Origin of the sequence: Burkholderia sp. 28_3, assembly GCF_003253915.1 — a bacterium.
Lineage (GTDB): Bacteria > Pseudomonadota > Gammaproteobacteria > Burkholderiales > Burkholderiaceae > Burkholderia > Burkholderia cenocepacia.
The window spans coordinates 1-57,671 of record NZ_QKZF01000024.1 but is presented as its reverse complement, the minus strand read 5'-3'; the positions used below and the strand labels follow the sequence as shown (position 1 = coordinate 57,671).

50 protein-coding genes and 3 pseudogenes (1 of these 53 running past the window's edge) are annotated in these 57,671 nt (G+C 61.1%); 26 read left to right on the top strand and 27 right to left on the bottom strand.

Translation table 11 applies throughout. The features are described 5' to 3' along the window. From DFS13_RS33170 to DFS13_RS33140, 7 genes are all read left to right on the top strand, one after another. Positions 1–487: the 3' end of a pyridoxal-dependent decarboxylase, exosortase A system-associated gene (locus DFS13_RS33170; protein WP_111442658.1), read on the top strand. It extends 722 nt beyond the left edge of the window; 487 of the gene's 1,209 nt are visible here — the last part of the coding sequence; its start codon lies off the left edge, out of view; the stop codon is at positions 485–487. Positions 488–515: 28 nt separating this feature from the next. Continuing rightward, positions 516–1,625 carry an acyl-CoA dehydrogenase family protein gene (locus tag DFS13_RS33165; RefSeq protein WP_111442657.1) on the top strand — a complete coding sequence of 370 codons (1,110 nt, stop codon included), beginning with the start codon at positions 516–518 and terminating at the stop codon, positions 1,623–1,625. Continuing rightward, positions 1,622–2,215 (top strand): GNAT family N-acetyltransferase, encoded by a 594-nt coding sequence (locus DFS13_RS33160; RefSeq protein ID WP_111442656.1) that lies wholly within the window; start codon positions 1,622–1,624, stop codon positions 2,213–2,215. Before DFS13_RS33165 ends, DFS13_RS33160 begins: the two co-directional genes overlap by 4 nt. Then, positions 2,212–3,252, top strand: coding sequence for a 3-oxoacyl-ACP synthase (locus tag DFS13_RS33155; protein WP_111442655.1), 1,041 nt, complete (start codon positions 2,212–2,214; stop codon positions 3,250–3,252). Before DFS13_RS33160 ends, DFS13_RS33155 begins: the two co-directional genes overlap by 4 nt. Next, positions 3,249–4,175, top strand: a complete 927-nt coding sequence (locus tag DFS13_RS33150) for a 3-oxoacyl-ACP synthase (RefSeq protein WP_111442654.1) — start codon at positions 3,249–3,251, stop codon at positions 4,173–4,175. The genes DFS13_RS33155 and DFS13_RS33150 overlap by 4 nt, the downstream gene beginning before the upstream one ends. Before the next feature lie 419 nt (positions 4,176–4,594). Beyond that, the gene (locus tag DFS13_RS33145; protein WP_241308723.1) at positions 4,595–5,299 is read left to right on the top strand and encodes an autoinducer binding domain-containing protein; all 705 of its coding nucleotides are present in this window, start codon (positions 4,595–4,597) and stop codon (positions 5,297–5,299) included. Positions 5,300–5,536: 237 nt separating this feature from the next. Then, a complete protein-coding gene (locus tag DFS13_RS33140; protein ID WP_181461636.1) occupies positions 5,537–6,187 on the top strand; it encodes an acyl-homoserine-lactone synthase in 651 nt (216 codons plus the stop codon). A 65-nt stretch (positions 6,188–6,252) separates the two neighbouring features. On the opposite strand, the gene DFS13_RS33135 is transcribed toward DFS13_RS33140, so the two are convergent. Continuing rightward, positions 6,253–6,819 (bottom strand): hypothetical protein, encoded by a 567-nt coding sequence (locus DFS13_RS33135; RefSeq protein ID WP_166677944.1) that lies wholly within the window; start codon positions 6,817–6,819, stop codon positions 6,253–6,255. A 683-nt stretch (positions 6,820–7,502) separates the two neighbouring features. On the opposite strand from DFS13_RS33135, the gene DFS13_RS33130 reads away from it, so the two are divergent. The 8 genes and pseudogenes from DFS13_RS33130 (at position 7,503) to DFS13_RS33090 (ending at position 17,901) form a co-directional block, all read left to right on the top strand. Further along, on the top strand, positions 7,503–7,796 hold the full coding sequence (locus tag DFS13_RS33130; protein ID WP_059620058.1) for an H-NS family nucleoid-associated regulatory protein: 294 nt from the start codon (positions 7,503–7,505) through the stop codon (positions 7,794–7,796). Between the two features lie 337 nt (positions 7,797–8,133). Beyond that, positions 8,134–9,296, top strand: a protein-coding gene (locus tag DFS13_RS33120) for an IS3 family transposase (protein ID WP_111442651.1) whose coding sequence is annotated in 2 segments (ribosomal slippage) — positions 8,134–8,389 and positions 8,389–9,296 — 1,164 coding nt in all. Because the reading frame shifts where the segments join, the coding sequence is not laid out codon by codon here. Between the two features lie 565 nt (positions 9,297–9,861). Beyond that, a pseudogene (locus DFS13_RS33115) lies at positions 9,862–10,447 on the top strand (LacI family DNA-binding transcriptional regulator); the annotation flags it as partial. Positions 10,448–11,084: 637 nt separating this feature from the next. Next, positions 11,085–13,007 (top strand): glycoside hydrolase family 28 protein, encoded by a 1,923-nt coding sequence (locus DFS13_RS33110; protein ID WP_241308703.1) that lies wholly within the window; start codon positions 11,085–11,087, stop codon positions 13,005–13,007. 168 nt (positions 13,008–13,175) lie between these two features. Beyond that, the gene (locus tag DFS13_RS33105) at positions 13,176–14,552 is read left to right on the top strand and encodes a glycoside hydrolase family 28 protein (protein ID WP_111442649.1); all 1,377 of its coding nucleotides are present in this window, start codon (positions 13,176–13,178) and stop codon (positions 14,550–14,552) included. Between the two features lie 28 nt (positions 14,553–14,580). Next, positions 14,581–14,838: pseudogene (locus DFS13_RS41250) on the top strand (hypothetical protein); the annotation flags it as partial. A 248-nt stretch (positions 14,839–15,086) separates the two neighbouring features. Continuing rightward, on the top strand, positions 15,087–16,178 hold the full coding sequence (locus DFS13_RS33095; protein ID WP_111442647.1) for a beta-propeller fold lactonase family protein: 1,092 nt from the start codon (positions 15,087–15,089) through the stop codon (positions 16,176–16,178). 163 nt (positions 16,179–16,341) lie between these two features. Beyond that, entirely contained in the window at positions 16,342–17,901 is a 1,560-nt protein-coding gene (locus DFS13_RS33090; protein WP_111442646.1) for a methyl-accepting chemotaxis protein, read from the top strand. 250 nt (positions 17,902–18,151) lie between these two features. Here DFS13_RS33090 and DFS13_RS33085 read toward each other — a convergent pair whose 3' ends face one another. The 6 genes from DFS13_RS33085 to DFS13_RS33060 all read right to left on the bottom strand — a co-directional run bounded on the left by DFS13_RS33085 (position 18,152) and on the right by DFS13_RS33060 (position 25,020). Then, the gene (locus tag DFS13_RS33085; RefSeq protein ID WP_258400022.1) at positions 18,152–19,192 is read right to left on the bottom strand and encodes a branched-chain amino acid ABC transporter substrate-binding protein; all 1,041 of its coding nucleotides are present in this window, start codon (positions 19,190–19,192) and stop codon (positions 18,152–18,154) included. Positions 19,193–19,274: 82 nt separating this feature from the next. Continuing rightward, positions 19,275–19,952 carry a carboxymuconolactone decarboxylase family protein gene (locus DFS13_RS33080; protein WP_059620084.1) on the bottom strand — a complete coding sequence of 226 codons (678 nt, stop codon included), beginning with the start codon at positions 19,950–19,952 and terminating at the stop codon, positions 19,275–19,277. Positions 19,953–20,139: 187 nt separating this feature from the next. Next, positions 20,140–22,350, bottom strand: coding sequence for an aldehyde oxidoreductase molybdenum-binding subunit PaoC (gene paoC / locus DFS13_RS33075; protein ID WP_111442644.1), 2,211 nt, complete (start codon positions 22,348–22,350; stop codon positions 20,140–20,142). A 3-nt stretch (positions 22,351–22,353) separates the two neighbouring features. Beyond that, on the bottom strand, positions 22,354–23,304 hold the full coding sequence (locus DFS13_RS33070; protein ID WP_111442643.1) for a xanthine dehydrogenase family protein subunit M: 951 nt from the start codon (positions 23,302–23,304) through the stop codon (positions 22,354–22,356). Further along, the gene (gene paoA / locus DFS13_RS33065) at positions 23,301–23,960 is read right to left on the bottom strand and encodes an aldehyde dehydrogenase iron-sulfur subunit PaoA (protein WP_059620090.1); all 660 of its coding nucleotides are present in this window, start codon (positions 23,958–23,960) and stop codon (positions 23,301–23,303) included. The genes DFS13_RS33070 and paoA overlap by 4 nt, the downstream gene beginning before the upstream one ends. A gap of 73 nt (positions 23,961–24,033) precedes the next feature. Then, on the bottom strand, positions 24,034–25,020 hold the full coding sequence (locus DFS13_RS33060) for an aldo/keto reductase (RefSeq protein WP_059620092.1): 987 nt from the start codon (positions 25,018–25,020) through the stop codon (positions 24,034–24,036). Positions 25,021–25,390: 370 nt separating this feature from the next. On the opposite strand from DFS13_RS33060, the gene DFS13_RS33055 reads away from it, so the two are divergent. From DFS13_RS33055 to DFS13_RS33045, 3 genes are all read left to right on the top strand, one after another. Beyond that, positions 25,391–26,584 (top strand): arabinose transporter, encoded by a 1,194-nt coding sequence (locus tag DFS13_RS33055; protein WP_111442642.1) that lies wholly within the window; start codon positions 25,391–25,393, stop codon positions 26,582–26,584. A 139-nt stretch (positions 26,585–26,723) separates the two neighbouring features. After that, entirely contained in the window at positions 26,724–27,749 is a 1,026-nt protein-coding gene (locus tag DFS13_RS33050; protein ID WP_111442641.1) for an aldo/keto reductase, read from the top strand. Positions 27,750–27,796: 47 nt separating this feature from the next. Beyond that, a complete protein-coding gene (locus DFS13_RS33045) occupies positions 27,797–28,564 on the top strand; it encodes a glucose 1-dehydrogenase (RefSeq protein ID WP_111442640.1) in 768 nt (255 codons plus the stop codon). Positions 28,565–28,587: 23 nt separating this feature from the next. On the opposite strand, the pseudogene DFS13_RS33040 reads toward DFS13_RS33045, so the two are convergent. From DFS13_RS33040 to DFS13_RS33015, 6 genes and pseudogenes are all read right to left on the bottom strand, one after another. Next, positions 28,588–29,427 (bottom strand): annotated as a pseudogene (locus DFS13_RS33040) (amidohydrolase family protein). Positions 29,428–29,729: 302 nt separating this feature from the next. After that, entirely contained in the window at positions 29,730–30,713 is a 984-nt protein-coding gene (locus DFS13_RS33035) for an aldo/keto reductase (protein WP_059620102.1), read from the bottom strand. 218 nt (positions 30,714–30,931) lie between these two features. Continuing rightward, complete coding sequence (locus DFS13_RS33030; protein ID WP_111442639.1) at positions 30,932–31,630, bottom strand: type 1 glutamine amidotransferase domain-containing protein; 699 nt, start codon at positions 31,628–31,630, stop codon at positions 30,932–30,934. Continuing rightward, positions 31,627–32,691 carry an NAD(P)-dependent alcohol dehydrogenase gene (locus DFS13_RS33025; protein WP_059620105.1) on the bottom strand — a complete coding sequence of 355 codons (1,065 nt, stop codon included), beginning with the start codon at positions 32,689–32,691 and terminating at the stop codon, positions 31,627–31,629. Before DFS13_RS33025 ends, DFS13_RS33030 begins: the two co-directional genes overlap by 4 nt. Positions 32,692–32,795: 104 nt before the next feature. Next, a complete protein-coding gene (locus DFS13_RS33020) occupies positions 32,796–33,095 on the bottom strand; it encodes a hypothetical protein (protein WP_059620107.1) in 300 nt (99 codons plus the stop codon). A gap of 31 nt (positions 33,096–33,126) precedes the next feature. After that, a complete protein-coding gene (locus tag DFS13_RS33015) occupies positions 33,127–33,693 on the bottom strand; it encodes a flavodoxin family protein (protein WP_059620109.1) in 567 nt (188 codons plus the stop codon). Positions 33,694–33,875: 182 nt separating this feature from the next. On the opposite strand from DFS13_RS33015, the gene DFS13_RS33010 reads away from it, so the two are divergent. The 6 genes from DFS13_RS33010 to DFS13_RS32985 all read left to right on the top strand — a co-directional run bounded on the left by DFS13_RS33010 (position 33,876) and on the right by DFS13_RS32985 (position 37,904). Next, the gene (locus tag DFS13_RS33010) at positions 33,876–34,781 is read left to right on the top strand and encodes a LysR family transcriptional regulator (RefSeq protein ID WP_059620110.1); all 906 of its coding nucleotides are present in this window, start codon (positions 33,876–33,878) and stop codon (positions 34,779–34,781) included. Positions 34,782–34,851: 70 nt separating this feature from the next. Then, complete coding sequence (locus DFS13_RS33005; protein WP_111442638.1) at positions 34,852–35,274, top strand: putative quinol monooxygenase; 423 nt, start codon at positions 34,852–34,854, stop codon at positions 35,272–35,274. A 25-nt stretch (positions 35,275–35,299) separates the two neighbouring features. Further along, a complete protein-coding gene (locus DFS13_RS33000; RefSeq protein ID WP_059620112.1) occupies positions 35,300–35,710 on the top strand; it encodes a DUF1330 domain-containing protein in 411 nt (136 codons plus the stop codon). A gap of 166 nt (positions 35,711–35,876) precedes the next feature. After that, on the top strand, positions 35,877–36,245 hold the full coding sequence (locus tag DFS13_RS32995; protein WP_111442637.1) for an antibiotic biosynthesis monooxygenase: 369 nt from the start codon (positions 35,877–35,879) through the stop codon (positions 36,243–36,245). Positions 36,246–36,264: 19 nt separating this feature from the next. Further along, complete coding sequence (locus DFS13_RS32990) at positions 36,265–37,197, top strand: NAD(P)-dependent alcohol dehydrogenase (RefSeq protein ID WP_111442636.1); 933 nt, start codon at positions 36,265–36,267, stop codon at positions 37,195–37,197. 2 nt (positions 37,198–37,199) lie between these two features. After that, a complete protein-coding gene (locus DFS13_RS32985; RefSeq protein ID WP_111442635.1) occupies positions 37,200–37,904 on the top strand; it encodes a YafY family protein in 705 nt (234 codons plus the stop codon). Between the two features lie 58 nt (positions 37,905–37,962). Here the strand turns inward: DFS13_RS32985 and DFS13_RS32980 are convergent, their stop codons facing one another. The 8 genes from DFS13_RS32980 to DFS13_RS32945 all read right to left on the bottom strand — a co-directional run bounded on the left by DFS13_RS32980 (position 37,963) and on the right by DFS13_RS32945 (position 49,757). After that, on the bottom strand, positions 37,963–39,057 hold the full coding sequence (locus DFS13_RS32980; RefSeq protein WP_241308702.1) for an alpha/beta hydrolase: 1,095 nt from the start codon (positions 39,055–39,057) through the stop codon (positions 37,963–37,965). A 141-nt stretch (positions 39,058–39,198) separates the two neighbouring features. Beyond that, on the bottom strand, positions 39,199–40,617 hold the full coding sequence (locus tag DFS13_RS32975) for an aldehyde dehydrogenase family protein (protein ID WP_059620116.1): 1,419 nt from the start codon (positions 40,615–40,617) through the stop codon (positions 39,199–39,201). Positions 40,618–41,014: 397 nt separating this feature from the next. Further along, positions 41,015–42,733, bottom strand: coding sequence for a sigma-54-dependent Fis family transcriptional regulator (locus DFS13_RS32970; protein WP_059620118.1), 1,719 nt, complete (start codon positions 42,731–42,733; stop codon positions 41,015–41,017). A gap of 283 nt (positions 42,734–43,016) precedes the next feature. Beyond that, positions 43,017–44,411: an MmgE/PrpD family protein gene (locus DFS13_RS32965; protein ID WP_063808274.1), complete on the bottom strand. Its 1,395-nt coding sequence runs from the start codon at positions 44,409–44,411 to the stop codon at positions 43,017–43,019. A 31-nt stretch (positions 44,412–44,442) separates the two neighbouring features. Further along, positions 44,443–45,423 (bottom strand): tripartite tricarboxylate transporter substrate binding protein, encoded by a 981-nt coding sequence (locus tag DFS13_RS32960; protein ID WP_111442634.1) that lies wholly within the window; start codon positions 45,421–45,423, stop codon positions 44,443–44,445. Between the two features lie 99 nt (positions 45,424–45,522). Beyond that, positions 45,523–46,503, bottom strand: a complete 981-nt coding sequence (locus DFS13_RS32955) for a tripartite tricarboxylate transporter substrate binding protein (RefSeq protein WP_111442633.1) — start codon at positions 46,501–46,503, stop codon at positions 45,523–45,525. Between the two features lie 31 nt (positions 46,504–46,534). Then, positions 46,535–47,722 (bottom strand): iron-containing alcohol dehydrogenase family protein, encoded by a 1,188-nt coding sequence (locus DFS13_RS32950; RefSeq protein WP_166677943.1) that lies wholly within the window; start codon positions 47,720–47,722, stop codon positions 46,535–46,537. A gap of 205 nt (positions 47,723–47,927) precedes the next feature. Beyond that, positions 47,928–49,757, bottom strand: coding sequence for an NAD(P)-dependent oxidoreductase (locus DFS13_RS32945; protein WP_124455149.1), 1,830 nt, complete (start codon positions 49,755–49,757; stop codon positions 47,928–47,930). Positions 49,758–50,206: 449 nt separating this feature from the next. Here DFS13_RS32945 and DFS13_RS32940 point away from each other — a divergent pair, with 449 nt between their 5' ends. Together DFS13_RS32940 and DFS13_RS32935 are read left to right on the top strand one after the other, a co-directional pair. After that, positions 50,207–51,406 carry an ABC transporter substrate-binding protein gene (locus tag DFS13_RS32940; protein WP_059623748.1) on the top strand — a complete coding sequence of 400 codons (1,200 nt, stop codon included), beginning with the start codon at positions 50,207–50,209 and terminating at the stop codon, positions 51,404–51,406. A 183-nt stretch (positions 51,407–51,589) separates the two neighbouring features. Further along, a complete protein-coding gene (locus DFS13_RS32935) occupies positions 51,590–52,354 on the top strand; it encodes an SDR family NAD(P)-dependent oxidoreductase (protein WP_059623746.1) in 765 nt (254 codons plus the stop codon). Positions 52,355–52,472: 118 nt separating this feature from the next. Here the strand turns inward: DFS13_RS32935 and DFS13_RS32930 are convergent, their stop codons facing one another. The 6 genes from DFS13_RS32930 to DFS13_RS32905 form a co-directional block, all read right to left on the bottom strand. Next, a complete protein-coding gene (locus tag DFS13_RS32930; protein ID WP_241308701.1) occupies positions 52,473–53,495 on the bottom strand; it encodes an amidohydrolase in 1,023 nt (340 codons plus the stop codon). Positions 53,496–53,526: 31 nt separating this feature from the next. Beyond that, positions 53,527–54,219 (bottom strand): ABC transporter ATP-binding protein, encoded by a 693-nt coding sequence (locus DFS13_RS32925; RefSeq protein WP_059623744.1) that lies wholly within the window; start codon positions 54,217–54,219, stop codon positions 53,527–53,529. A 2-nt stretch (positions 54,220–54,221) separates the two neighbouring features. Continuing rightward, a complete protein-coding gene (locus DFS13_RS32920; protein WP_111442629.1) occupies positions 54,222–54,989 on the bottom strand; it encodes an ABC transporter ATP-binding protein in 768 nt (255 codons plus the stop codon). Further along, positions 54,986–55,978, bottom strand: a complete 993-nt coding sequence (locus tag DFS13_RS32915; RefSeq protein ID WP_166677942.1) for a branched-chain amino acid ABC transporter permease — start codon at positions 55,976–55,978, stop codon at positions 54,986–54,988. The genes DFS13_RS32920 and DFS13_RS32915 overlap by 4 nt, the downstream gene beginning before the upstream one ends. 9 nt (positions 55,979–55,987) lie before the next feature. Then, positions 55,988–56,854, bottom strand: coding sequence for a branched-chain amino acid ABC transporter permease (locus tag DFS13_RS32910; RefSeq protein ID WP_111442627.1), 867 nt, complete (start codon positions 56,852–56,854; stop codon positions 55,988–55,990). Between the two features lie 697 nt (positions 56,855–57,551). Further along, positions 57,552–57,671, bottom strand: a 120-nt coding sequence (locus tag DFS13_RS32905) for a 4Fe-4S dicluster domain-containing protein (protein ID WP_146610046.1), incomplete at its 5' end; no start/stop codon positions are given.

Sequence of the window (57,671 nt, the reverse complement as noted above, 5' to 3'; positions counted from 1 at the left end):
CCCCTATTTCGCGGGAGAAACGCCACTCGACCTCGCTGCGGTCACCGATGCCATGCACGATTGGCTCGGCCTGTTCCGCAGCCGTTTGCCGGACACGCGCGCGGTCCTGGAATTTGGACGCTATTTGGTCGGGGAAGCCGGCATCTATGTCTGCCGCGTCATCGATCGCAAGGTATCCCGCGATCGAACATTCCTGATCACCGATGGCGGACTGCATCACCATCTGGCTGCATCCGGTAATTTCGGGCAGGTCCTGCGTCGCAATTTTCCGGTGGCCATCGCGAATCGCCAGACACAAGCCCCAACGGAGCGCTGCGACATTGTCGGATGCCTGTGCACGCCACTTGATCGGATCGCCGACGACGTGCTGCTTCCCGAGGCTCGCATTGGAGACTTTGTGGTCGTCTTCCAATCGGGTGCGTATGGACGCTCGGCCAGCCCTAGGGACTTTCTCGGCCACCCTGATGCGATCGAGATGCTCGTCTGACCACCCTCGTTCTTTGTGGAGGATTGTGATGTTCTCCCCTGATTCCTTCCCGCCGGGGCCAGCTCCGGCGCCTTGGACACTGACCGATGATCAACGCAACCTCTATATCGCGAGCCAACGCTTCGCGCGCGACCGACTGGAGCCCTTGCTAGCCAGTTCACCCAGCGTAGCAGCGTGGCAAGAAACCGTCAGACTCGCAGCCGCAACACTTGATCTTGGAGCAATGGTTTTACCCGAGGAATCCGGCGGCCTGGGAATCGACCGTCACGGCCTGGCACTTGTTGTCGAAGCGCTCGCCGCCGGACCGCTTGAGCGTGCGTTGGAGTTGACGCTGACAGCACCCGCGCTCATGGTGCTCCGGACACACAATGCGCTCGGTTCGGTTCTGGCTCGGCCTGTTCAAGCGTATTTCGATGGCACAGCAGCGATCGCATTGTCCGTGCCCGGCATAGATAACGCAACGATATGGCAACTCGGTCCACTGGGCCGCACGGCGCCCCTCACCATGCGGTTAGATGACAAGCGTCGCCTCCTCCTCACCGAGCGCCCACGTGATCACCGATCCTCGAGATCGACAGGCATCGCCACGCTCGGCGCCCTCGTGTTGGAGCAATTGCATTCCGACGAAGCCGCGGCCGAAACGCTGCTCGCCGTGATTACGCGAGCCGACAGCGATGGCGCTCCTCCCGCGCAAACGTACCTGACGGAAATCGGCCTCTATCTCGCTGTGCTCCTGACGGGTGCCATGCAACATAGCATCCGGTTCGCGTTCGATTACGCGGCGACTCGGCAAGCGTTCCGAAAGCCGTTGTCAAACCATCAACTCGTCGCGGCGCGATTGTCCGACATGCTGATCGCCACCCATGGCAGCCACCTGTTTTTGCAGGCTGTCAGTGCGGCCCGCCCGTCGGCGCCGGTCTCGCTGGTCCGTCAGTTACTGCGACACGTCGCGGCGGAGTCTGTCAGCGTCACTCGCGAATTCGTGCAGCTTTGCGGCGGCCATGGTTATGTTGAAGGGCTCCCGCCGGCAGCCCGCTTCCAGACGGGCCACTGGCTTGCCTTCCTGGTGCAGCGCATCGACACAGCACTCGGCTGGCTCGCGGAGCCGCGGGTCGCGAATGAGGAGGTCGACGGATGAGCGGTTGCGCCCCTACGGATGGCACGCTTCAACCCTCGGTGGACAATGCTGCAACGCATGTAACGTGCGCCACGTGCTGGTTACGCGAACCAGGGCCGAATGACATCGACGACATCGTCGCGTGGCTCGCGCAGCCGACCATCAGTCGGTGGTTCGACTTCGGGCTCGGCCGCCAAGCCCTGCCCGCATTGGCGGTACAAGCGATGGTCTACAGCAGACAGCATCGAATACGCGTGTTCGGTTCGGCTGGCTATCCGGTGCCGAGCGGTGTGGTCGCCGTTAGTGATGTCACGCATCGCCTCGCGACGGGCTCATTCTGGATCCTTCGCGACCGGTTGCGGCCCGCCTGCGTCAATATGGCTTACAACGCCGCCACGTACCTCCTTCATGAAGCGTTCGTCCGTGACCGGCTGCGGTGCATCACTGCATGGGCTGTCGACTGCAATGTTCCGTCGCAACGTCTGCTCGCGCGGTTGGGTTTTCGTCTGATCGGACTGCAACGAGACTGTCATCTCGTCGATGGCACGCGCGTCGGGCGGCTCCTTTACGACCTGCTGCCCGAGGACCTCGCACTACCACGCGCACCATGAATACACCCGTGATCACGGCACTTGCCAGCTATGTGCCGCGCACAGTCGCGGTACATCGTGAGTGCGGAATCGAGCCGACGCTCGGTGCTCCAATTCAGTCCGGTTGGCACGCCTGGGTCGCGTCGTGGAAAGCAGATTACGCGCCCCACCCCACAGAGAAAGCGGCGGCAGCCAGAAGCGCTGCAGTCAACGCACCGCCGGACGAATTTCGTTGCGTGCCGGTTGAGCGCGATACCGATCTATCCGGGCTCGCCGCGAAAGTGGCGCAGACAATATGTGCGGGGCGGCCAGTCGACGCAGCGCCGATCGATATTGCAATGTTCTGTCACAGTAGCCTCAACGAGCATGTTTCCACAACGATCGCTGGACGCCTGCGTGCGGTAGTCGGCACACCCTGCTTTCCATTCTCGGTCTCGCAACAGCAGGGTGCTTCCACGTTCACGGCGCTCCAACTGGCCGGTGATCTACTGATTGCGGAACCCGAAATCCACACCATCTTGATCGTCGCTGCAGAAAAGTGGTGTCCGCCGTTCTCGCGATGGACGGATCAGGGAATCGTGCAGGGCGACGCAGCCGGTGCCATCCTGGTGGAACGCACCAGACCCACGTCTTGCGGACTGGTGGTGATCGACGCACGCGCCAGCCGCCTCCACCGGTTCGCGACACCCGCCCCACTCTCAAGCCTAGATATCCGCACAGATTGGGTCCCGGCGTTGCGATCGACGATCGACGCGATACTGCTCCGACACGCGCTTCAACCAAACGACCTTGGCACCGTCGTGGGAGCAGGAATAGATCGGCAACTTGATGAAGCTATTTGCCGACATCTCAGTCGCCGCGTCATTGAATTTTCCGACCGCCGCCGCGCCCATCTAGGCGCAGCCGAACCTATCGTGCAGCTCGCCAATGCACTCGAATCTCACGACCTGTCAGTGTGCGATCGAATCCTGACGTGGGGCATCGGCCTGGGCGGTTTTGCCGGTTGCGCACTGTTCGAATCGCACGGCAGCCCGCTCTTATATCTCAATCCGCCATGAGCGCTTCTATCGGGATCGTCCATGCCGCTTACTATCTACCTGAGCCAGCCGAGGACGTCAGCAGTTGGGCCCAACGAACGAAGCAGTCCGTTGAGACCGTCAAACGCCTCGAAAATGCGGGGGTGCGCTTGTTCTATGACGCGCGGGGACAGACCGCGCTTTCGCTCGCCGCGAATGCCATCAAATCGCTCACTCGTGCGACCCGCCTTGCTCCCGACACGATCGACTTTCTCGTCTACGTTCATACGCTTCAGGGGAGCGTCGCCCCACCACCGCTATCCTTGCCGCGCCTGCTATGCGAACACTTTGGTTTCGAGCAGGCGGAGGCATTCTCCTTTGCACAACAGCATTGCGCTTCATCACTGGGCGCGCTACGGATCATTCGCGCGATGTTTACCGCCCGTCCGGCCATCAACCGCGGTCTGCTGGTCGGCGCAGACGTCATGCCCCTCGCAAGCGACCGGTCGATAGCCGGGGCCGGATTGCTCAGCGACGGCGCGTCTGCCGTGCTCGTCGAACGCAATGCCTCGATCAATCGATTGGTCTCGTTGGCCTTTCACGCGAGTGGAGAAGGTTGGCGCGGCACACTGGGAGAAGATGAATCGCGTTTCGCAGCTCAGTACTTCTTGGCGGCCCGTCGACTCGCGACGCAAACGAGCGCTGTGGCGAATGTGCCCCTAGCCGAGATTCGGCGCATCTTGCCTTCCCACCTTGATCTGCCAACCTGGCGTCGAACTGTCGCATCGCTTGGTCTTCCACCACGATGCCTGTTTACTGACAACTTTGCTCGCGTCGCACATGTGACGGTCAGCGATCCATTCATCAATCTCGTCGACTGCGATGATCTGGTTCCCGGTAAGCCTTTCCTGCTATGCGCCCGCGGAGTGGGAGGATTTTCCGCGGCGGCACTCTTCGTTCGCTAATACGATCGTTGAATTCCGGAAATTTTGCCGATGGCGCGGCACACGATCGCCAAATACGTCGCAATATCGCTCCTGTTCCGGACAGCAGTCTTTAAAAATTAAACCCTGCATTAAATTATTACAATCTATTGGACGTTCCTATCCCAACCATTAGACTTTACATTAGCTACGCGCCCAACGTCCATCTCGACGTAACCTCCGACGCCCGCCCACCGCATAGCGGGTGCACGGGCAATCAGCGCCCCACTACCATACCAATTTCCGGAGTCGCTGACCCTGTGCTGGCGCCCTGATCCTGCACTCCTCTTGAATGCCACTAGGCAATAAGCGAGGTAGAAGTCATGAGAACGCGATTTCGGCATCGTACAAGCAAAAAAGCGTCCAAGCCACCACCATGGAATGTCACATTAGCCACCCGAATGGCGCCAATCCTGTCTCTCTTTACCGATGCAACGGATATTTCTTCGCTTTCCGACTTGCTTGGCAATGCGGTGCTTCCATTGGGGTTTCCATGTTATGCCGTCACGCGGATCGCCCTAACGTGCATCCGCTCTAGACCCAGCATCTCAATGGAGGCAATTTGCTCACATTATCCCAACAATTGGGTGCAGCACTATCTACAGCACAACTATGGCGTCGTCGATCCGGTACATCGAGCGGCTTTTACCTCCTCCGGACCTTATCGCTGGGGTGACATTACCGATCTGAACCACAATGAGCGGCATGTACTTGTGGAAGCATGCGACGCCGGACTCAAAAACGGGCTGAGCATTCCAATTCGTGAGGTCGGGGGCAGTGTTTTGCTCATCAATCTGTCAGGACCGTCATCCCGTATCAATGCAGGGACGAGCCGGCAGCTCGCGAGCGTAATCAGCAATCTATTTCGCCTGGAGCTGGATCGGTTCGCTCCTCCCCATCCAAAGGCATTGGTTGAGCTTTCTCCACGTCAGCGCCAATGTCTTTCATGGGTCGCGCAAGGTAAAACATCGTCGGATATCTGCATGATTCTCGAAATATCCCGCCATACCGTCGAATATCATATCGCTGAAGCAATGAAGGTCCTGAACGTGAATAGCAGGATAGCAGCCGCCGTCATTGCCTCCAATTACGGTCTACTTGATTAGCTCTCTTATTTTCAGTCAAAGCTTTCCGTGTGTAAGCGCGCCGCCGGCGTGTTTTAACCACACCCCACGCCTCTCGAATCCCATATATTGATAATTCCTGGCTAGCAAGAGATCTTCAATCTCGAACGGATAATGCGCTGCCAATATTCATTTTCGCCACCCTCCCTACCTAACTAGTTCCGGTTGTTGCTTCGACTTGATACGGTGGCGCCCATCGATAAACGATGGAGAACGCAAATGCCACTCATTATCGCGGGTAGGTTGTGCGACTTGCCACTTGAACTTCGTGATGGACTCGGTGCGTTCCGGTACGACGTGTTCGTGCGCCGCCTCGGCTGGCCGCTACCCGATGTTAAGGAAAATGAAACAATGGAATGGGATCACTTCGATGGCGAAAACACCATTCAGATTGTTGAACTCACTTCGGAAGGGCAGATATGTGGTTGCGCACGTCTGATGCCAACTACCGCCCCGTACCTGCTCCGAGAACTACTTCCTCGCTCGTCGAACCTCGATTTTCCCGCGTCACCCACCGTATGGGAGCTATCGCGGTTCGCCGGTTCGGGCATGCAACTGTTTCCCTATGTCATGGCCGTCGCGGCGTCCCTCGGCGCGACCCGCATCATTGGTGTCGTCACCCAGGCAATCGCACGACTGTATCGCCGCTTTGGCCTCGATCTTCAGTATGTGGGACCTCATCCGGAGACCGCTACCTCTCCGCTCGTGGTCTGTGCCATTGATCTCACGGCCGTCGCGTTCGCCAACCTTGGAACCGACCTCGAGAGCCTCCGATCATCAATCACGTGGCATCGATCGCTCACGTCGAACGTTCCTGGCTCGCTGAGGACCGTGCCACGCGTTGCTCATTGCACGGCAGACGTGCAATAGATCCCGTCCCGGCCGTGACCGTCGCGCTCCGCGGGAATTGGTGCGCTCGACATCCAAGACCACAATTAGGATGTGGATCGCCGGCGGTGATGCCGGTTATCCGCGTCCTTTACCCAATCCGGCCGGATGGCGGACGCATAGGCCTGACCTGTGCGCGAACCTTCGCCGCTTGCCTGTGCGCGCAGTCCGAGACGTTCGTCAATTGCATGGGCGATAGTCGAAGATTTTGGCAGGCGACCGTCATCGCAGTCGGCCCAAAACACATGCATTGCATCAAACAACACCGACAGGATCGCGGTCAGGTAAGGCAGCCGAACGATCACACCGCCTCCAATTGAACCGCCGTCAACTGGACCGTGGGGCTCGCTTGACACGTCGGCCGGCATATCGATCCGTAGCGCATCGAGTTCACGCTGCAATCGCTCTTCAACGCAATAGTGCGCGGTCGCCGAGTTCGCCAGAGCCTTGCCAAGCTCACTCAGCTTCTCGTCCTTCAGTTGAATACATCTTGTGAGACGACGAATCTGCGCTTCGGCGCGTTGCAAACGAATCTTCAAAGCCTCGCAATCGCAGGCCGGCGCCAAGCCTGCGTTTGAATCAATAGATCGCCAAACACTATCGCGTTGCTCCATAGCAGACCTCGCCTCGAACGTGGCGATATGTAATCCACACACCACGAGAAATCGGACCACCGATGCACCGATCTGACCGGACCGGCCGAAATCGGTGCGTCTTTTTTCGTTCCTTCAGGCAGCAGTGTCAACTGCGAAGATTGGGGGGACACCAATCAGCAATCAGCGCGTCTGCCTAGTTTGAGCTCTATCAAAAACACGAAACATCGAACCACAACATCGGCGCAGACTTGGTCTGTCAGTTGCACGAGATCACGCGCATCCTCAAAAAAATAACGCGGCTTGTCTGAAGTTTTGCGCTTTGGTTTACCTTCTCGATCACAAAATAGATATCCTCATTGTGCCGCCAACGCAATCCAATATCGAAGCCCCGTGCCCTGGCGGATCAGAGCGGTTGACTGTACGTGGTGCTCGACGTGCAACCACCCGCCAATTCGCTGATGATCGACGGCAATTTGCATACCCAAACGCCATAGTCCGATGTACGGCTTCGATTCACAACCAAATTCGCGGCCTCGGAGGTGATAAATGATCGACTCCTGGTCCAAACGATGAGAGAATTGTGCAATCGTTCTGATTGGACTGCCAACAATGGCATGCCGCAGACATGATGCGTCGCGCCGAATTGGACGCCTCGAAGCGACCATTTCAATACTGTTTCTTTTAACCACGTGGAGTGAAGAATGGCCACCTATCAAGAGTTGAAAGCCAAGGCTGATGCACTGCTCGTGCAGGCGGAAGAAGCTCGGCAGGCCGAACTAGAGACCGTGCTCGAAGAAGTTCGCGCCCGTATTCAAGAGTATGGTCTCACGCCGGAACAGGTCTTCGGCCGTAAGCGCACACGTAGCGCGAATGGTAGCCAGCCCGCGACGCCGAAGTATCAGGATCCGAAAACCGGCAAGACGTGGAGCGGGCGTGGCCGCGAACCGTCATGGATCAAGGGTAAGAAACGTGATCGCTTCTTGATCGCTGAATGATCACCGCAGCGTAGCGATCGGTAGCCCTACGGACACTCTCTGGGCTTGCAGTTTCACGCTGCAGGCCCATTGAATCTGTATCAAGCCACGCCGGCCCAAGCGATTCAGATCCGCCTTAGCTGCCCCGATCTTGGAGACACTCCGCGCTCCTTTGGAATCCGTGCCGTTCGTCTCCGCGGCGACTAAATTTCACACATAGCGGTGATACCGCCAGATGTCGATGAATTCGGCCTGCATTGCATCAGGATCAAACGACATACCGACGACACAGCCTGTAGTGGTCTAATGAATCCGGACACTGATTTAGGCGAGAATGGTCGCCATGAAGAGGTGTCTGATGAGCAAGCAACGACGTACGTTTTCCCCGGAGTTCAAACAGCAAGCCGCCTGTCTGGTGCTCGACCAGGGTTATAGCCATATGGAAGCAAGCCGCTCGGTCGGCGTCGGCGAGACGGTGCTGCGCCGCTGCGTGCAGCAACTTCAGATGGAACGCCAGGGCGTCACGCCGCAGGGCAAGGCAATCACGCCGGATCAACAGCGTATTCAGGGACTCGAGGCGCGTATCGAACGCCTCGAGCGTGAGAAGGCCATTTTAAAAAAGGCTACCGCGCTCTTGATGTCGGAAGGCATCGAACGTACGAAGTAATTGATCAGATTGGCGCAAGCGAATCGGTCGAGCTGATCTGCGCGGTATTCGACGTGTCGCGGTCCTGCCTGTATGCACACCGAGGGCGAGCCCGACGCGTTGATGCCGAGCGCATGGCACTGCGTAGCCGGGTACACGAGCTGTTCATCGAGAGTCGAAGCTCTGCTGGCAGTCGCAGCATCATGGGCATGATACGCGAGGAAGGTACGGCGATTGGCCGCTTCAAGGTCAGCCGCTTGATGGAAGAACTCGGGTTGATCTGCAAGCAGCCGGGCGGCCATGCCTACAAGCAGGCCACGGTCGAGCGGATCGATATCCCGAACCATCTCAATCGCGAATTCGAGGTTGGTACGCCGAATCAGGTGTGGTGTGGTGACATCACGTATGTCTGGGCGCAGGGCCGTTGGCATTATCTGGCCGTAGTACTCGACCTGTTCACGCGTCGGGTTGTTGGCTGGGCATTCTCGACACGCCCTGATGCCGATCTCGTCGTGCAGGCGTTGGAGATGGCCTATGAGCAACGTGGTCGACCACAAGGCTTGCTGTTTCACTCGGATCAAGGCGGCCAATATGCAAGCCGGAAATTCCGTCAGCGCCTCTGGCGTTATCGGATACGGCAGAGCATGAGCCGTCGAGGAAATTGTTGGGATAACTCCCCGATGGAGAGGCTGTTCCGCAGCTTCAAGATCGAATGGCTACCGTCAGTGGGCTACATGTCGGCGCAGGAGGCACACCGGGACATCAGCCACTACCTGATGCACCGGTACAACTGGATACGGCCGCATCAGTTCAATGACGGACTGGCGCCGGCAGTTGCGGAAGAAAAACTTAACGCAGTGTCCGGGATTAGTTGACCACTACAAGAAGACGCCAATCGCTCGAGCTGGGTGGCGGTGGGCTCCTGGTGACGTGCTATCGCATCAACCAGAAAGAAAAAGCGACGGGACAGATCGGATGTCGAGGGGCGGCGAAATCGCGCCGTCAGCGGATCGGGAATTGCACTAGGACCGGCCATCTTTTCTCCGTTTGCTTAAAAAGAGCCGGCACCCAAACGAAATACTAGATATAGTGTCGACCAGGCTGATTCACCCCAAGTGTAGTGCCATTTTTACGTAACACCAATCCAACTAGACACGAGCATCAGTCTTTTTTGTAACAAGTCCACACGCAATCGTTTGCGCGTGGTAGCAAGTGTTTTTTTGTGCGGAGCAGCACCGGAAGCTTCCATGTCCTGATTGATCTTTGCTTCACCGAGCGAACAAAAATCCAGTCCATTTGCGGAACAGGGGCTAAACGTCAGTGAGGCGAATAAGCTGGGATCGGAATAAAAATGAGGCCGCTGACGATGTCCGACAAGCTGAACAGGATGGCACCGAGCATAGCGGTAGATCCCAAGACATTCCCGGCGCGAAGATAGCGATCTCGCCATCCGAACTAGCCGACCTCTCGCGCCATGGCGCAGCTATCGTGCTGTGCATATTGGAGCACGTGCCGGCGTCGCATACGCTGCCCTGCGTAACGGTCGACTTCGCGGCGGCCGGTGCGGCTGCGCGGCTTCGTCGATGCGCTCGCGGCGCGCGGCCATGCCGAACGTGCGGTCACGACGGTGTCGACGCACGATTCGATCGAGGGCGGCTACGACGCCACTATGGCACTGCTGCACGCGCATCCGAATCTCACTGCACTGTTCGCGACCAACGACCTGATGGCGATCGGCGCGCTGCAGGCGGCGGCCGACCTGGGCCGGCGCGTGCCTGACGACCTCTCGGTCATCGGCATGACGGATATCCAGCTCGCGCACCAGTTCCGTCCCGCGCTGACGACGGTCCGGTTCCCGACGCCGCTGATCGCCGCGCATGCGATTGCCATGGCGCTCGAGATGATCGAGGGAGAACCGCCAAGCGAAAGCACGCGTGTGTGCGGCACACCGGAACTCGTGGTCAGGGAATCAACGGCCGTCGCACCGACGCGCCGCAAGGCGACATCGGCGCGACGCTCGAATTGAAGCTGTCGCGCCGGGCCCGTTCAGACTCTTCAGCCCATCGAGCGGTAGCCCGAGCAATCGGCGCTCACGTCGCGACCACCGCTGCTACAACCTGCCAGCGATCGATCCGGGCAGCTATGCCCGAAGCGCAATGAACCGAGGCACGGAAATCACGGTCGGGTGACGCCTTTCCCGGATCGCCCGATTCGACTCGTGATCATGCTCTTTTGACAGGCGGCTTACGGCGTTCGCGCACCAGTACCGTTCCCTGTCGCGCACCTCGAGTCGTCTCTTTAATATACGACATCATATTTCTAAGGCGTAATTTTCACCTCTGCCCCTCGTGTTCAGCGCCAGTCTCGTTCTCTACAAGACAAGCCCGGAAATTCTTCAAGTTTCAACTATACGTCAGTTATACAAGAAGATTACGGAATCCTTTTCATAGGGTAGTCACGTACGCGAAATTCGCATGTTCCGCGTATCATCATGACGACATATGACAATAGATGTCATACCACCATTGCCGTATCGACATCATCTAACAACCAGGATGGAGACAGCCGTGACCGCACCCGACTGCAACGGAAAACCCGACGACCTCAAGCAGAACACGGCGCACCGGGTTACCAGACGACATTTCCTCGGGTACTACGGTGTCATGATGGGCAGCGCCCTGCTCGGTGCGTGCGGTGGCGGCATCGACACGCCAGCCCCGACCGACACCCGCTCGCCGGGCGGCACCACCACGCCGACCGATCCGATCTGGGGGCCCAACGGCTCGGCAACCAACATCATCTCCTCGCTGAACGGAATCACGCAGTCGGCCTTCCGGGCCACGGATTTCCAGGTCGAGGCCTATGGCGCACAGCCCTGCTCCGTCATCGCCCAGACGAGCCCCTACACCGACGCGACCAAGTCGCCGCTGAGCCCCGGCGCGGGCGCGACCCAAGGTGCTGGCGCGTTCGATTCGCGTCCCGCCTTCCTGGCGGCGATCAGCGCATGCGCGGCGGCCGGCGGCGGCCGTGTCGTGGTACCAGCGGGAGCCTGGTATTGCGCCGGGCCGATCGTACTGCAGAGTAACGTCAACTTTCACCTTAGCGCGAACTGCACGATCTTCTTCAGCCCCAACCCGGCCGACTACGCCAAGGACGGCCCAATCAATTGCGGCGCGAACGGCAACCTCTTCTACAGTCGCTGGCAGGCCAACGACTGCCTGAATTTCGGTGCGCCCGTCTATGCGCGCAATGCCAGCAACATCGCGCTGACTGGCGAGGGCGCCACGTCGATCCTCAACGGCCAGGCAATGACACCGTTCGCCGGCTCCGGCAACACAGCCACCTGCTGGTGGACCTACAAGGGCACCACCGGCGCCTATGGCTGCGCGAGTTCCTCAACCCCTTCGCAGGCCTACGCCAACCCGAATAACGTAGACCTGAAGACGGCGGTGCCGGGCATCTCCGCATCGCTATATGCGCTGCTGACCAATCCTGCGACGCCCTGGCAGCAGGATCAGAACTATCTGCCTGCGCTGTCGGAAGCCGGCGTGCCGGTCGCACAGCGGATCTTCGGACTGGGCCATTACCTGCGCCCCTGTATGGTCGAATTCATCGGCTGCACCAATGTGCTGATGGAGAACTACCACACGCAAAACACGCCGTTCTGGCAGCACCATCCGACTGCTTGTACCAATGTGGTGATCCGCGGCGTGATGGCCGATAGTATCGGCCCGAACAACGATGGTTTCGATCCCGATGCCTGCAACAACGTGCTGTGCGACGGCATGGTCTTCAACACCGGAGACGATTGCATCGCCATCAAGTCGGGCAAGGATCTCGATACCGAATACGGCTCGGCGCGCAACCACGTGGTGCAGAACTGCACGATGAACAGCGGCCACGGCGGCATCACGCTCGGCAGCGAGATGGGTGGCGGCGTCGAGAACATCTACGCACGCAACCTGACGATGCTGAACCAGTTCTGGGCGACCAACTCGCTGAATATCGCGATCCGCATCAAGACCAACATGAACCGGGGCGGTTTCGTCCGCAACTTCTACGTCAACGGCGTCACCCTTCCAAACGGCGTGAGCCTGACGGGCGGCGGATACGGCAGCAAGCTGCTGGCCGGCAGCCCGATCAACGGCACGGTGCCGCTCGGTGTAGCGACTGCGGCGGCAGGCAATCCTTCCGCGTCGCAGGGCGGGCTGATCACCTTCGACTGCGACTACCAGCCGGCCGGCGACGCGATCCGGACGCGCCCAGCTCAGGTGCAGAACGTCAACATCGCCAATGTAACGGCCAGCAACGTCACGCTCGGCGGCAAGACCGGCTCGTGCTTCCAGGCGATCGTTGCGCAGGGCCCTGTCGTCTTCGACTACAACGGCCCCGCGCCCACCCCGACGATTCCCGCGATCACCGGCGTGACGATCTCGAACTGCAACTTCGGCTCGCCGACCGCCGCCGGGCCAGCCAGCGCCACCGTGCCCGGCCCGATCTACGCCTGGAACGTCAACGGCATCACTCTGCAGAACGTCACGATCGCGGGCCAGCTCTACAACACCACCATCACCGACCTGCGCTGATCCGCACGGATTCCCGCACGTCGGCAGTCCCGAGCAGCACCCGGGGTCCGTGCCGGACCCTGATCGATGTCGGCCGCCGACCGGCAGCAGTTCACTGTCCGCTTGCTGCCGCACACCGTCCGAACTAGGTTTCCCCCCCTCCTCCATTCGAAGACAAGGAAAAACCTGATGAAAGGGAAAATCAGCATCCGCGCGGCACTCATCCTGTCCACCTTATCAGCGCTCGCCGTGCCAGCAGCTGCCCAGGCCGAGACCTGCACGCCGCCATGGAGTAGCGTGCCGAGCACGAATACAACCAACCTGCAGAACGCCATCAAGCAGTGTTCCGGTAGCGGCACCAGCAGCAGCCCAGGCTTGGTCGACCTGACCAGCAACAACGGCATATCGACGGCAGTTATCACAAGCGTGAACCTTTCCAGCAACATCGTACTGAAGCTCGAGAAGGGCTTCACGCTGAAAGGTTCGCCGTCGCAACCCTCGAGCAGTGCGATGTTGGCAGGCAGCAATCTCAGCAACGTCACGATCACCGGCACCGGTGCGATCGATGGCGACGGACAGGACTATTGGCCGGCAGCAGTCGGTCAAAACAACACACCCCGGCCGAAGCTGATTGCCATCACCGGCTCGAATCTGCAGATCGGCTCGAACTTCACCGATGCCGGGAAATCGCAGTCGATCATCAGCCTTCCGAGTTCGACCAACGCCACCGACAACGCGCTGATCATTCGAAATTCGCCGAAAGAGCAACTGGTGATCGAATCGGGCTCGAAGAACGTCACGATCGACGGCGTGTGGATCTACGCGAACCCGAAACGCAATTCCAGCGGCAACGATCTCGCACCGAACACCGACGCGATCGACATCATCGGCACCCAGACCGCCACGATCAAGAACTGCTTGCTCGATACCGGCGATGACGATATCGCCATTAAATCCAACGCGGGCGGTGCGGCCACCTCGAACGTCAACATCAATCACTGCGTGGTCGGCGGCGGCCACGGCATCTCGATCGGCGGACAGGAAGCGGCAGGCACCACGCTCGCAAGCCCCGGTGTATCGCAGGTGACGGTCGACACCGTTCAATTCAGCGGCACCGACTATGGCTACCGGATCAAGACCGACCAGACTGCCAAGGATAGTGGCGCGACCACGGGCGTGACCTACCGGAACACTTGCATGCGCAACGTCCAGCAGCCGTTCCTGTTCACCTATACCTATGCGTCCGGTACCGGCGGCGCCCTGCCGATCATCGCGAATGTGAGCATCGACAACGTGATCGCTACCGCCACCAAGACCCAGGGCGCCATTGTCGGGCTCTCGAACAACCTGATGGGTGTGCCGAAATCGGGTGACACCGGGATCCGCATCACCAATAGCCAGATCAGTGGCGGCGGGGCCTTCTCGGTTACGGATGGCGAACTTCAGGTAGGCAACCATAGCAGCGTGACGACCTCGACCAGTTCGAACGGCACGGTGGTACCAATTACGGACAACGGTCCGACCTTGTCTTGCCCAAGCAGCATCACCATTCCGACGCAGATCTAAGAACCCTAACAAAATGAACTGCGAGGGGCTGCTACCCCGTCGCTTACTCCGTGAACCTCTTCGTTGTTTCTCCGATGAGGAGGCCACGGCCAAACCTATACTCAATGTCGAACTGTGGCTACTCATCCAACCACTATTGCCACTACCGAAGCCGCGCCGGACGCGATACCCCGTCAGCAAGCCGCTCGACGATCGCGCCTTGCTGACGGACCTCCTATTCGTGTTGCAGTCCGCTGCTCCCAGGGAAATGCTTCCTCAGGAAATGAGCCGTGGCTCGGGCATGAGTTGATAGCGCAGGCTGCGCGATCCGAAACGTGTCGATCGGCGAGACCACGAAGATGGCGTGACAGCACTACCTTGCGTCTTCAGTGCGATCAAAATCGTCACCTACATGCGTGGTTGCCGAGTCAGCTCAACGGACGTGCGGTATTCAGATTCTCCGATTGCGCGCCTCTCCCGACGCTGTGCCGGACGACCGAAGTTGTCCGGCTCCGTAGCCGCATCCACCGCTTCCTTTACTTCACCTAGAGCCCCATGAACACGAAAACACTCATGCGTGCCGTTGCGGCGGCTGCGTTCGCGCTGGCCTCCTCGCTCGCGCACGCCGCGACGTATGCGTACGTATCGAACAGCGACAGCCGCGACATCTCGGTGTTCGGCGTCGACACGTCGACCGGCGCGCTGCGCGCGATCGAAACCGTGCCGGTCGACGGCACCGTGATGCCGATGGCGTTGTCGCCCGATCATCACCGGCTGTACGCGGCGCTGCGCTCGACGCCCTATCGCGTCGTCAGCTTCGCGATCAATCCGCTCGACGGGCGGTTGATCGAACTCGGCCGCTCGCCGCTCGCGGACAGCATGGCGTATGTGTCGACCGATGCGTCGGGCCGCTACCTGTTCTCCGCGTCGTACGGCGGCAACCTGCTCGCGGTCAACCGGATCGGCGAGAACGGTGTCGCCGGCGACGTGCAGCAGACGATCAGGACCGGCCCGATGGCGCATGCGATCCGCCAGTCGCCGGACGGTCGCTACGCGTTCGCGTCCGTGCTCGGCGCCGATGCGTGGCTGCGCTTGCCGTTCGATGCGTCGAACGGCAAGCTGACCGATGCTGCCGAACCCGCGTACCGGCTGCCGGCGAAGTCGGGCCCGCGCCATTTCGTGTTTTCGTCGAACGGGCGCTTCGCATACCTGATCGACGAGCTCGATGGCAAGCTGCACGTGATTGCGCTGTCGCAAGGCGGCGCCGATGCGCGGCCGGTCCAGACCGTATCGATCCTGCCGCCGGATTTTCATGGCGACAAGCCGTGGGGCGCCGATCTGCATCTGACGCCGGACGGGACATTCCTCTACGCGTCGGAACGCACGTCGAGCACGCTCGCGGCGTACCGTGTCGATTCGGCGTCGGGCAAGCTCGCGCGGATCGGCACGTTCGCGACCGAGCAGCAGCCGCGCGGCTTCGCGATCGATCCATCGGGCGCGTATCTGCTCGCGGCCGGGCAACTGTCGCCGACGCTCGCGGTGTACCGGATCGACCGGCACACGGGCCACCTCGACGCGATCGGCAAGTATCCAGTCGGCAAGGGCGCGAACTGGGTCGAGATCGTCACGTACGACGGGACGAACTGATCCGCTTGCGACGGAGCGGGCGGCATGGCACGCGTGCCGCCCGTTTCGCGAGGTTTGCCTACATGCGATGCCGGGTCGCGCATCGAAACCGCACTCGATCGACTCAAGTTGAAAAATCCGCTGTCGTTAACCGACAAGGGATAACTTCGAGAGTCGATTCACCATGCGCGATCTGAAGGTAAAAAACAGTTTGCTCGCCGTGCTGGCCGCGTTCGCTGCGATGATCATCGTCGGCGGCATCGTCGGCGTCGTTGCGCTCGGCAGCGCGAACACGAACGCGAAACGTCTGCACGCCATCGCGACGCAGACCTCGCTCGTCAACGATGCGTACAAGGACAGCACCCGCACCCGCTCGGCGCTCGTGCGTGCGTATTCGGCACTGAAGGAACACAACGACCCGGCGCAGCGCGATTCGGCATTGCAAAGCGCGCAGCGCACGTTCGACCTGTCCGCCAAGGAAACGCAGGCGTTCAAGGACGCCGCGCCGATCGGCAGCCTCGGTGCCGACCTGAAGCAGGCGCTGGTCGAATCGTCGACGCATCTCGCGAACGTGCTCGCCCGCGCGACCGACGCGCTGCGCAACGGCGATACCACCGCGTATGCCGAGATCAACGACAAGGAAATCACGCTCGCCGGCCAGGTGTATTCGGCGAACGTCGAGAAATTCCAGCGCACGGCCAACCAGCTGGCGGAAGACACGATCGACGACGACAACGCCGCATACGCCCGCATCATCGCGATGGTCGGCCTCGGCGTCGCGCTGGCGCTTGCACTGATCGCCGCGACGCACTTCGCGCTGCGCGCGATCGTGTCCCGGCCGCTCGCGAACGCGGCCGCGCTGCTCGACCGGATTGCATCGAACGATTTGACCGTGACGGTGCCCGATGCCGGCCGCAACGAAATCGGCCAGCTGTTCGCGGCGATGAAGCGGATGCAGGCCGGGCTCGCCGCGACCGTCACCGGCATGCGCGACAGCAGCGACGCGATCCATACGGCCGCGCGCGAGATCGCCGCGGGCAATCTCGACCTGTCGAGCCGCACCGAGCAGCAGTCCGCGTCGCTCGAGGAAACGGCCGCGAGCATGGAGCAGCTGACGTCGACGGTGCGCCAGAACGCGGACAACGCGCAGCAGGCGAGCACGCTCGCGGCGAGCGCGGCGGACCTCGCGCAGCACGGCGGCGAACTGGTCGGCCGCGCCGTCGACATGATGGGCGTGATCAACACGAGTTCGCAGAAGATCGCGGAGATCACCGGGATGATCGACGGCATCGCGTTCCAGACCAATATCCTCGCGCTCAACGCGGCGGTCGAGTCGGCGCGTGCGGGCGAGCACGGGCGCGGCTTCGCGGTCGTCGCGGGCGAGGTGCGCACGCTGGCCCAGCGCAGCGCGAGCGCCGCGCGCGAGATTCGGCAACTGATCGGCGCGTCGATCGACGATGTACGCGACGGCAATGCGCTCGTGACGCAGGCCGGACAAGCAATGAACGAGATCGTGGCGTCGGTGCGGCGCGTGGCGACGATCATGAGCGAGATCACGACGGCCACCGTCGAGCAGAGTGCAGGCATTGACCAGGTCGGCCAGGCGGTCACGCAGATGGACCAGATGACGCAGCAGAACGCGGCGCTCGTCGAACAGGCGAGTGCCGCCGCGACCGCGCTCGAGCAGCAGGCCGGTTCCATGCAGGCCGCGATGGCGGTTTTCCGGATTGCGCGGGAGGGGTGAACGGGATGACACACCGTGCATATCAACGAAATCGGCAGGTATTCGTCCCGCGAAGCAAAGTCTAGCCTTCCTAGGCCAATGAAAACCCCTTGATGAGGCCTGATTCGAATTAACCGATATGAGCCTTTACTATCAAGCCGATGAGCTTTTGTCGCTGAGTAATGGCCCCCATAGTTGCCCCAACACTCGATCCTGCGGCTGTTGAAGCTCCGTTCGTGTTCTTGGGAGCGCCCGACATTCGGCCGTCAAACTATCCCTGGAGGCCTTCCGCCGAGCGAGCTGCCACCTTTTGAGCCTCGCTCATGTGGGGGACGACGTTACCATCAGGTCGTTCGAAATTGATACGGCTAACGTCGTTCTTCACGCCGAACGTCTTTTCGTATCGCGCCACGAATTCCAGGCCATCCTTCAGCGTCGCCAGCGGCGCGCCGCCCTCCGCACAGAAGCCGCGACTGTCCAGCGCGCCCGCGGCGAGCTTCGGCATGTCGACCGAGCAGATGCCGTCGCCGCCGAGGACGGGCACGCTCAGGCCCAGTTGCTTCGACTGCCGGCCGATCGACGCCGCCTGCGAATAGTAGCCACCGTAGAAGATCGCATCGGGACCCGTCGCCTTGATGTGCGTGAGGATCGCGTTGAAATCGGTCACCTTGTCGTTCGAATACTCACGCGCCACGACGTTCGTGCCGTTCTTCTTGGCCGTTTCCACGAATACGTCGGCCACTCCCGAACCGTACACGGTGCGATCGTCGATTACCGCTACCCTCTTCGCATGCAGCAGATTTGCGGCAAAGTCCGCGATGCGTGCGCCGATCACGTTGTCGTTAGCCGCAAGACGGACGATGTATGGGAAGTTCTGCTGCGTGATCGCCGGGTTGGACGCCGCTCCCGTGATCATCGGAACATTCGCGCTGTGATAGATGCGCGATGCCGGGATCGTCACGCCCGAGTTGTAGTGGCCGAGCACCGCCTTGACGCCGCTGTCGACAAGCTTCTGCGCGACCGACACACCCGTCTTCGGATCGGCCGCGTCATCTTCGGAGACCACCTGGAACGTCACCGGCTGACCGTTCACGACGATTGGGTTCTTGTTCAGGTGCTCGACCGCGAGCCGGACGCCGCGCTCGTCGTCCTTGCCGAAGCTGCGACTTTGGTGAGTGAGCCTGGATGTCATCACGTCGATGTGCTCCAGCGATTGACGACCAGCTTGCGCTGTGTTCGCCCATCGTCCGCCAATGCGATTGAATCTGCACTTCGCCTGAGCGTAAGACTGCGTGAGTAGCGCACATGTCACGGGCCGGTTGCCGATGCCAATTCACCCCGAACGTTGGCTCGGTCCGAATCGATCGAGCCGGCGTATGATTCACCGCCGCGACCTAGTGCCCCATCGCTACCGCAAGTTGCCGCTCCAATGCCCCGCTCGCGCGTCGGGCAGCCTGTCCGTCTACGCGGTCGGCCAATATCCCACAGAGCTGCTTTAACTGACCAGCAGCAAGCCCAACGTTCATGCTTATGCGCATATGCGCTTGCAGCTGCGAATCGACCCCTGTCATCGCGGCGAGCATGCTTACCGTCGCCAGTTCGCGGCTCTGCCAATCGAGATTGTCGCGCTCGAAAATATCGCCAAACAAGTGAGTCTTCAGAAATTGGTCAATCGCCGGCGCAAAATCGAACAATGCGCCTTTCACCGGACCGCCGGACAGCTTCGTCTGGTTTGCCGTACCGGCTACAAGCAATGCGTCACCGGTTGGCGCACGGCGGCTCGGCGCATGACCTTCCGTATCCTGGCGCCCCGCCTGCTTGCGGGTCTCCATCACCTTCATAAGCGATCCGAGCGCATTGAGGCTGCGCGGAAAACCTGCGTAAGCATAAAGCTGCACCAGGATCTCTCGAATCTCGCTGATTGTCAGACCGGTGTCCAGCCCCTCATTCAGCGCAGCGGTGAGATTGTCGATGTCCCCTGCGGCAGCAAAGGCCGCGATGGGCACGATCGCCTGCTGTCGCGCGGTCAGCGTTTCAGCAACGTTTGGAAGAGACGTTCCCGTGTTTGCCATGTCGTTCGATTCCTCATGTGAAGTTGCCTGCGTCGGTACCGCCGGAAAGCCGACGGCTAAAACGAGTACCGCTGCCCGCAGAAGTGTCCGAACGGCCCCGTCGCGCCAGACAGCACGTCTGCCCCGCGAGACCGACGGCGTAACCATGTCGAATGAAGTAAGCCGCATTTGCTCTGTGTCCGAGATATCAAACCGTTGCCGGCAAGCGATCGAGAAACTTCTCCAGCGTGATCGGATATTGGCGCACACGAACGCCGGTCGCGTTGTAGACGGCATTCGCCACCGCGGGCGCGACACCGGTGAGACCGAGTTCGCCGACGCCCTTCGCCTTGACCGGTGAAATTGTCGGATCGACCTCGTCGATGAACGCGACGTCGAGATGCGGTACGTCGGCATGAACCGGTACCTCGTAGCCGGCCAGGTCATGGTTGATGAAGAGCCCGAATCGCTTGTCGACCGCCATCTCCTCCATCAACGCCGCGCCGATTCCCATCGTCATTCCGCCGATCACCTGGCTGCGCGCCGTCTTGGGATTCAGTATGCGGCCGGCCGCACAAACGGCCAGCATTCGGCGCACGCGGATTTCGCCGGTGAAGGCGTTCACGCCGACTTCGGCAAAGTGGGCGCCGAACGTCTGGATCGCGAACCGCTTCGACAAGTCGCCGAACTCCATGCTTTCCTCCACGACGAGCGGTCCGTTGTCTGCCGCGCGCGCGAGCGGAACGCTTCTGCTGCCGGAGCGAATTTCGCCCGCGGCGAACTCGGCCCCGGCAATGTCGAAGCCGAGGCGCCGAGCGACCATCTCGCGCAGCTTCGTGCACGCGGCGTAGACGCCTGCGGTAACGGAGGCCGCGCCCTGCTGCCCCCCCGAACCCGGCGTCTCCGGAAAGCTCGAATCGCCCAATCGGACGACGACCCGATCGATCGGCACACCCATCATTTCGGCCGCCGTCTGTTGAACAACCGTATAGCTTCCGGTCCCGATGTCGGTCATGTCGGTTTCGATCGTGACGATCCCGCTGCTGTCGAGCCGTACGCGCGCACCGGCTTTGGCAATGGGCGCACCGCGGATCGCCGCGGCCATGCCAAGACCGACGAGCCAATGACCGTCGCGGACCTGTCCGGGCCGCGCTTGTCGTGCGTTCCAGCCGAAGCGTTCTGCGCCGGTGCGCAGGCACTCGACGAAAGGACGCGACGAGAAAGGCCGTTGCGGAAGCTCGGGATCAAACTGTGTGTCGTTCCGGACACGAAACTCGACAGGGTCCATACCGAGCTTCTCGGCCATCTCGTCCATCGCGATTTCGAGCGCCATCAGCCCCGGCGCTTCGCCAGGCGCCCTCATCGCGTTGCCTTCGGCCAGATCGAGTGTCGCAAGCCGGACGCACGTCATCCGGTTCGGGCCGCCATAGAGCATCCGCGTCGACAACGTCGTGGGTTCGGTACGCCCGCCAGCGAGATTGCCCGACCAGCTCTCGTGACCGATCGCGATCAGCCTTCCGTCGCGCGTGGCACCGAGCCGGATCCGCTGAATGGTCTTCGGTCGGTGAATCGTGTTGTTGAACATGATTGGACGCTGGAGCGCGATCTTGACCGGGCGTCGCACCATTCGCGCTGCCACTGCGGCGAGCGCGAGATCCGACTGCACGGTCCCCTTGCCGCCGAAGCCACCGCCGACGAACGACGAAATCAAGCGGACGTTTTCGCGCGGTATGCCAAGAATTGCGCCAAGATCGCGCGTACCCCAGTTCATCTGCTGGATGGACGTCCAGCACGTCACGCGGTCGCCGTCCCATTTCGCAATGGTCGCGTGCGGTTCCATCATCGCGTGCGCTTGATCGGGAACCGTGTATGTCTCGTCCACCTTGACGTGCGCCTGTGCGAAACCCTGCTCGAAGTCTCCAACGCGCGTGTCGGTCGGCCCGCCGAACGCCATCTGGCGCGCGACCGGCGCAGTCTGCATCTGCGTCTCGAGGTCGAACTGCCCGTTGCTGCGCACATATTGCACGCGAATCAGCGCGGCTGCCGCGCACGCCTGCTCGAACGTCTCCGCGACGACGACGGCCACCGGCTGATGGTAATGGTCGACGTCCGGCGCCGCGAGCATGCGCTGTACATAGAACTTGCCGACACCGAGCCGGCCGACATTTCGATACGTGACAACGGCAAGCACGCCCGGCGCTGCCTGCGCACGCCGCGTGTCGATGGACAAGATCCTCCCCTTGGCTACGCCCGCGCCCAGGATGTAGCCATAGGCAACGTCCGGGCCAACGTCGTGATATTCGTACGCATAGGTTGCAGTCCCGGTCGTCTTCAGCCCGGCCTCGTAGCGATCATATGGCTGACCGACGACCGTCATCCGGTCGATGGGATTCTGTCCTGCAGGCGTGTCGAACTTCATGGATCAACCTCTCGCTTGTTCCATTACATAGGCGAGCGTGCGCTCCACCAGTGGAATCTTGAACGCATTCTGCTGCGTGGGCTGCGCCTCTTTCATCAACGCATTCGCGACGGCTGCAGCCCCGTGCCGCATCGCTGCGTCTGCGGATGCGACCCGCCACGGCTTCGGTGCGACACCGCCCAGCGCGACGCGGCCGCTGCCGTCCTCATGAACGATCGCAGCGACCGACACGAGCGCAAACGCATAGGAGGCCCGATCACGGACTTTCTGGTAGAAGTGACGGCCGCCGATCGGGCGCGGAAGCGTCACTGCCGTGATCAGCTCGCCGGGCACGAGCGCAGTCTCGACATGCGGCGTCGTGTCCGGCAATCGATGGAAATCGGCGATGGGGATCGTCCTCGTCTGTCCGTCGCCGCGAACCGTTTCCACCGATGCATCGAGTGCACGCAATGCAACGGCCATATCGCCCGGATACGTCGCAATGCAACTGGCGCTCGCGCCGACGACAGCAAGCTGCCGCGTGAATCCGCCGATCGCGGCGCAGCCGGAGCCGGGCATACGCTTGTTGCACGGCAGATTCGGATCGTAGAAATACGGGCAACGCGTGCGCTGGAGCAGGTTTCCGCCGGTCGTGGCCTTGTTGCGTAGCTGACCGGATGCGCCCGCAACGATCGCACGTACCAGGACCCCGTAATCGCGTCGCACTCGAGGATGCGACGCAAGCGCCGTATTGGTCACGAGCGTGCCGATTCGCAGTCCGCCTTCCGGTGTGTCGTCGATATGATCGAGCCCGATGTCCTGAATATCAACGAGGTGAGTCGGCGTCTCGATCTCCAGTTTCATCAGGTCCAGCAGGTTCGTGCCGCCAGCGATGAATTTTGCTCCCTGGCGCTGTGCGACGATGCTTGCCGCGTCCGCAGCACTTTTCGCCCTCTCGTAGGTAAACGCCTTCATGCACGGCTCCCCGCGACTTCGGCCATCGCATCGGAGATGTTCGAATACGCACCGCAACGGCAGAGGTTGCCGCTCATCCGTTCGCGCATCTCGACGCGTGTCGCCTCGGCGGGCGCCATCAGGTCGTCCGTGACATGACTGGGCACCCCGGCCTTGATTTCGTCCAGCACGGCAACGGCCGAACATATCTGACCCGGCGTGCAGTAGCCGCACTGATATCCGTCGTGCCTGATGAACGCAGCCTGCATCCGATGAAGTTCGGACGGCGTGCCCAACCCCTCAATCGTGGTGATCGCGTCGCCGTCGTGCATCACCGCGAGGCTCAGGCACCCATTGATCCGGATACCGTTCACGTGAACCGTGCATGCGCCACACTGTCCGTGATCGCAGCCCTTTTTCGTACCGGTCAAAAGGAGGTGTTCCCGCAACGCATCGAGCAACGTGGTCCGAGGATCGACGTCGAGGTGTCGATCGTTTCCGTTGACATTGAAGACGACGCGCATCGTGCTCGTCATCGGCGACGACTCGCTTGGCCCGGCCTCCCCGGCCGGCGACATGGCGTTGGCGGTATCGGGCAGAAAAGGGGTGACAGCGGAGACGGCGCCGGCGATCAGAAGGTGACGTCTCCTCGCATTCAGTTGTTCCGAATCGTCCATATGTCTGCACTCCTCTCGTTGCAGCGGGCGCGTGCCGGTCGACCGGCTGCGAACGCTCTTTCGATGGCCCGGTTCACCAGGCATAAGCTTCAGGCGCGGCGCCCCCTGGTCCTGGCCAGATTTCGTCGAGGCAGCGAAGCGTGTCGTCGGACAGTGCAATATCCAGCGCCCGCAATGCGGATCTCGTCTGCTCCACGGTTCTCGGCCCCACGATGGGCGCGGTCACCGCCGGATGATGGAGCAGCCAGGCCAATGCGACGTCCGCGGGGCGCTCGCCGAGGTCCTCGCACAGCGATTCCCATGCCTCCAGCTGTTGCCGGTGGCACGCGATCTTGCGCGCCATGTCGGGCGTGGCGCGCCGCCCCTCGAGCGTCCCGCGCAATACGCCCCCCAGCAGCCCGCCCCCCAACGGACTCCACGGAATCAAGCCCAGCCCATGATGACGACACGACGGGATCAGTTCGAGTTCAACGGTTCGCGCGGAAAGGTTGTAGAGACTCTGTTCGGCGATCAGTCCCATGAACTGACGCGAACGGGCCGCGGCTTGCGCGGTCGCGACGTCCCAGCCGGCGAAATTGCAGCTGCCGATATAGAGCACCTTACCCTGCTGCACCAACAGTTCCATCGCCTGCCAGACTTCCTCCCAGGGCGTCGACCGGTCGACGTGGTGCATCTGGTAGAGGTCGATATGATCGACCTTCAGCCGCTTCAGGCTGTCCTCGCAGGCACGGCGGATATGGTAGGCCGACAGGCGCCGGTCGTTCGGGCCGGTACCCATCGGCTGATAGACCTTGGTGGCAAGGACGATGCGCTCGCGACGGCCGCCTTGAGCGATCCAGCGTCCGATGATCTCCTCGGAGATGCCGAAACCCTTTTCAAGGTCGGGTGACTGCGGGCCACCGTACACGTCGGCCGTATCGATGAAGTTGATGCCCGAATCCAGCGCGGTGTCGAGGATCCCGAAGCTGGTGGATTCGTCCGCCCTATCACCGAAATTCATGGTGCCAAGACAGAGACGACTGACTTTCAGACCCGAGCGTCCGAGGTGTACGTATTGCATGCCGATGCCGCCGATGTAGGTTGTCGGATTCCGGTTTGGTGGCCTCACATCGGCAACTGCGGCGGTTCTCGCTCCCGCAGGCTCGCACGACGATGCGCCTCGACAGGACTTTAGCGGGAACGATGGTTGTCGAAAGCCCCCGTTCATTTGATGGCGCTGTGAATGACGCTCAACAACGGGCGGCGACGCCGCACGAATCGATGATGCATCCGTCGCAGTCACCGTCGCATTTGTGAATACAACTCATTGGTGCGTCAACCGAACGCCGGCTAAACAAACAGGCACCGTTACGCTAAATTCGACGCCAAGTAGCCCGCACGATACGCCGATCCGACGCTGAACCGATCGACGCTGACGCGTTCACCACTCGATGGAAATACCCGTGACACCACCGCAATACCATTCGGCAGCGGCAGACCGCTCTTTGCTTCCGCTGATGAGCTGCGTATTCACCGTGTTCCTGGTCACGGGCGCGGCGCTGTCCGCTTTGCCGCTGCACATTCACCACGACCTAGGCTTCGGAACATTCACCGTCGGTCTGGTCTCCGGCGCCCAGTTCGCATCGTCGCTGGTCTCTCGCCTGTGGTCCGGTGCGATTGCAGACCGGCGCGGACCGAAGTTCGCCGTTTCCACCGGTCTTGGACTGTCCGCGACGGCCGGACTCCTGTACCTGTTGTCGCTGACGTTCTCCGGCAACCCGTCACTGTCCATCGCGATCCTGCTCATGGGCCGCACGCTGCTCGGTGCCGCCGAGAGTTTCATCATGACCGGCTCGCAAAGCTGGTGCCTCGCTCTCGCCGGTCCGGGCCATGCCGGCAAAACGATCGCGTGGATCGGAACGTCGATGTTCGTCGCACTGGCGGCCGGCGCACCGCTCGGCAGCTTTCTGTTCGACGCATTCGGATTTGCTTCGATCGGGCTCGCCACTTCCGCCGGCGCGGTCGTGACGATGCTGCTGGTCAGCCCGGTTTCGGATGCCAGAACCCAGTCCAGCAATGCAGAAGCCGTCGGGAAAGTACTGAAAGCCGTCTGGCTGCCAGGACTCGGCATGGCATTTCCCGGCCTCGGCTACGGCATCATGACCGCGTTCTCCGTGCTGCTGTTCGTTCAACGCGGCTGGCAACCCGCATGGCTCTCCTTTACAGCATTCGCCGCTGCGCTGATGGTTGCGCGGGTTTTTTTCGGTGCATTGCCCGATCGCCTCGGCGGAGCCCGTACTGCGGTCATCTTCGTCGCCCTCTACAGCTTCGGCATGGCGCTCGTCTGGGCCGCCCCGGTTGCATGGCTGGCGTTTGCGGGAACGACGCTTGCGGGATTCGGCTACGCGCTCATCTATCCCGGTTTCGGCATGGAGGCTGTAGCAAGGGCGCCAACGGACGCCAGAGGGCTGGCCATGGGCATCTACACTGCGTTCATCGATCTCGCGCTCGGCGTCTTTGCGCCTCTGCTCGGCCTCGTTGCCAATGTAACGGGCCTCGGCGCCATCTTTCTCATCAGCGCGATTCTCGCCCTGTTCGCCCTGCCCATCGCGATGAGACTTCGTTCATCTACTGAAGCCGCTTGAGACGCGCATCTCACATGACAGGCGAGCGCGGCGTTACCTCTCGACAAGTGCGTCTGGCCGGTTTCCTATCCGGGTCGCCATCACGGTTTCGTAATCGCGCATCGTCGCTGTTCAAAATCTCGCTCATTCGGAGAAGCACATGCAATACGTCAATCTTGGCCGCACCGGCCTCAAGGTCTCGCGCCTTTGTCTGGGCTGCATGAGTTACGGGGAACCCGCCCGACTGCCCCAACCGTGGTCGTTGGATGAAGAGGCGTCTCGCCCGTTTTTTCGTCAGGCACTCGAGGCAGGAATCAACTTCTTCGATACGGCGAACATCTATTCCGGCGGCGGTTCCGAGGAAATTGTCGGGCGCGCACTTCGCGACATGGCGCGACGCGAAGAAATCGTCGTCGCAACGAAGGCATTCTTTCCGTGGAGAAATTCGCCCAATACCGGTTTCCTTTCGCGCAAGGCGCTGTTCCAGTCGATTGACGACAGCCTGAAGCGACTCGGCATGGACTACGTCGATCTGTACCAGATTCATCGCTTCGATCCCGGCACGCCGGTCGAAGAGACGATGGAGGCGCTGCACGACATCGTCAAAGCCGGAAAAGCGCGCTACCTCGGCGCCTCGTCAATGGAAGCATGGCGTTTCGCCAAGATGCAGCACGTTGCGGAGCGCAACGGCTGGACACGTTTCATCTCCATGCAACCGCAGTACAACCTGCTCTATCGCGAGGAGGAGCGCGAGATGCTGCCGCTTTGCATGGACCAGGGCGTCGGCGTCATTCCATGGAGCCCGATGGCGCGAGGCAGGCTGACGCGCGACTGGAGCGAAAGCACACATCGAACGAAGAACGATGCGTTCGCGATCCAGATGTATCTGAATACGGAGGCGCAGGACCGGAAGGTGATCGACGTGGTCGCCAGGCTTGCCGACGATCATGGCGTTCCACGGGCGCACGTCGCGCTCGCGTGGCTGCTGGCGAAGCCCGGTGTGACCGCTCCGATCATCGGAGCGACGAAGCCTGAGCATCTTGCAACGGCGATCCGCGCGCTCGACTTCTCGTTGACCGGCGATGAAATCAACGCGCTGGAGGCGCCCTATATCCCTCATCCAGTCGATGGGATCGTTCCGCCGCTTCCTGATGGTCCACCGACCCTTACTTTGCCACGTAACTGAAAGCGAAATACATCGACTTCGACGGTCTTCCATCAGGGAAATGGAACATGAATCCGATCTATGACTTCAAAGGTCAGGTGGCCTTCGTAACCGGGGCTGCGATGGGCATGGGTCTCGCTGCAGCCCGTGCATTTGCGCAAAGCGGGGCCTCCGTGGTCCTGGCCGATCGTGACGGGAACCTCGCCTTGCGGGAAGCGCAAAATATCGTCGACGAAGGCGGCATCGCAACAGGTATCGCGTGCGACGTCACCGACGAAGCCCAGGTCGCTGCTGCAGTCGACCACGCGGTCGCCGAGTATGGCCGGCTCGACATGGCATTCAACAACGCCGGCATCCAGGTGCCGCCCAGCGATGCGGCGGACGAGCCGGCCGAGCATTTCCAGCGCGTGGTAGCAGTCAACCAGTTCGGCGTCTGGGCAAGCATGAAGCACGAACTGCGCATAATGCGCGCCCAGGGATCCGGCGCGATCGTCAACAACTCGTCGCTCGGCGGGCTGGTCGGCCTGCCTGAGCGTGCCGCCTATCACGGCACGAAGCATGCCGTGCTGGGGATGACGAAGAGCGCTGGTGTCGAATACGCGTCCCGCGGCATACGCATCAACGCCGTTTGTCCCGGCACCATCGATACGCCGATGGTGCAGGACATGCTGACGGGGCAAGCCGATGCCATGAAAGTGATACTGAAGGACCAGTCCATCGGTCGCCTCGGACGAGCAGATGAAGTGGCCGCCGCCGTACTATGGCTGTGCAGTCCCGGTGCGAGCTTCGTCGTGGGCGTCGGCTTGCCGATCGATGGGGGCTTCACGGCCCACTAAGCACGTCCCCCGACTTCGCGTCATCATTCCGGGCTGCGCGGTGTCGCTCCCTGGCACAACCGTTCCCAATTCCGGTGAGCAAATTTGGCCTTGTCGCCACCATCAAGAGCGAGCCCGTTTACGAAATTCCTGGCGTCGCCGCCCGCACGGTACTGGTATGGATAATCAGTGGAGAAAAGAATGCGATCCGGACCGACTGCTTCAATCGCCCGTCGCAGATAGCTTTCGCTGAACATGCCGCTCGACGTCAGATAGAGATTGCCTCGCACGTATTCAACAAGCGGCTTTTGCAAATTCGACACCCGATCCAGCATGGCAAGCCGCTCGAGATAGAAGATCACAACCTCCCCCCAGTGTCCGAGAATCACCTGCAGATCGGGATAACGGTCGAAAACGCCAGCGAGAACCATGCGCAGGAATTCGATTCCGGCCTCGTAATGCCAACCGAGACCGAATGTCGAAAAAGCCAGATCGATCGATGGCGAAAAGCCGCCGTAGTATGCATCTCGCACGACGGCCTGCGGAATCTGCGGATGAATCAGCAACGGGACACGAAGCTCGGCCGCTCACGCATAGGTAGGTTCAAACAGCGAGTCATCGAGATGCCTGCTCCCCACGCGGCCGTAGAGAATAGCGCCCTTGGCGCCCAGCTCCGTCACGGCTCGACGCAGTTCGTTGGCCGCAGCATGCGGACTGGCAAACGGTAGCGCGGCGAGTGCCTGGAAGCGCGCCGGATTGCGGTGCACGGTTTCAGCCAACAGGTCGTTCACGCGTCGAGCCAGGCCAGTGCCGTGGTTCCCGAGATTGTTCAACCCGGGTGTGGTCAACGACAGAACCTGCTGCTCAACGCCAGTTTCGTCCATCAGAGCCAGTCGTTTCTCGCCGAGGTCGGCGAGGCGCTCGTCGAGGACCGCCGTGTTGAGGTCCAGGCTACCGTCGTCTGCGCCGGGGATGGTCAGCCACGCGTCCTTGATATCGGCCGGCAGGACATGTTCTTCGATTCCCACGATCTTCATTGCCGCACCCCTCTACTGCAGTTGAAATGTCTGCCACGGGCTGGACCCGCACGACCGACGCAAACCGGCCGATCTCCTGCAATCCCGGAGCGCATGCCGGCATCGCACATCGTCCGCCAATACACGCCGTTGTGGCGATCACGTCCGGTCTATTGCCCGGAAAAGCGCAGCATGGCCTCCGGGTACCGAGCCCCCTTGACGCAGATGTTCGCCTGCCGGATCACGTCGAGGTCGTCCTGATCCAGCGTCACGCTCAGCGCACCGATGTTCTCCTCGAAGCGTTCGAGCTTGCGCGTGCCGAACAGCGGCACGATCCACGGCTTCTGTGACAGCAACCACGCGAGCGCTATCTGGGCGGGTGTCGCGCCGTGTTTTTGTCCGATTCGTCGGATGAGATCCACCAGCTTCTGGTTCGCGACGCGAGCCTCTTCGGCAAACCGCGGCGTTTGCGCACGGATGTCGGAGCTGTCGAACGTGGTGTCGACGTCGATCCTGCCTGTCAGAAAACCCTTGCCAAGCGGGCTATACGGCACCAGCCCGATACCCAGCTCTTCGAGCGTCGGGATGATCTCCGCCTCGGGCTCGCGGGTCCACAGCGAATACTCGCTCTGCAGCGCCGCGAGCGGCTGCACCGCATGCGCGCGGCGAATCGATTGCGCACTTGCCTCGGACATGCCGAACCACAGCACCTTGCCCTCGGCTATCAAATCTTTCACCGTGCCTGCGACGTCTTCCATCGGCACTTCGGGGTCAACCCTGTGCTGATAGTACAAATCGATATGATCAGTACGCAGGCGCCGCAAGCTGCCCTCGATGGACCGGCGGATCTGAGCCGGTTTGCTGTTGACTCCGCCCCGGTGTTCGCCCGTGTCCTGATCGATGTCCCAGCCGAACTTGGTCGCGATCCTGACCTTGTTACGCATTGGTGCGAGGGCTTCGCCCACCATCTCTTCATTGGTCCACGGGCCATAGACTTCTGCGGTGTCGAAGAAATCCATGCCACGCTCGACGGCCGCGCGAATGAGGGCGATCATCTCTGCGCGGTCGGGCAATTCACGCGCCTTGCCGTAGCCCATCGCCCCGAGAGATAAAGCCGATACTTCAAGCCCTTGGCCAAGTTTTCGCTTGATCATGCCGCATCTCCTGTTTCGTCGTGCGGTGTGACGCAAACCGTTGCAGCGCATGTCTGCTCTCGAGCATTGGCTCAAGGCGGCTGGATGACCAGGCGCCCGGTCTACAATTACCCGCCGACAATGCCGACAATCAAACACGACCGAATTCACTACCGATTCCGCGATCCGCAGCCTGGATCAGGACGTGGCAATCGCCAGTCCAACGATTGGCTCCGTCTTCAGGCCGTCTGGCCGACGTTGAGCTGGTTGACGACTGCGTGCCCCACGGCATGCGCGGACGCCGGATTCTGGCCGGTCACGAGGCGCCCGTCGATGACGACATTCTCGCTCCAGTTCGGCGCAGGACGGTGCATCGCACCGCGCTGCTTCAGCGTGCTCGCCAGCAGATAGGGCACGACCTTCGTGTAGTTGACCTCGGCTTCCTCTTCGTCGGTGAAACACGCAAGATTCTTGCCGGCTACAAGGTAGCTGCCGTCGGAGAGCGTCGCGTTAACCAGCGCAGCCGGTCCGTGACAGACCGCCGACACGATGCCGCCGGCTTCCCAGATCTCGCGAACGACTTTCTGCACAGCCGGGCTGTCGGCGAAGTCCCACATCGTGCCGTGACCACCGGCAAAGAAAACGGCCGAATAGTGTGATGGTTCGAGATCGCCGAGCACGCGTGAATGGGCGAGCTCGTCGCGAAAATGCTTGTCCTGCCAGTAGCGATCATTGATGGGATCCGTCAGATCGAAGAAGTCGATTGGCGGATGACCGCCACGAATCGAGGCGATTTCCACCGGGATGCCGGCTTCTTCGAACACGGCAAGCGGATGCGTCAACTCGACCATCGCAAAACCGGTCGGCTCGCCCGAATCGCCGCGGATCGGGTGACTGGTGACCACGCACAGGATAGGTTTGATGCGGGTGCTGTTCATGCTTGCTGTCCTGAGGTTTCGAGTGAAGTCATGTCAATGACGAAACGATATTTCACGTCGCTTTTCAACATGCGCTCATAGGCTTCGTTGATCTTCTGGATAGGGATGATCTCGACGTCCGAGACGATGCCGTGCTCGCCGCAGAAATCGAGCATTTGCTGGGTATCGCGCAGGCCACCGATGAACGACCCCGAGATCGCCTTGCGGCCACGCACCACCGATCCGGCATTCACCGGGGTGCTGAGTGGCCCCATGTAGCCGACTAGTACCAGCACGCCTTCCAACGCAAGGGTCGGCATATAAGGATTGACGTCGTGATCATAAGGGACCGTGTCAATGACCACGTCGAATCGGCCGGTAACGGCCTTCATCTGTTCGGGGTCGTTCGACAGCACCACATGATCGGCACCGAGGCGGACCGCATCGTCTTCCTTGCCCGCCGAACGGGTGAACAGCGTGACATCGGCACCAAGCGCCTTGGCCAGTTTCAAGGCCATGTGACCGAGCCCGCCGAGCCCAATGACCGCGACCTTGCTCTCCGCCCCAACATTCCAATGGAGCAGCGGCGACCATGTTGTGATGCCGGCGCAAAGGAGCGGTGCCGCGCCTGCTGGATCAAGGCCGTCGGGGAGAGACAGTACGAACTTGTCGCGCACGACAATCACGTCCGAGTAGCCGCCATACGTGATGCTGCCGTCCTGCCGATCGACGCTGTTGTAACTGAACGTGGAACCCTCGACGCAGTCTTGCTCCCATCCCTTCAGACAAGGTTGGCAGTGCTGACAGGAATCGACCATGCAACCGACGCCGACCATCTCGCCCACCTTGAAGCGAGTCACGTTCTCGCCGACCTGGCGCACGCGTCCTATGATCTCGTGGCCAGGCACGATCGGATAGGTGGTAAAGCCGCCGTGGTTGCGTGCCATGTGCAGATCGGTATGACAGACGCCGCAAAAGAGGATATCGATCACCACATCGTCTGACCGCGGAGCTCGCCGCTTGAAGTCGAGATGCTGGAGCGGATCGTTGGCCGAATAAGCTGCGAATCCTGTTGCGTTCATGAAGTGTGGTCCTCGTCGCGCGTCGCGCGACCACGGTAGAAAGATGGCTCGATCAGGTCATACGCGGTGACATGACCAGTCGTGATACACCCGACGTCCCAGACTCAGGCAATGCCGGGAGCGAACAGGGCCTCCCAGTTCGTGAAGGGGCCAAGGGGGATGACGTCCCAGCCGATCAGACCGGCCTTGGCCAGCGGAAACTCAGCAAGCGCAATTCTTGCGGCCTCGACAGACTCGGCTTCCGCGATGATGGCGACACCGGGACGGTCCTGTCGAAAATAGATGTCGCGGATGATGCCCCCTTTGTACATCTGCCACGCATGGCGGGCTTCGTCCTGCATGTGTGGCTGGTATTTCTCGAGGCTGGCGCCCGGCTGGGGGACATCGAGGCAAAGCAGTTTCATCGTTGGTTTTCCTTAAGCGATGCAGAACGGTTCAGGCGGGTTGGAGGCGGCCGGCTATCGTCGCCACGCGGCGACCGAGGTACTGGGCTGTCATGAGGTCGCTTGCCGGCGGCGCTACATCGGGTGCCTGATCCACGTTCGCATGGGTCATGACACCCAGCCAGCTGCCCAGCCGGTTCAGATCGTCAGCGCTGGCGGTGCTGCTGTTGTTGCCGGGCATGAGGTCGAGGCCAACCCAGATCATCCCGTGCTGTGCGGCGAACAGCGCCATCGATACCAGCGAGTTCAGCTTGTCGCCGTGCTGCGCACCGGAGTTCGTGAACCCTGCGGCGATCTTGTTGCGCCATTTCAGTGCGGTCCATGCAGCCTTCGTGGAATCCTCGAAGAACTGCTTGAGCCGGGCGCTGATCATGCCGTTGTAGGTCGGCGAACCGAAGATAATCGCGTGGCTCGCTTCGAGCGTTGCCCAATCGACGCCATCAGCGACTGCAAACAGCTTCACCTCGGCCCCATGGATCTGCCGAACTCCTTCCGCGACGGCCTCTGCCACGCGCGCGGTGTGGCCGTAGCCACTGTCATGCACGATTGAAATCAACACCGGTGTTTGTCCTTGCCTTGAAGGTTTGCGCGTCTCGAGAGTCGGTTGAATGGGCAGCGCGTCACAAGCGCACCCGAAAATCTCGTTGCTGGTTGAACACTTTAAAGTAGAATTTTGAGAAGCATGGGTGGAAATAATTCCCATCTGTGCTTCCTTAATTTCTACAATCGCGGAGCAGATCTGTGCGTGACCGATTCGATGGCGTGCAATTGTTTGTGGAGGTCGTCGAAGCAGGCGGCTTTGCGAAAGCCGGTGAACGGCTTTCGCTGACGCGCTCGGCGGTCGGAAAGGCTATCGCGCGTCTCGAGGAGCGGCTCGGGGTGCAGTTGTTTCAGCGCACAACCAGGAATCAGTGTCTGACCGAGGACGGACAGCAATATTACGAGCGCTGCCTTCGAGCAATCGAAGAGATGCGCGCTGCGGAAACCATGCTGGAAAACGGCCGCCGGGAAGTGGTCGGGAAGTTGCGCGTCACGCTCCCCACGCTGTTCGGCCGCTACTGTGTCGCCCCGATCCTGCGATCGTACGCGCGAGCGCATCCGAAGCTCGAACTGGAATTGAACTTCAGCGATCGTCAGGTCGACGTGATCGCCGAGGGTTTCGATCTCGCGGTGCGCAACGGCGTGGCGGGTACCGGCACCACGCTGCGAGCACGCCTGCTGGTCAACCAGCGCAAGGTACTGTGTGCATCGCCTGCCTATCTCGCAACGAGAGGCGAGCCGCACACGCTGGCCGATCTTGCGAAACACGACCTGCTCCCCTACTGGCGCAACGAGCACGGTTTGCTCTGGCAGCTTCCTGACGCGACCGATACGCTTGTCGATTTTCAGCCCACTTCGCGCTTGCGTTTCGACGATCTCGAGGCAATCGCCGATGCCGCTGTCGACGGCATGGGCCTGGCCTGGATTCCCTACTGGCTGATTCGCGACCGGATGCGACGTGGCGAACTGGTCGAGATCTGGGGACATCGGCCGACGGCCGTCGTCGAGGGCTACGCCGTTTGGCCGGCAGCGCAGTATCTTCCGCTGCGCTGCCGTCTGGCTATCGATGTCCTCGCCTCGGAACTGCCGAAACGCGTCGAGGCGTGATCGCACAGTCCCGCTCGAACACGCCATCCGAAAACTTCGCCCTCCATCAACCAAACCAGCGAGACCTCATATGCCTGAACGTCGCATTCGGTTGAGAACATGGCTGCTTGCCGCAGCCACGCTCTGCAGCCCCGGAACGAACGTGCTGCATGCCCAGGAACCGGACAAGACCGTAGTGCGCATCGCCGAACTAGTGATCGATCCGGCACAACTGGAGACCTACAAAGCGATCGTCAAGGAAGAGATGGACGACTCCGTCCGGCTCGAACCCGGCGTGCTCGCCATCTACTCGGTCGCCGTCAAGGACAAGCCGAACCATCTGCGTTTCTTCGAGATCTATGCCAGCGACGAAGCCTATCGGGCGCATATCGAAGCTCCGCACTTCAAGAAATATGTCGCACTCACACAGCGGATGATCCAGTCGCGCACGCTGATCGAGACGACGCCCGTACAGCTCAGCGCCAAAGCGCGGCAACCGAAGGCGGTTGATTGACCCTGCTCACGACGGAGTTCCCTGCATGAAACGGAAACACACCTTGCTTGCCGCAATCGGCGCGACCGCTACATTGACCATGAGTGTGTTGGCCGCGCATGCTCAAACGCCAACTTCCGAATCCCCACTCACGCATGGCAAAACGCCGGCGTACTACATCGCCGACTTCGAACTCACCGATCCGGAAGGCATTAAGCCATACCGCGATCAGGTGGATGCAACATTCAAACGCTACAGCGGACGTTACATCGTGCGTGCGGGCCATGTGGATGGGCTGGAGGGCAATCCGCCGAACCATCGTCTGATCATCATCGAGTTCGACAGCCTCGACCTGGCCCGCGCGTGGTACAACTCGCCCGAGTACGCCCGAATCCGCCCGTTCCGCCAGCGCTCCGGCCACACGAATGCGTACATCGTCGAAGGACTGCCGCAGTAGCTGATGATGTGTCGGGCATTCGCTCGTTCAAACCCTGGTTCGAAACGATGCTATGCAACAAGCGCGTTCGAATGGTGCCAGAAACTGGCACCACCCCTGCATAGAATGGCTCCGCGAACAAAGGGCAGCGAACCGCGCTCCCCTATTACCGCGAAGGATCTGCGCCATGCCTCGATTCGAACCGCCCAACCCCATTTATCCGGTAGCCCGCCAGGCAGATATCGACACCGGCCCCATCGCTATGGACAATCCCCTGACGATGGGGCCGGAAGACGAGGCCGCGTTGCTTGCGGCATGGGCCGCCGATTCGCTGTCCATGAAGCGCCAACCGGACTTCATCTTGACGCAGTTGCATCACGCGATCGGCGAGAACCCGACCTACCTCAACCGTGCCGTCCTTGATCGCGTGGCCGCACGGCGCAATGCCTTCAGAACGCCCGAGTTCCAGGACGGGCTCAAGGCACACCCGGCATCCGTCGTGGCCCGGCCACCCTGCTTCGCCAAGGTCGCGGTTCCGGACCTGTGCACGGCTTGACGCTGAGGTAGCAACACACATGAAACGCATTCAATACAGCCGCTATGGCGGCCCGGAGTTCATGCGCGTGGAGGATTTCCAATTGGCTGCGCCGGGCAAAGGCGAAGTGGCCGTGCAGGTCAAGTTTGCCGCCATCAATCCGATCGACTGGAAGTTACGCAATGGACAGATGAAGATTGTTACCGGCGAGGCTTTTCCCCGCGCGATGGGCATGGATTTTTCGGGGACGGTCATCGGCGTCGGTGCCGGTGTGACGCGCCACAAAGCAGGCGACGCGGTATTCGGTCTCGCCCGCTTCAAGGAAAGCGGCGCGCTTGGGGAAGCAGTCGTGACGAAGGATGACTTTCTAGCGACGAAGCCCGAGAACATTTCGTTCGAGGCCGCGGCGTGCCTCGGCACCCCCGGTGTCACGGCATGGAACGGGCTGATCGACAAAGCGAAACTGCGAACCGGCCAGCACGTCTTCATCAATGGCTGTGCCGGAGCGGTCGGTGAAGCGGCCGTGCAGATCGCCCAACTTTTCGGTGCCGTCGTCTCCGGCAGCTGTAGTGCCCGAGACATGGAGCGAGCAACATCACTGGGTGTACAGCACATCTACGATTACCGGACGAGCGATCTATCGAAAATCACTACACGCTTCGATGTGGTTTACGATACCGCGACCACCATGACGGTATCGGACGGCCTGGCCATGCTGTGCCGCGGCGGCGTGTTCCTGGATCTTGACCCAGGCCCGGCCAAGCTTATTCGGGCGATTTTCGATCGACGGCTCAAGCCCATCATCGGTTCGCCGCGGGCGGAGCTTCTGGAAAAGCTGGCGAGCGCCGCTCGGGAAAACAGATTCAAAATTCCCATTGGAGAAATCGTTTCCCTGAACGGTGCCATCCAGCTGATTACCGAGCTGGAAAGAGGCCGTAAGCTCGGCGGCAAAGGCGTCGTGGCGATGGAGTAAGCATGGCCAGAAGTCATCGACTGTTCGATCTGATGCAAGCGCTTCGACGACACCGAAGAACAGTGTCGGGAAAAGCGCTTGCGCTGGAACTCGGCGTGTCGCTACGCACCATCCGTCGCGACGTCGCAACGCTGCAAGACATGGGCGCCGATATCGATGGAGAGCCGGGTGTCGGCTACATCTTGCGACCAGGATTCCTTCTGCCACCACTCTCGTTCACTGCGGATGAAATCCAGGCGCTAGTCATCGGAGCGCAGTGGGTCAGCCACCAAACGGACGACGCACTTGCCCTTGCCGTGACGAATGCATTGGCCAAGATCGACGCTGTTTTGCCCCCTGACATGCGAACGGCACTCCAGGACGATACGGTCTACGTGGGTCACCCGCTGAAGACCCAAGCGGCACTCGACTTGAGCGACATCCGCCGGGCGCTTCGCGAACAGCGCAAGTTGCGTATCACCCTGTCGATCGAACATGCACCCACTGACGAACAAGTTGTCTGGCCGATCATGTTGGGTTTGATCGACGGCAAGCGGTTTATCGCCGCCTGGTGCGAGCTGGATAGCCGATTCCGAGTGATCGGTATGGATGACATTGCTACCGCGGACGTTCTCGCCGAACGCTACACTCGCAACCGCCGGCAGCTAGTCAAGGAATGGCGCACCCAGGAGATGTGTCCATGCAATAGCCAAGGCACCGTTTGCTAACGAGTTGGATTGGGTCCAGTCGGACTGCCGGAACCGGTGAGATACGCCTGCAATATCGTTAGGGATGCAGATACTTGTCGAAGAACGCGCTCAGATCCGCAAAGTGCGCCTTGGTCTCCGGTGCATCGGGAGAAAGGAGATACTGATAGTGAGACAAGCCTTCGAAAACGATCAGATCTGCCGTCACGCCGGAATCTCGCATCTTGCGATGAACTCTCAAGGTGTTGCTTAGAAACAGATCACGAGACCCAGTCGTGAGTATCGCAGGAGGGAAACCGTGAAAATCACCATAAACGGGGGAAAGCATCGGATCCTTTGGATCGTGCCCGTTCGCATACAGCGTCGCCGCATCACCAAGCCATCCGCTGTAACTGACAAGCACATTGTCGATACCTCTATTAGTAAAGTACGTGTCGCCAGTCTCGGTGAGATCGGACCACGGCGTGCCCGGTGCGATGGCCCCGGGAACAGGCAGTCCTTCCGCTTTGGCGCGGAGGACCAAAGCCAGCGTCAAGGCGCCGCCGGCTGAATCGCCAAATACCGCGATTCTGTTGGGATCCGTGCCTTTTATGACTTCCTTATAAACCGCAACCGCATCGTCCAAGGCTGCCGGATAGGGATGGTCAGGTGGCATGCGGTAATCGATCGCCAACACTCTGGCGTGTACGAAGCCAGCCATCAGAATGGCCTCGTACAGCCCTGCTCTACCGGGATTCAATACGTAGCCGCCTCCGTGGAGATTGAGAAAAAGTCTGTTCTCATTGCGTTCCGACACAATGTTTGGCAAGACTTTAAAAACGTTGACCCCTGCGATCTTTTCCGGCTGAACTGTCACACCCATCTTCAAGATTAGATCAGCCAGGCGTTTGTCAGTTGCGTCTGCCAACCTGCCAACCCAGCGTTTCCATTCCGCCCGTGTCTTCGGATGATCGTCCCAAAATGGAGGTGGCCCCGCCGCGATTATCGTTTGAATTTCCGGGCTGACCGTAGTCGGAACAGGGATCACGCGATTAGCTCGATTCAGCCCACTCTCGTAGGCGTTCGCGGAACCCAGCATCAACAAGGTCAGGGCAAACAGGAGCAGAAAGCGACCACCTTGCGCCACGGGTTTTCTCCTTTCAACCTGCTGAATCAGGGAACTGAAGCTCGCCACCGATGCATTCTCCTGGAATCCGAGAACCGCGCTTCATCAGCTCGCGCCCCGTTTTTTGCAACACATTGCACCGCTAAGGCGCCGCTTGCCCTGGCTGTCGGCAGCCCCCGACAGCGATAGCCACGGCGCCGCGACAGACAATCAGGCGAAACCGATCATGGCCTTCGTTTCGAGATATTCCTCCATCCCGAACACGCCCATTTCACGACCGTTACCCGATTTCCGATACCCTCCCATCGGAGCGACTGTGTTCGCGGGCGCACCGTTGAAGAAAACGCGACCAGCGTTCAATTTGCGACAGACGTTCAGTCCTTTTTCGCGATCCTTGGTGAAGACGTATGCACCAAGTCCATATTCGGTATCGTTTGCGATCTCGATCGCTTGTTCTACCGTGCTGTACGTCAGGACCGAAGTGACCATCCCGAAGATTTCCTCACGAGCAATCGTCATATCAGGAGTGACATCGGCAAAAATCGTAGGACGAACGAAGAATCCGCGGTCCAACCCGTCCGGACGGCCTGGGCCCCCGCAAACCAGACGCGCGCCTTCCTCGAGGCCCACATTGATGTAGTGCTGAATCCGATCGAACTGTGCGCGATTAACCACCGGGCCGTGTGTCGTTGCGGGGTTTTTCGGGTCGCCGATACACATGTCGGCGACGGCTTCGCGAAGATAGCCGAGCACTTCTTCGAGTTGATCCTGATGCACGAGAAGGCGCGTCGGAGAATGGCAAGACTGCCCGCTGTTCGAAAAACCACGTGTCGCGTTATATACCGCGGCCGCCCGCAAATCGGCGTCCGGCAGGACAATGTTCGCCGACTTGCCGCCGAGTTCCTGCGCGACACGCTTTACCGACGACGCAGCCGCCTCGGCCACGAGAATCCCGGCACGGGTCGAGCCGGTAAACGACACGATGCCAATATCCTCGTGCGCGCTGATCGCGTTGCCGACGGTTGGACCGTCGCCGTTCACAAGATTGAATACCCCGTTGGGCACCCCTGCCTCGTGAAGAATTTCGGCCAGGATCAACGCGCTCACGGGCGTGAATTCAGACGGTTTCAGCACGACTGGGCAGCCTGCTGCGAAGGCCGACGCGAGCTTGTTGCAAATGAGCTGGTTTGGCCAGTTCCAGGGGGTAATGAGCCCGGCCACGCCAATCGCTTCACGACGAATGATGCTGACGCCCAGCCAACTCTCGAATTCGTAACCCTTGAGCGTCTCGATTGCCTGCCGAAGCGCGGCAAGGCCGGACGCCGTATGTTGTTTCAACGAACACGGCGTACCCATCTCCTCGGTGAGTGCCGCCATGATGTCGTCTTCGCGGCGCAGGTAGACCGCGACGATGTTATCGAGGAGTTCGATCCGCTCCTGCTTGGACGCGGCACTAAAGGCCGGGAACGCACGCTTGGCTGCCTGCACCGCTCGGTCCACGTCCGCGGCACTTCCCAACGCCACGACGCCGAAGGTCTCCTCCGTCGCGGGGTTGACGAGGTCAAACGGCCGCGACTCGACGGGATCGACCCACTCGCCATCAATGTAGAACTGCTCGAATTTTCGCATTGTCTCGGTTTTAACGGTTGAGGTATGCAAACCACCTCGCAAGAGATGTGCCATCAGATCTATTCGTGGCACTCAACCGATCTCTCAGGCCGACCATTGAACGATTTCGAATCGATTGTCCGCACGGTAAGCACGATTGTCTTCTACACGAGCACGAGGCTCGACGATCGTATCTGGCGTCTGAATCACGTCACCCGCTGCGCTCGCGAATCAGGTTCGCAGCTTTGTCGGGCTCGGCGATCCGGTGTGCACGGCATCGCCTGATATTTTCGCGATCGCTGACGTCGTAAAAGCCATTCCGTCAGCAATCCCACAAACAATATGCCATCGAGCAAACGAGAGACGCGCTTGCATCGTCACAATCATGTGACTCCGCTATCCGGCCTCACACGGTCTGTCAAGACGTGGTCATCCCCATTTGGGCAAGCCGTTTATATAGATATGACCGCGAGATTCCGAGGCTCGAAGCCACTCGCTTCTTGTTTCCGCCGAATTGCGTCATCGCCTTCCGGATGAGTTGCTCCTCGACCTGCTCCACTGCGCTACTCACGCGCATCGTGTCCGACTGGCCCAGTGAAGGCGGATGCGACGACTGATTCGAGAACGTCGGAGCCATCACGGCCGCCTGAGGACCTGCATCCGACAGATCGATGATGCCGAAGTCGGTTGCATCAATGATGTCCGTGTCGCTGAATATGGCGGCCCGCTCGACCGTATGCATCAGCTGTCGCACGTTACCCGGCCATGAATGTGCTTGGAGATAGGCAAGCGCATGGTCCGACAGCCGCTTCGGCCGCTGCCCGTGCCGTTCCGCAAACTGGTCAAGCGCCAGATCCGCAAGCAGCGGGATATCGTCGAGTCGCTCGCGAAGCGCCGGTAGTCGAATGACGACCGCTCCGATTCGATAGAACAAATCGAGCCGAAACGTCCCGTCGGCAATCATCGCTTCGAAGTTGCGGTTGCTCGCGCTGATCAAACGGAAATTGGAGTTTCGTGCTTCGGTTCCGCCGACACGCTGGAACGACCCGTCCTGCAACACGCGCAGCAACTTCACCTGCACGTCGGCCGGCATGTCTCCGACCTCGTCGAAAAACAGGCTCCCGGCATCTGCCTGCTCTATCTTGCCGCGCCGGCCTTTGCGTTCAGCACCGGTGAATGACCCGCCCTCATAACCGAACAGCTCACTCTCGACCAGCGTCGACGGTAATGCCGCCGCGTTCACCATCACCAGATTGCCATCCCGCCGGGCGCTTAACTTATGAATCGCGTGCGCCGCCAATTCCTTGCCCGTTCCGCTTTCCCCTGTCAGCAGAACCGGTACATCGAGCGGCGCAACCTTCACGATTTGCTGCTTCAAGCGCTGCATCGCCTGACTGTCCCCGACAATCTGATCCAGACCGTAGCTCCGATTTTTCAGATCCTTCAGCTCGCGCCTGTAGTACGCCACCTCCGACTTCAATTTCGTCAACTCCGTCGAGAACGACTGCAATTGCTCAGGTCCCTTGAACATGACTTGACCAATCGCGCCGACGGTCTCCCCACGAGCGTTCTTGATCGGATGTCGCGTGACAACCCGCGTCACGCCTCGCATCTCCTGAATTGCGCCAATCTCCGCCTTACCGGACGACGCGACCTGATCGAGCCGTGTATTTTCGATTACCTCGGATACGTGACGGCCAACCGAGCTGCCAGGTTTCATTCCGAAAAAGCGCTCATGGACGGGGCTGATATACCGCAGCACCCCGTCGCGATCGACGACGGTCAGCGCCTCGAATGGATTCGTCAGAAAATGACTGAGGATGTCGCTCGCGAAATCAACGGAACCGACGAATTCGAACAGCGCATCGCGTCCATCTCGAAGCAGCGCAACGAGTATCGTCGCGTCCGTGGCCGGTAACACGATTACCACAACCGACGAAGAATCGGGACCTTCAACCGAGAAAAGGTGTTGCTGGCGACGCCGTGCTTCGTGCCAACCCGCGATGATTCTCGTCGCCATTTCGCGTTGCTCGACGATACCGGTCGCCATCATCTCCTTTCCGTCTGACGACAGAATCAAAACGCCACGCAGCGACGCCGCCGTCACACCAGGCCTTGCCAAATCGAGTGTCTCCATGGTGTTATCCCTATGTCTCCGTGGCGATCATTGAATCGCTTTTTTTGGATGTGTCTTCACCGCGGACATAGCCTATCACCACGATACCCAATGATTAGTGAGCCGAATCGACAGTACCTGTCTATCGGACTCATCAATCTTTCGACGTCACCGTGGCGACCGCCCGCACTGCCGCTTCGTCGCTGACGAAACCGTACCTACGATGAGGATCGCCCATTCATCATACGTATCATTCCACTTTTCCCTATCCACTCGCATATCGCCGGACGAACCGCTCGATTCATCACTGGGGCAACTGCAGAAGACGAAGCAACTCTGTTGTAGAGTCGGCACGTTCGAGCGCGCACACAGCGGCCTCCAGGCGGCCCACCTGATCCACAGGCAGCGCTTTCGATGCGAGGCGGCGAAACTTGGCCGCCATCAGTTCATCGCTCATCGGACGCTGGTAACTTCCGAGAAAGTTGTCGACGGTCTTGCTCAATTTCTTTCCGCTGGTCAGCAGAATCTCGACATCAGCACCTCGCGCAAACGCCCTGCCCTTTTGCTCGCGCGCTTCGCTTCGCACCACATCGACGCGCTTCGCGAATTCAACGAGATCCGGTCGGCCGACGTTTTCGTCGATCATCTGATCGACGAACACCTCACCGTCGATGAGCTTCATGCCGATGCAGAAGCCGAGATGCATCTGGGCCGCCGTCAGACCGTTGGGGATGTAGGGTGTCCAGAATGAATGGCGCACCGCATCCTCGGTCATTCGCACGGTAATTCGCTCGACGTCGGTCGCGGTCAGGCCCGTTTCCTCCATGAGCTCCTCAATCGCGTCCAGTGCGGACAGATTCGTGCCGACTGCCGCGTGCCGCTTGATCGAAATCCGCATCGTTTCCCAGCGCGTGCCGAGCTCGCTGGTCAGCGCCGACAAGTCGAACTGGTCGGCGGTCTGCGTGAAGGTGGTGCAATATCCGCCATAGGTTTCCTCGAACACGTCCTCGATGCCGGTAAATCCGTCCGCAGCGAGTAGTGCCGAATACAGCCCGCTTTGCGCCGCCTTCGCCGACAGCATCCGCTTCACCATCGAGCCGAACTGGGCGGCCATGATGCCGGACGCCTGGGCACCCGCAATACCAAACGCATGGTAGATCTGCTCGCCGTCGAGACCGAGAACGATGCCGGCCGCCACCGCCGCCGGAAATGGTCCGAAGATGCCGGGCGTATGCCAGCCCCGCACCAGCATCTTGTTGCCGTTCATGCACAGGCCCACGCGAGGGCCGACTTCGAAGCCTGCGATGATGGCGGTCAGGAGAGTTTCGCCATCTACGTTTTCGGTGCCGACCAATTCGGCCGCCGCGAGCGCCGCCGGCAGCACGGCGGCGCAGCTGTGAATGGAAGCCGGATTCGCGTCGTCCAGCTCATAACCTTGAATCATCGTGCCGTTGAGTAGCGCCGCATTCACCGCAGATGCCGTTTCGCCCCGCCCCCACACCGATGCTCGGCCGCCATCTGGTTCGAGCTTGCCGACGACGCCAGCCAGGATTCGGGTCCACTCGAGATTTGCGCCGAACAACCCGCATCCGAGACCATCGAGCATGATCAGCTTCGCGCGATTGCGCACATCCTCCGGAACGTCGGCCAGTTTGAGTCCTGCTGCAAAATCTGCCAATTGACGCGTATATGACGTCATGAATCAACTCCTCCAAATTTCATTGTGCAAATCACTGCTTCGGCATGCCCACATAGGCGGCCAGCTTTGTTTTCTCGGCTTCATTTTTCAACAGGAGATCCGTGAACTCTCGTGGTGACATGGTCACCGGCTCGAGTCCATAGCTCCGAAGGCGGTCTGCCAGCGCCTTGTCCGACAGCGCCGCCTGCAACGCCGCCGACAGGCGTTGAACGACGGCCGGCGGCGTTCCGGCCGGCGCCATCAGCCCTTGATACAGAACGTAGCTGTAGTTGGGATAACCGGCCTCGGCGACCGTCGGCACGTCCGGAAGGGCAGTGACGCGCTTCGGGGATGTCACCGCCAGCGCCCTCATCTTTCCTGCCTTCAGATACGGAGAACTGCTGATCAGCGCGTCGAAGATGACGGAGATGCGACCACTCATTACTTCAGGCAGCGCCTCCCCGTTGCCTTTGAACGGAACGTGCATCATCTTCAAGGCGCTCTGCTGGAGGAACGCAGCTGTCGCAAGGTGAGTCGTACTGCCCACGCCCGCGGATCCGTATGACAGCTTGTCCGGGTTCGCCTTCGCGTACGCGGCCAGTTCGCCGAACGTCTTGAAGGGCTGGCTGGCGCCGACTTCGATCAAAAGCGGTGCCGCGACCGACGGCCCCACGCCCGTGAAGTCCTTGCGGAGAACGAAGCCCGGATCACGCTTGACTGCTGACTGGAGGCCGAGCGTATCCGCCGAAGTGGCCAGCAGCGTATATCCATCCGGCGCCGCATCCTTCACATAGCGGATGCCAACCAGGCCACCTCCGCCGCCGCGATTCTCGATAATCACCGGCTGCCCCAGGCTCTGCCCCAGCTTTGGCGCCAGCAAGCGGGTGACGGTGTCTGCCAGGCCACCCGGCGCCGTCGCAACCACAATATGCACCGGCTTGGTGGGGAATGGGTCCGACGCCGAAGCGGCCGCCGCGCTGAACAGGACGAATGTGCCCGCCGCCAGTCTGCGGCAAAACAATGCTTTCTTCATAAGAGAATCCTTTCTCCAAGACCTTGATTTCCTGCTACGCCGCGTCGAGGATGCCTCGCATGTCGACGGCGTTCGTCACCTGCTTGCCGATCCCGCCGGCTACTGCTTCGGCATGCCGACATAGGCGGCCAGCTTTGCCTTCCCGGCTTCGTTTTTCAAAAGAAGATTCGTAAACGCCGTGGGCGACATGGCCACCGGCTCGAGCCCGTAGCTTCGAAGGCGGTCCGCCAGCACCTTGTCCGACAGGGCCGCCTGCAACGCCGCCGACAGGCGTTGAACGACGGCCGGCGGCGTTCCGGCCGGCGCCATCAGCCCTTGATACAGAACGTAGCTGTAGTCGGGATAACCGGCCTCGGCGACCGTCGGCACGTCCGGAAGGGCAGCGAGGCGCTTCGGGGATGTCACTGCCAGGGCTCTCAGCTTCCCTGCCTTCAGATAGGGAGCACTGCTGACTGGCGCGTCGAAGATGACGGAGATGCGTCCACTCATTACTTCAGGCAGCGCCTCCCCGTTGCCTTTGAACGGAACGTGCATCATCTTCAGAGCGGTCCGCTGCAGGAATGCGGCCGTCGCAAAGTGAGTCGCACTGCCCACGCCGCCCGATCCGTAGGTCAGCTTGTCCGGATTCGCCTTCGCGTACGCGGCCAGTTCGCCGAATGTCTTGAAGGGCTGGCCGGCGCCAACGTCGAGCAAAAGCGGCGATTCGACCATCGGCCCCACTCCCGCAAAGTCCCTGCGGAGAACAAAGCCCGGATCCTGGCGGACTGCCGACTGGAGGCCGAGCGTATCCGCCGAAGTGGCCAGCAGCGTATATCCATCCGGCGCCGCATCCTTCACATAGCGGATGCCGACCAGGCCGCCTCCGCCGCCGCGATTCTCGATAATCACCGGCTGCCCCAGGCTCTGCCCCAGCTTTGGCGCCAGCAAACGCGTGACCGTATCGACCATGCCGCCAGGCGCCATCGCCACCACGATATGCACGGGCTTGACCGGAAACTGGTCGGATGCCGAAGCCGTCGTTGCCCTGACCACCACGAAGGCGCACGCCGCGAATCGACAGTCAAAAGAAGCGTGCTTCACGAGAAGCCTCCGTCTCCGAGATTGTTATTGCCTACCACGCTGCGTCGAGGATCGCCCGCACATCGGCGACGTTCGTCACCTCACGGGGGCTACGCTTGATGAACCAGTCCTGCATCGCCGCTTCCGCGATCGGATCGAGAGCCTCCCGGGCCACGCCGATGTCGCGAAGCCTCCGGGGAATGTCCACTTTCGCGAGCAGGCGCTCAAGGATCTCGACGGCCGACATCGCGTACCGCTGGTCCGAATCGGCAGTCAGCGGAAGCCATAGGCTTTCGGCAATGCGCCCGACCGTATAGTGCGTCGCCGGGCTATTGAAACCCATCGTGTGCGGCAGCACGATTGCGTTGATGATCCCGTTCGATACGTCGCTTCGATGACCGATTGCGTGTGCGAGTACCGACGAAAGCCCGCCGCCCGACTGCTCGGTACCCCGGCCGCAAAGAACGGCGGCGATCGCCAAACGTTCCCGAGCCGCGACGTCTTCGGGCGACATGCGGTCGATGTTGCGCGCGACAAGTCGTAGCGCTTGCGTCAACATCGCCTCCGACACGAGGTCGCAGCGCGGCGACTCCAGCGCCTCGACTGCAGTGGAAAGCGTGTTGAGCGTCGCACCCTCGACGAGCGCCGCCGGTGCGGTGCCGAGAAACCCCGAGTGAAGGAAGATTGCCTTGGCCCGCGTCTTCGGATCGAACAAGGCAAGCCGCTGTCCCGTCTCCTCGTCATGCACGGCGCTTCCCGCCTTGACGAACGCCGTACTGGGTGTGGTCGGCACAACGAATTGCGCGAGCTTGGGAGCGGCAAGCCGAGGACTATCGAACGCGCCGTCCGGGAGCCTGCGGGTGCAAAGCTCGTGCGCAGGCCGCTTCTCCGCGAGCAGGATGCTTGCCGCACGCGCCGTGACGGCGGCCGACCCACCGCCCACCGCGATCACGGCGTCTGCGTCCAGTGCGCTCAGCGCACGCGCCGCTTCCTCCACGGCGCGCACGGGACTATTCGGCCGAACCGTAGGAGATTCGCCGACCAGCACGGGGCCGAGCACATCGCGCAACTGCTGCATCGCATTGGACGAGCCGACTGACCGACCGCTGACGATCACTGCACGCTGACACCCACTGCGCTTGATCTCCCTCGCCAAGGCAGCGAGACTTTCCTCACCGCAGTACAGTCGCAATTCCGGGGCAATGTGTTGAAAGGAGATCGATCGAAAGGTCTGGTTCATTGTCTGTATGCGCGAACGCGTGGAACGAGGTTGCCCATCAACTTGCAATTGACGTGCCATGCTTGCCGCAGGAACGTCGCAGTCTACGGGTGCCGACAAACTGTCCACGCCGGCGACGGCCTGCCCGATTCGTGTCCACCGCGGCGACACGTGCCGCTCGCCGCGCCTTCATCGCTGCCGCACCGGTGCGTGCAGAATGGCCCGCTCATGCAGCGGCAAACGTGATCCCCGCCCGCGCTTCGAACAGCCTGGCCAGTTCGTCGATATTGGCGTCTCCCCCAAGCTCGTTCGCTCCGGCCTCGACCGCATTACGGACCGCATTCGCAATCAACATCGGCGCCCCGCAATTCATGGCGGTCTCACATGCAAGCCGAAGGTCCTTCACCATGAGTTCCAGCCGCAGGCTCGCCGACCGGCCGCCCGCCGCGAGAACAGGAACGACACGCTCGAACGTAGCGCTCCACCCTGAACCGCTGTTGATCACTTTCTCCATGTCCCGGAGTTTCAGGCCGTTTTTGATACCCATCGCCACGGCTTCATACGCGATCAGCCGATTGCACGCACCCAATGCGTTCTTGACTAGCTTGGCGATATGCCCATATCCGGTTTCGCCGCAATACACCACGTTCGGGCTGATGGATTCGAGAAGCGGCCGCACGCGTGCGCACACGTCCTGCGCCCCGCTGCACATAATCGCCACGGTACCTGCCTGCGCGCCGCTCGGACCGCCTGAAACGGGCGCGTCCACTAGCGCCACGCCCAGCGCCCTGAGTTCCTCTGCCGTCTGTCGCGTGACGGACGGATCGCCCGTCGTCTGATCGATGACGACCTTGCCTGCGGCGAGGCCTTCCCTTAACCCCCCCTTTCCGAACACAACCTCTCGGACGACTGTCGAGTCGGGCACGCAAATCATGATGACGTCGCAGTCGCGTGCCAGCGAGGGCAAGTCCGACGCCGCGACCGCGCCGTCGGCTTCGAGATCGCGGACGATATCGGGCCGCACATCGAACACCTGCACCTTTCGAAACTTCATCAGACGCCGCACCAGCGCCGCGCCCATGGCGCCAAGCCCGACATAGCCGACCGTCAGCTCGTCCCGCCCCGCCGTTGCTGCCGTCGACGTCGACATCGACATCGACATCGACATCGCATCATCACGCAGCCGCGTGCCCGCCATCGACTCGATCAGCTTGACGACATCCTCGAGCCGGGCATCCTGCCCCAACGTATTGACGCCGGTCTGCAGCAAGCCGAGCGCGATGCTCGACACAGGCATCGGCGCACCGGCATTCATGCCGAGTTCGATCGCTTGACGAACGTCCTTCACCATCAGGGGAAGCGCGAAGTTGGTCGCGGCCCTGCCTTCGACAATGGCCGGCAACATGGTCTCCGTGATGCGGTTCCGAGCCGTGCTTTTGTTGAGCAAGTCAGTCAAGGTCGCGAGCGGCAGTCCCGACTTTCTTCCCATCGCGACGATTTCCAGCGTCGCCAGGCGGCATGCCGCGTTCATCACGTTGTTGACGAGCTTGATTGCCTGCCCGTCGCCGACCCGTTCCCCGCATCGGAAGACGTTCGAACTGATTGCATGCAGGATCGGCGATACTGTCTGATAGGCACTATCGGGACCGGAAACCATGATGGTCACCTTGCCCGCGCGAGCGGCCGCCACACCGCCCGCCACCGGCGCGTCGATCATCGCGACGCCCTTTGCCTCCAATTGGCGTGCGATGTCCCGGGTTTGCTCCGGCACACCGCTCGTCTGATCGATGATGATCTTTCCCGGCGTCAGCCCTTGCGCCAGCCCTTGTGCGCCGAAGATCACCTGCCGCACGTTCTCCGTGCGCGGCAGACACAGCATCAGGACGTCGCAGCGATACGCCAGCTCAGCCGCGGATGATGCGACGCCCGCACCGAGCTTCTCGAACTCGGCGACAGCCGCAGTATTGATATCCCAGACGCACAGGTCGTATGTGCCGATGAGCCTTTGTGCCAACGGCGCCCCCATCGCGCCCAAACCGATATACCCGACTTTCATGTACAGCCCCTTTTCCAAAATATGCCGCGTCGCGGTTTCATTCCGCTCAGGCGCGAATCGATTGCAGGTTCCGTACCAGCTTCGTTGGGCGCCACCCCATACGCCGCCACGGCGATCGCGCGATCGCCGGAACGTCGCTATTGCTCGTGCATGTCGTCGGGAAACACAGTTGTCCGTATCAGCGACGGTCGAATCACACCGGGCGCGCCCGCGTGCGACGCTTCTCCTTAGATCGGCAGCACATCCGGCGTCCGTTGGCATCGCAATTGCTTCATTACTGCCAGATCGGTTATCGCCGGGCCGAAAAACGGCTATCCGTTTTCGGTCGAATCGCGAAGCCAATCTTTTTCGCGCCCAGCGCTAGGTATTTCGGGCCGATTCGGGTGTTCGGATGAGGTAGCGCCCTTTCCGGACTTGCACCCATAGATAACTACCAGAAGGAGACTTTGATGGCGAAACATTGGAACACGGCCAAAGCGGCGGCCTGCGCAGCGACGCTCGCCGCATCCTGGGCGGTTTGCACGCCGGCGGCAGCACAATCGTGCGAAGTCAAGATCGGCGTGCTCGGCCCGATGAGCGGCGGTGGATCGTCGCAGGGCCTCGCCGAGAAAGCCGCCGTCGAGTTCGAGGCCGCCTATACCAATGCCAATGGCGGCCTGCAAGTCGGCAACCGCAAGTGCAAGGTGGTGCCGACGAGTTATGACTCGCAAGCGACCGCTGCCGGTGGAGCGGCCGCCGCCAACTATTTCGCGAGCCAGGGGGTTCATGCGGCTGTGGGCCCGGTTCCGTCGGTCGAACTGGCGGGATTCAAGCCCATCGCGAAGCGGTACGGCATCGTGAATTTCGCGCACTCGTACGCGAAGGATGTCATCAACACGCAATATCCGCTCGCCTTCGCGGTATCACTCACGCCGCAGGTCTGGGGTGCCTATGTCGTGAAAGCCGCAAGGGACGAGTTCAAATTCAACAAGGTGATCGTTGTTGCACCGAACGACCAGGGCGGCACCGATGCAGGCAAAGCACTGGTCCAGGAGTACGAAAAGGCCGGTGCCAAGGCGACGCTCGAATTCTATCAACGCGGCACCACGAACTTCGCGCCCATCGTGGCCCGCCTGATGAGCATGGGCCCCGAATCGGTGGAGTTCGGACCGATGCCGCCGGGTGAAGCCGGCGTCCTAGTCAAGCAAATGCTAGGCGCCGGATACACGGGCGCGTTCGGTGACCTCGGCAGCGGCGCAGAGGTGGTGCTGAACACCGTGGGAGACATTTCAACCCAGAAGGCGTTCTACTGGCTCGAACTCGCTCCGCTGGACGACCCCGGCATCCAGCGTCTGAATGCCGACTACGAGCGCGTGATGAAGTCGAAGGTGCCGGACAACACGCTGTTCTATCCGTCCGCACTCGCCGCGGAGCATCTTCTGCGTGCGATCTCGCGAGCCGGAACCGATCAGGATGGCCAAAAGATCGCGGCCGCGTTGCGAGAGACGACGCCGGAATCCCGCTACCTCGGCAAAGGCGGATGGCGCGGCAAGGCGCAATACGGAATCAATCAGCAGCTCGCCTTCCCGATCGGGATGGGCGTGATCGCGAACGGTAAAAGGCAAAAGGATCGACGCATCGCCATTGCGTCGGAACCCGCGACGCCGTGAACCTCGGATAGTGCGGTTAATCGCCGAAGGCCGTATGGGGCGTCCGCGCTACCGCGCGACTTTCGGCGAATCTCTCGATCGCCACGGCATCGCGGAGCAACGAGACCACATCCGGAATCCGTGCGTCTCGACCGCGTTGCCCGACCGCACGTGGTGGCTTCGACATGAAAAGGAAAAGGTGACATGAAGCGTTTTGAAGGGAAAACGATCCTCGTAACGGGAGCCGGCAGCGGGATTGGCGCGGCGTGTGTTCGACGTCTGTTCGACGAGGGTGCATTGGTCGTCGCAGCAGACGTACGCAAGGGCGATGTTGACAAGGTCGCCTCGGAATTCGGCCCGACTAACCGTATCCACGCCGTCGCGATGGACGTGTCGAATCGCGACGACGTCAACGCCATCGTGGCCGACGCCGCTCGACGATTCGGCCCGCTTCACGGGCTCGTGAACTCCGCCGGCATCCGCGGCGTGGGCAACGTGCTGGATTTCGATCCGGAGGCGTGGCATCGCGTCCTGTCAGTGAATCTCGATGGAACGTTCAACGTCTGCCAGGCATTTGCACGCGTCGCGACGGAAGCGAAAACACCCGCGGCAATCGTCAACGTTTCGTCGGGGGCGGGAATCCGCGGCGTACCGAACCGCCTCGCATACTCCGCGTCGAAGTTCGGCGTCTCGGGCATCACGCATACCATGGCGCTCGAACTTGCCTCTTACGGTATCCGCGTGAACGCCGTAGCGCCGGGGATGATTCGCACCCCGATGACAGCCGTGATGTTCGAGGATCCGGAAAACGAAAAGCGCATTCGCGCGGCGCATCCGATCGGCCGCGAGGGAGAGCCTGAAGAGGTTGCCGCCGCCATCGCGTTTCTGCTGTCGGATGATGCCAGCTTCGTCACGGGCATCGTCATGCCCGTGGACGGCGGCTCCACGGCGGGCATTCCATCTCACTGAGACATCGCGCCTGCCGTCCACGATGCGCGGACGGCAGGCTGAACCGTGGATCTTCTCGCCGGGTTGGTGCGGCGCGTCGAGCAATCTGCTCGCGCGCCCACGGCGCACGACGCCCGGTTCAGGAAAGGTCGATGCGGTAAACGCGGGCTGCGGTATCGTGAAAAAGCGCTGCCTTTTCTCGAGCCGATGCGCCCCGGACGATATGCTTCAGCGCGTTCCACATCGGCACGAATCCGCACGATCGACCATCGGGCGGATAATTGCTTTCCATCATGCAGCGCTCGACGCCGAAAGCATCAATGACGGTCTCGACATAGGGCCTCCACGCATCCGCGAGTTCCAGATAGCCGACCGGCTCCGCGCGTTTCTCGAAACCGAACCCCCAAAACGGCAATCCCAGGCCGCCGATCTTGCACAGCACGTTTTGGCGGCGCGCCACCTCGCGCACTGCCGATCGCCACTGCGCGAACACGCCGGCACGGCCGTCGGCGTCCATGTCCATGCCCATCGCCTGGCCCAGGTGGTTGAGGACGATGGACGTATCGGGAAACATATCGGCAAGCTCGCAAACGTCGGCCATCTGGTGATGGAACACTGCCGCATCGAACGTCAGGCCGCGTGCTGCCACCTCCTGGAAGCCGGCACGAAATCCCGGGGATTTCATGATTCCGGGCGCCGGCCGGTTCGTGACATAGCGGAAAGGCGCATCGCTCGGATCCTCGATCGTGATCTGCCGAACGCCCCGGAATCGCTCTGGCGCGGCTTCAAGCGACCGGTCGAGCAATTCGGCCACTGCCGACCCGAATCGCAGGTCCGCGTTCCCGACGATCGCCGCGCAGACGCGGCAATCGCCATAGGCGCCGGTGGCGCTCATCGCCGCAACCCCGTTCGCGAACTCAACCTCGCCAAGCGGCCGCAGCACCTCCGGGCCATCCTTGCGTGCGAAGGCAAGCGTTTCCACGTAGATGGACGCGACGATTCGATGTCCCGCGTTCACGTCCGCCAGGTAATCCTCGAACATGTAGCGCAATGCCGGTCTGTCAAAGAGATGGTGAGCTGAGTCGATGATCGGCAGGTCGGGATCGATGATAGGCTCATCGCGACCGGCCTTCAGTTGCGGGTACGGAAACATGTTCGTCATTGCATCACCTTGTCTTGATGTGAATTCGAATTCAAAGATATTCCTCCGCGAGCGCGACATCCCGAATCTCGTCGACCGTGCCGCTTCGCCGGACCTCGCCGCCACGCATGACGTACGCGCGGTCGACAAGCTTAAGCGCGGGGCGGGCCATTTGTTCAGTCATCAGGATCGTGGTGCCGCGACGCTGCAGCTCCCGAATCGACTCGCTGATGCGCTCGATCCAGACGGGTGCCAGTCCGAGGAACGGTTCGTCCAAAAGCAGCAGTTTGGGCAGCGTGCTTGCCGCTCGAGCCAGCGCGACGACCTGCTGCTGCCCGCCGCTCAGTTGGTTGGCCGGTTGGTCTGCGCGCTCAGCGAGCAACGGAAAAGTCCGCTCCATCCACTCGAGGTTCGCTTGCGCCTGCATCTTCGAAATACCGAGCGTGCCCGCCAGGACGTTTTCCCTCACGCTCAGCGAGCGGAATATCCGGCGCCCCTCCGGCGAATAGCCGATGCCCAGACGGGCTCGGCCCGGGCACGAGACACCAACCAGGTCCTTCCCGGCAAAACGGATCTGACCGGATATCGCGGGAACCAGACCGACTACGGCATTGATCAGGCTCGACTTGCCCGCGCCATTCGCGCCGACCAACAGGACCGTTTCGCCCTCCTTCACGTCGATCGACACTTCCCGTAGGGCCACGATGCCGCCATAACGAACGACCAGCTTCTCGATGCTCAGCATTTTCATTCCTCACTCACGCCCAGATAGGCCTCGATGACATCACGGCGGGAAAGCACATCGCCCGGCGCTCCCTCAGCGAGAAGCCGCCCCGCCTCGAGCACGACAATGCGCGGGCACAGTCGCTTGACCATATCCATGTCGTGCTCCACGATCAGGACGCCGCAGCCCAGCACGCTGCGCGCATGCTCGATGAAGCGGTCCACCTGCGGCCGCTCCCGGGCCTCCAGCCCTGCGGCCGGCTCGTCCAGAAGCAAAAATCGGGGTCTCGAAGCGAGCACCATCACCAGGCCAAGCATTTTCTGGAGTCCATACGGCAACTTGTCGCTCGGGTCGTAAAGGTGCTGTGCAAGACCGAACTCGTCCAGCAACGCTTCGATGCCGAGATCCGCATTCGAATGGATCGTGCTGAAGCGCTGCGCACGAAACAGGTTCTCTTCGACCGTCGCGCTCTTGAACGTGTTGGTCTGCTGGAAGCTGCGAGCGACACCAAGACGTGCCACGTTGTAGAACCGCATCCCGGAGATGACCTGCCCGCCCAGCAAAATGCGTCCCGACGTCGGCGGCAGCATGCCGCTCATGACATTGATCAGCGTAGTCTTGCCCGCGCCGTTCGGGCCGATCACGCCAAGCACGTCGCCCGCCGACACTTCGAATGAAATGCCTTCGAATACGCGCAGGCCGCCGAATCGCTTGGTGATCGCTTCGACTTGCAATGTCGCCGGCACGGGCGCTCGGTTGCTCTGTTTTGAAATACCAATAGGCGAACTCATGCTCGACGATCCTCGATACGCGGTTGAAGTACGCCGCGATGGCGTACCCTCATCTTGTCAAACACGTTCGTCAGTGTTCCCACGATGCCGCCGGGTGCAATCATCATCACGATGACGAGCAGCAGCCCGAACAATCCGGACGACAATTGAGCGTAGCTGCTGAAAACATCGTTCATCGTGATGAGCAGAAGGCTGCCCACCACGACACCCAGCAACGATCCGCGGCCCCCGACGAAGACGTACGCGATGTAGCTGTTCACCGACCACGTGGTGAACGAGCTCGGATGGGCGGTCGAGAGCATGTTGACAAGTGCGAAACCCGCCAGTCCGGATACGGCGGCCGAGGTAACGAAGCCGATGGTGCGATATTTCCACGGCGCAACGCCCAGGCTTTCCGCGAGCGTCTCGTTCTCCTCGATCGACGAGAACTCGGGCCGGAGAACGTGCGTCATGCCAAGCGTAAACAACGCGGAGACGATGCAAATGGCAACAGTGACGACGACGACCGTCGCCGGCGACGTGGCACCCATCCCGAACAGCAATGCTGGCGGGACACCGGTGATCCCGTTGGCACCGCCTGTCAATGTCGGCGTTTGGAAGATGACGATCTGAAGTATTTCGTTGAAGACGAACGTAATGAAAATGAAGTACACGCCTTTGAGTCGGAGCACCAACGCCCCGAGCGGCAGCGCCACGAGCGCCGGCACGATCGCACTGATCAGCATGAGCAGAACGAGGTTCGTCGTACCGGCATTCGCCGCGATGGCGGCGGCATAGCCACCGAGCGCCATGAAAGACGGCGCGGAGAACGACAGGAGCCCAAGCCGCAGCATGATGTAGATGCCCAGCGCGGCACACACGCCGATGGCGGACTGACCGGCCAGCGAATACATGAACGGGTCCGTTGACGCGAAGGGTACGATAAGAAGCAGTAGCAGTACGATCACGCCCGATATGTCGAGCATGAAGTCACGGCGACGATAGGTCATTTTCATAATTCAGGCCTTGCGTGTAACGGTACCGAACAGCCCCTGCGGGCGAACCAAGAGGATCAGCATCACGATCACGAACAGCACGAGCGCGCCTTGGGAACCGCCGAGATAGACACTCGCATAAGCCTCCACGAGGCCGACGACGAATGCGGAGATCGTGGCACCGCCGACACTGCCCAGTCCGCCCATGACGACGACGATGAACGCCCTGCCGAGCACGGCATCTCCGCTGGAAGGCTCCAACGCAAGAATCGGCGTGACGAGTGCGCCGGTGAGCCCCGCCAGCGCCGTTGCAATGGCAAACGCCAGCGGGAACATACGCGCGGGCCGAATTCCCTGTGCGCGCGCAACCGGGCTGTCGTCTGCCATCGCACGCAGCGCAATACCGTATCGGGTCCTGAAGACGAGGTAATAGACGCTGCCGATCGCGAGCGCGCACACGCCGAAGACGATCAGGTTTGCGTAAGGGATATAGAAACCCGGACCGCGCAGCGAGCCGGTCACCGGGAACGGGAAATTCATCGGCTCGGCCCCATAGACGGCCGTCATGCCGGTCGTGATGATCTGATAGATGCCCAACGTCATCAGCATCGTCGCCAAATGGTCGGAGACGTTCCGCTCCACAACCACGACTTCCACCAGATAGCCGACCACGCCCGTGGCCAACGCGGCGATCAGCACCGCTGCCGCAAACGGCACGCCCAGGGACTGGGACAGTGAATAGGCGATGTAACCGCCGAGGATGTAGAAACCGCCATGAGCGAAGTTCACCACGCCCATGATGCCGAATATGAGCGTGAACCCGATGCTGATCAACGCATACTGGGTGCCCAGGCTCAGGCCGATGACGCCAGCCGAAATCAAGCCTTCCATGACTTTGATACCTCTCTTTCGATCGTAGGGATAGAGGACGCGCCGAACGAACGGCTGTCAACGTTCGGGACGGCGTTCAGTCAATCGAAAGGCGGATCACCGATGGCCGCGCATGGGAAGCGTCGTCTGTCCCGCGCCGCGCGTCGCGGTGTGCGGTTTCGAAAAATGGAAGGTTGTGCATCGATTGTCTCCTGTTTTTTGCTGCTATCGCTCGACCTCGAATGCCGCCGGCTGTCTGTGCGAAACGACGAACCGTCCGCGACCTCGGGGGCATCGGCCCTGTGCTTGAATCCGCCGTCCTCCGGCGGCACGTCAAGTAGCACGGATAATGCAATGCCCATGCCAGCATCGGGCCGATGTTCCAGGCGACCCGCACGGCACCCACGCCGGGCAAACGTGATCTTGAAGCGAAAGAACCGGGGCCCCGTATCCATGCGGCTCCGATCGGAGGGCGTCTGGCAAGACGCGACTTCATCGATCATCGAAGTCGACGGAGATGCGAAAGGGACAAGTGCACACAACGCGGCAGATGTGTCCTTGCAAAAGACAGGTGTCCATTCCGGCGACTCCCGCCAGGCAAGGCCCCGGGCATCGGGAATACCCTCGAAAGTAACCTGTGCCGTCCACTTCGGACGCCGTATCGAACTGGCGTGGATCGCCGATTTCGCGTCACGGCCGCTCTCGTTTCGATGGTGCGCTACAGGGCCGGGTAATTCGGCCCGCCGCCGCCTTCCGGCGTGACCCACACGATGTTCTGCGTCGGGTCCTTGATGTCGCAGGTCTTGCAGTGCACGCAGTTCTGCGCGTTGATCACGAG

Bases quoted from the DNA above. Each gene is read 5' to 3' on its own strand.
- DFS13_RS33165 (WP_111442657.1), top strand. From the start codon at position 516: ATGTTCTCCCCTGATTCCTTCCCGCCGGGGCCAGCTCCGGCGCCTTGG.
- DFS13_RS33160 (WP_111442656.1), top strand. From the start codon at position 1,622: ATGAGCGGTTGCGCCCCTACGGATGGCACGCTTCAACCCTCGGTGGAC.
- DFS13_RS33155 (WP_111442655.1), top strand. From the start codon at position 2,212: ATGAATACACCCGTGATCACGGCACTTGCCAGCTATGTGCCGCGCACA.
- DFS13_RS33150 (WP_111442654.1), top strand. From the start codon at position 3,249: ATGAGCGCTTCTATCGGGATCGTCCATGCCGCTTACTATCTACCTGAG.
- DFS13_RS33145 (WP_241308723.1), top strand. From the start codon at position 4,595: ATGGCGCCAATCCTGTCTCTCTTTACCGATGCAACGGATATTTCTTCG.
- DFS13_RS33140 (WP_181461636.1), top strand. From the start codon at position 5,537: ATGCCACTCATTATCGCGGGTAGGTTGTGCGACTTGCCACTTGAACTT.
- DFS13_RS33135 (WP_166677944.1), bottom strand. From the start codon at position 6,819: ATGGAGCAACGCGATAGTGTTTGGCGATCTATTGATTCAAACGCAGGC.
- DFS13_RS33130 (WP_059620058.1), top strand. From the start codon at position 7,503: ATGGCCACCTATCAAGAGTTGAAAGCCAAGGCTGATGCACTGCTCGTG.
- DFS13_RS33110 (WP_241308703.1), top strand. From the start codon at position 11,085: ATGATGGGCAGCGCCCTGCTCGGTGCGTGCGGTGGCGGCATCGACACG.
- DFS13_RS33105 (WP_111442649.1), top strand. From the start codon at position 13,176: ATGAAAGGGAAAATCAGCATCCGCGCGGCACTCATCCTGTCCACCTTA.
- DFS13_RS33095 (WP_111442647.1), top strand. From the start codon at position 15,087: ATGAACACGAAAACACTCATGCGTGCCGTTGCGGCGGCTGCGTTCGCG.
- DFS13_RS33090 (WP_111442646.1), top strand. From the start codon at position 16,342: ATGCGCGATCTGAAGGTAAAAAACAGTTTGCTCGCCGTGCTGGCCGCG.
- DFS13_RS33080 (WP_059620084.1), bottom strand. From the start codon at position 19,952: ATGGCAAACACGGGAACGTCTCTTCCAAACGTTGCTGAAACGCTGACC.
- paoC (WP_111442644.1), bottom strand. From the start codon at position 22,350: ATGAAGTTCGACACGCCTGCAGGACAGAATCCCATCGACCGGATGACG.
- DFS13_RS33070 (WP_111442643.1), bottom strand. From the start codon at position 23,304: ATGAAGGCGTTTACCTACGAGAGGGCGAAAAGTGCTGCGGACGCGGCA.
- paoA (WP_059620090.1), bottom strand. From the start codon at position 23,960: ATGGACGATTCGGAACAACTGAATGCGAGGAGACGTCACCTTCTGATC.
- DFS13_RS33060 (WP_059620092.1), bottom strand. From the start codon at position 25,020: ATGCAATACGTACACCTCGGACGCTCGGGTCTGAAAGTCAGTCGTCTC.
- DFS13_RS33055 (WP_111442642.1), top strand. From the start codon at position 25,391: ATGGAAATACCCGTGACACCACCGCAATACCATTCGGCAGCGGCAGAC.
- DFS13_RS33050 (WP_111442641.1), top strand. From the start codon at position 26,724: ATGCAATACGTCAATCTTGGCCGCACCGGCCTCAAGGTCTCGCGCCTT.
- DFS13_RS33045 (WP_111442640.1), top strand. From the start codon at position 27,797: ATGAATCCGATCTATGACTTCAAAGGTCAGGTGGCCTTCGTAACCGGG.
- DFS13_RS33035 (WP_059620102.1), bottom strand. From the start codon at position 30,713: ATGATCAAGCGAAAACTTGGCCAAGGGCTTGAAGTATCGGCTTTATCT.
- DFS13_RS33030 (WP_111442639.1), bottom strand. From the start codon at position 31,630: ATGAACAGCACCCGCATCAAACCTATCCTGTGCGTGGTCACCAGTCAC.
- DFS13_RS33025 (WP_059620105.1), bottom strand. From the start codon at position 32,691: ATGAACGCAACAGGATTCGCAGCTTATTCGGCCAACGATCCGCTCCAG.
- DFS13_RS33020 (WP_059620107.1), bottom strand. From the start codon at position 33,095: ATGAAACTGCTTTGCCTCGATGTCCCCCAGCCGGGCGCCAGCCTCGAG.
- DFS13_RS33005 (WP_111442638.1), top strand. From the start codon at position 34,852: ATGCCTGAACGTCGCATTCGGTTGAGAACATGGCTGCTTGCCGCAGCC.
- DFS13_RS33000 (WP_059620112.1), top strand. From the start codon at position 35,300: ATGAAACGGAAACACACCTTGCTTGCCGCAATCGGCGCGACCGCTACA.
- DFS13_RS32995 (WP_111442637.1), top strand. From the start codon at position 35,877: ATGCCTCGATTCGAACCGCCCAACCCCATTTATCCGGTAGCCCGCCAG.
- DFS13_RS32990 (WP_111442636.1), top strand. From the start codon at position 36,265: ATGAAACGCATTCAATACAGCCGCTATGGCGGCCCGGAGTTCATGCGC.
- DFS13_RS32985 (WP_111442635.1), top strand. From the start codon at position 37,200: ATGGCCAGAAGTCATCGACTGTTCGATCTGATGCAAGCGCTTCGACGA.
- DFS13_RS32975 (WP_059620116.1), bottom strand. From the start codon at position 40,617: ATGCGAAAATTCGAGCAGTTCTACATTGATGGCGAGTGGGTCGATCCC.
- DFS13_RS32970 (WP_059620118.1), bottom strand. From the start codon at position 42,733: ATGGAGACACTCGATTTGGCAAGGCCTGGTGTGACGGCGGCGTCGCTG.
- DFS13_RS32965 (WP_063808274.1), bottom strand. From the start codon at position 44,411: ATGACGTCATATACGCGTCAATTGGCAGATTTTGCAGCAGGACTCAAA.
- DFS13_RS32960 (WP_111442634.1), bottom strand. From the start codon at position 45,423: ATGAAGAAAGCATTGTTTTGCCGCAGACTGGCGGCGGGCACATTCGTC.
- DFS13_RS32950 (WP_166677943.1), bottom strand. From the start codon at position 47,722: ATGAACCAGACCTTTCGATCGATCTCCTTTCAACACATTGCCCCGGAA.
- DFS13_RS32945 (WP_124455149.1), bottom strand. From the start codon at position 49,757: ATGAAAGTCGGGTATATCGGTTTGGGCGCGATGGGGGCGCCGTTGGCA.
- DFS13_RS32940 (WP_059623748.1), top strand. From the start codon at position 50,207: ATGGCGAAACATTGGAACACGGCCAAAGCGGCGGCCTGCGCAGCGACG.
- DFS13_RS32935 (WP_059623746.1), top strand. From the start codon at position 51,590: ATGAAGCGTTTTGAAGGGAAAACGATCCTCGTAACGGGAGCCGGCAGC.
- DFS13_RS32930 (WP_241308701.1), bottom strand. From the start codon at position 53,495: ATGACGAACATGTTTCCGTACCCGCAACTGAAGGCCGGTCGCGATGAG.
- DFS13_RS32925 (WP_059623744.1), bottom strand. From the start codon at position 54,219: ATGCTGAGCATCGAGAAGCTGGTCGTTCGTTATGGCGGCATCGTGGCC.
- DFS13_RS32920 (WP_111442629.1), bottom strand. From the start codon at position 54,989: ATGAGTTCGCCTATTGGTATTTCAAAACAGAGCAACCGAGCGCCCGTG.
- DFS13_RS32915 (WP_166677942.1), bottom strand. From the start codon at position 55,978: ATGACCTATCGTCGCCGTGACTTCATGCTCGACATATCGGGCGTGATC.
- DFS13_RS32910 (WP_111442627.1), bottom strand. From the start codon at position 56,854: ATGGAAGGCTTGATTTCGGCTGGCGTCATCGGCCTGAGCCTGGGCACC.